The 57,671-nt window shown below is 54.2% G+C and carries 52 protein-coding genes and 1 tRNA gene (1 of these 53 running past the window's edge); 26 read left to right on the top strand and 27 right to left on the bottom strand.

The window, feature by feature from the left end:
- Both BS640_RS16970 and BS640_RS16965 read left to right on the top strand, forming a co-directional pair.
- Positions 1-637, top strand: partial view of an aminotransferase-like domain-containing protein gene (locus BS640_RS16970; RefSeq protein ID WP_017494181.1) — the final stretch only. It extends 869 nt beyond the left edge of the window; 637 of the gene's 1,506 nt are visible here — the last part of the coding sequence; its start codon lies off the left edge, out of view; it ends in the stop codon at positions 635-637.
- Between the two features lie 89 nt (positions 638-726).
- A complete protein-coding gene (locus BS640_RS16965; RefSeq protein ID WP_084912974.1) occupies positions 727-1,089 on the top strand; it encodes a YibL family ribosome-associated protein in 363 nt (120 codons plus the stop codon).
- 96 nt (positions 1,090-1,185) lie between these two features.
- Here the strand turns inward: BS640_RS16965 and sodA are convergent, their stop codons facing one another.
- Complete coding sequence (gene sodA / locus BS640_RS16960; protein ID WP_273636401.1) at positions 1,186-1,812, bottom strand: superoxide dismutase [Mn]; 627 nt, start codon at positions 1,810-1,812, stop codon at positions 1,186-1,188.
- A gap of 264 nt (positions 1,813-2,076) precedes the next feature.
- Positions 2,077-2,856 (bottom strand): formate dehydrogenase accessory sulfurtransferase FdhD, encoded by a 780-nt coding sequence (gene fdhD, locus BS640_RS16955; RefSeq protein WP_338153354.1) that lies wholly within the window; start codon positions 2,854-2,856, stop codon positions 2,077-2,079.
- A gap of 227 nt (positions 2,857-3,083) precedes the next feature.
- Here fdhD and BS640_RS16950 point away from each other — a divergent pair, with 227 nt between their 5' ends.
- The gene (locus BS640_RS16950) at positions 3,084-3,689 is read left to right on the top strand and encodes a glutathione S-transferase (RefSeq protein WP_017493897.1); all 606 of its coding nucleotides are present in this window, start codon (positions 3,084-3,086) and stop codon (positions 3,687-3,689) included.
- 53 nt (positions 3,690-3,742) lie between these two features.
- Here BS640_RS16950 and BS640_RS16945 read toward each other — a convergent pair whose 3' ends face one another.
- Complete coding sequence (locus tag BS640_RS16945; protein ID WP_026110796.1) at positions 3,743-4,978, bottom strand: MFS transporter; 1,236 nt, start codon at positions 4,976-4,978, stop codon at positions 3,743-3,745.
- Positions 4,979-5,223: 245 nt separating this feature from the next.
- On the opposite strand from BS640_RS16945, the gene BS640_RS16940 reads away from it, so the two are divergent.
- Complete coding sequence (locus BS640_RS16940; RefSeq protein ID WP_084912971.1) at positions 5,224-6,219, top strand: acyltransferase; 996 nt, start codon at positions 5,224-5,226, stop codon at positions 6,217-6,219.
- A 2-nt stretch (positions 6,220-6,221) separates the two neighbouring features.
- Here the strand turns inward: BS640_RS16940 and BS640_RS16935 are convergent, their stop codons facing one another.
- The 4 genes from BS640_RS16935 to BS640_RS16920 form a co-directional block, all read right to left on the bottom strand.
- Complete coding sequence (locus BS640_RS16935) at positions 6,222-7,142, bottom strand: GlxA family transcriptional regulator (protein ID WP_084912970.1); 921 nt, start codon at positions 7,140-7,142, stop codon at positions 6,222-6,224.
- 1 nt (position 7,143) lies between these two features.
- On the bottom strand, positions 7,144-8,172 hold the full coding sequence (locus BS640_RS16930; protein ID WP_017493901.1) for an isochorismatase family protein: 1,029 nt from the start codon (positions 8,170-8,172) through the stop codon (positions 7,144-7,146).
- 95 nt (positions 8,173-8,267) lie between these two features.
- Positions 8,268-9,299: an L-idonate 5-dehydrogenase gene (gene idnD, locus BS640_RS16925; protein WP_017493902.1), complete on the bottom strand. Its 1,032-nt coding sequence runs from the start codon at positions 9,297-9,299 to the stop codon at positions 8,268-8,270.
- Between the two features lie 150 nt (positions 9,300-9,449).
- A complete protein-coding gene (locus BS640_RS16920) occupies positions 9,450-10,655 on the bottom strand; it encodes a benzoate/H(+) symporter BenE family transporter (RefSeq protein ID WP_017493903.1) in 1,206 nt (401 codons plus the stop codon).
- A 197-nt stretch (positions 10,656-10,852) separates the two neighbouring features.
- Here BS640_RS16920 and BS640_RS16915 point away from each other — a divergent pair, with 197 nt between their 5' ends.
- Positions 10,853-11,305 (top strand): GNAT family N-acetyltransferase, encoded by a 453-nt coding sequence (locus BS640_RS16915; protein WP_017493904.1) that lies wholly within the window; start codon positions 10,853-10,855, stop codon positions 11,303-11,305.
- On the opposite strand, the gene BS640_RS16910 is transcribed toward BS640_RS16915, so the two are convergent.
- On the bottom strand, positions 11,302-11,841 hold the full coding sequence (locus BS640_RS16910; protein WP_017493905.1) for a hypothetical protein: 540 nt from the start codon (positions 11,839-11,841) through the stop codon (positions 11,302-11,304). The genes BS640_RS16915 and BS640_RS16910 overlap by 4 nt on opposite strands.
- A 113-nt stretch (positions 11,842-11,954) precedes the next feature.
- Here BS640_RS16910 and yfcF point away from each other — a divergent pair, with 113 nt between their 5' ends.
- Complete coding sequence (gene yfcF / locus BS640_RS16905) at positions 11,955-12,587, top strand: glutathione transferase (protein WP_017493906.1); 633 nt, start codon at positions 11,955-11,957, stop codon at positions 12,585-12,587.
- A gap of 37 nt (positions 12,588-12,624) precedes the next feature.
- Here the strand turns inward: yfcF and BS640_RS16900 are convergent, their stop codons facing one another.
- The 3 genes from BS640_RS16900 to bhsA all read right to left on the bottom strand — a co-directional run bounded on the left by BS640_RS16900 (position 12,625) and on the right by bhsA (position 14,140).
- Positions 12,625-13,077, bottom strand: a complete 453-nt coding sequence (locus BS640_RS16900; protein WP_265576867.1) for a GNAT family N-acetyltransferase — start codon at positions 13,075-13,077, stop codon at positions 12,625-12,627.
- Between the two features lie 37 nt (positions 13,078-13,114).
- Positions 13,115-13,744, bottom strand: coding sequence for a LysE family translocator (locus BS640_RS16895; RefSeq protein ID WP_084912969.1), 630 nt, complete (start codon positions 13,742-13,744; stop codon positions 13,115-13,117).
- A gap of 138 nt (positions 13,745-13,882) precedes the next feature.
- Positions 13,883-14,140: a multiple stress resistance protein BhsA gene (gene bhsA, locus BS640_RS16890; protein WP_017493988.1), complete on the bottom strand. Its 258-nt coding sequence runs from the start codon at positions 14,138-14,140 to the stop codon at positions 13,883-13,885.
- A 394-nt stretch (positions 14,141-14,534) separates the two neighbouring features.
- On the opposite strand from bhsA, the gene BS640_RS16885 reads away from it, so the two are divergent.
- Positions 14,535-14,783 (top strand): GlsB/YeaQ/YmgE family stress response membrane protein, encoded by a 249-nt coding sequence (locus BS640_RS16885; protein WP_026110808.1) that lies wholly within the window; start codon positions 14,535-14,537, stop codon positions 14,781-14,783.
- Between the two features lie 61 nt (positions 14,784-14,844).
- Here the strand turns inward: BS640_RS16885 and urtE are convergent, their stop codons facing one another.
- The 9 genes from urtE to BS640_RS16840 all read right to left on the bottom strand — a co-directional run bounded on the left by urtE (position 14,845) and on the right by BS640_RS16840 (position 27,530).
- Positions 14,845-15,543 carry an urea ABC transporter ATP-binding subunit UrtE gene (gene urtE, locus BS640_RS16880; RefSeq protein WP_084912968.1) on the bottom strand — a complete coding sequence of 233 codons (699 nt, stop codon included), beginning with the start codon at positions 15,541-15,543 and terminating at the stop codon, positions 14,845-14,847.
- Positions 15,544-15,565: 22 nt separating this feature from the next.
- A complete protein-coding gene (gene urtD / locus BS640_RS16875; RefSeq protein ID WP_017493991.1) occupies positions 15,566-16,366 on the bottom strand; it encodes an urea ABC transporter ATP-binding protein UrtD in 801 nt (266 codons plus the stop codon).
- Positions 16,363-17,439 carry an urea ABC transporter permease subunit UrtC gene (gene urtC / locus BS640_RS16870; RefSeq protein WP_084912967.1) on the bottom strand — a complete coding sequence of 359 codons (1,077 nt, stop codon included), beginning with the start codon at positions 17,437-17,439 and terminating at the stop codon, positions 16,363-16,365. The genes urtD and urtC overlap by 4 nt, the downstream gene beginning before the upstream one ends.
- Positions 17,439-19,052 (bottom strand): urea ABC transporter permease subunit UrtB, encoded by a 1,614-nt coding sequence (gene urtB / locus BS640_RS16865; protein WP_390896415.1) that lies wholly within the window; start codon positions 19,050-19,052, stop codon positions 17,439-17,441. The genes urtC and urtB overlap by 1 nt, the downstream gene beginning before the upstream one ends.
- Before the next feature lie 86 nt (positions 19,053-19,138).
- On the bottom strand, positions 19,139-20,407 hold the full coding sequence (gene urtA / locus BS640_RS16860) for an urea ABC transporter substrate-binding protein (protein WP_017493994.1): 1,269 nt from the start codon (positions 20,405-20,407) through the stop codon (positions 19,139-19,141).
- A 114-nt stretch (positions 20,408-20,521) separates the two neighbouring features.
- Complete coding sequence (locus BS640_RS16855) at positions 20,522-21,241, bottom strand: GntR family transcriptional regulator (RefSeq protein ID WP_017493995.1); 720 nt, start codon at positions 21,239-21,241, stop codon at positions 20,522-20,524.
- A gap of 17 nt (positions 21,242-21,258) precedes the next feature.
- Entirely contained in the window at positions 21,259-24,903 is a 3,645-nt protein-coding gene (uca, locus tag BS640_RS16850; RefSeq protein WP_084912966.1) for an urea carboxylase, read from the bottom strand.
- A gap of 12 nt (positions 24,904-24,915) precedes the next feature.
- The gene (gene atzF / locus BS640_RS16845; RefSeq protein WP_084912965.1) at positions 24,916-26,760 is read right to left on the bottom strand and encodes an allophanate hydrolase; all 1,845 of its coding nucleotides are present in this window, start codon (positions 26,758-26,760) and stop codon (positions 24,916-24,918) included.
- Between the two features lie 179 nt (positions 26,761-26,939).
- A complete protein-coding gene (locus BS640_RS16840; protein WP_017492240.1) occupies positions 26,940-27,530 on the bottom strand; it encodes an HD domain-containing protein in 591 nt (196 codons plus the stop codon).
- A 109-nt stretch (positions 27,531-27,639) separates the two neighbouring features.
- Between BS640_RS16840 and BS640_RS16835 the strand changes: the two genes are divergently transcribed.
- From BS640_RS16835 to BS640_RS16820, 4 genes are all read left to right on the top strand, one after another.
- A complete protein-coding gene (locus BS640_RS16835) occupies positions 27,640-28,104 on the top strand; it encodes a MarR family winged helix-turn-helix transcriptional regulator (RefSeq protein WP_026110574.1) in 465 nt (154 codons plus the stop codon).
- A 127-nt stretch (positions 28,105-28,231) separates the two neighbouring features.
- A complete protein-coding gene (locus BS640_RS16830) occupies positions 28,232-28,657 on the top strand; it encodes an organic hydroperoxide resistance protein (protein WP_017492238.1) in 426 nt (141 codons plus the stop codon).
- Between the two features lie 148 nt (positions 28,658-28,805).
- Positions 28,806-30,491: a kdo(2)-lipid A phosphoethanolamine 7''-transferase gene (eptB, locus tag BS640_RS16825; protein ID WP_084912964.1), complete on the top strand. Its 1,686-nt coding sequence runs from the start codon at positions 28,806-28,808 to the stop codon at positions 30,489-30,491.
- 112 nt (positions 30,492-30,603) lie between these two features.
- Positions 30,604-30,680, top strand: a tRNA-Pro gene (locus BS640_RS16820).
- Positions 30,681-30,735: 55 nt separating this feature from the next.
- Here the strand turns inward: BS640_RS16820 and BS640_RS16815 are convergent.
- Positions 30,736-31,161: a VOC family protein gene (locus tag BS640_RS16815; RefSeq protein WP_017492236.1), complete on the bottom strand. Its 426-nt coding sequence runs from the start codon at positions 31,159-31,161 to the stop codon at positions 30,736-30,738.
- A gap of 171 nt (positions 31,162-31,332) precedes the next feature.
- Between BS640_RS16815 and BS640_RS16810 the strand changes: the two genes are divergently transcribed.
- A complete protein-coding gene (locus tag BS640_RS16810) occupies positions 31,333-32,217 on the top strand; it encodes a LysR family transcriptional regulator (RefSeq protein WP_084912963.1) in 885 nt (294 codons plus the stop codon).
- Positions 32,218-32,272: 55 nt separating this feature from the next.
- On the opposite strand, the gene BS640_RS16805 is transcribed toward BS640_RS16810, so the two are convergent.
- On the bottom strand, positions 32,273-33,808 hold the full coding sequence (locus BS640_RS16805) for an FAD-dependent oxidoreductase (protein WP_084912962.1): 1,536 nt from the start codon (positions 33,806-33,808) through the stop codon (positions 32,273-32,275).
- Between the two features lie 938 nt (positions 33,809-34,746).
- On the opposite strand from BS640_RS16805, the gene dppA reads away from it, so the two are divergent.
- The 8 genes from dppA to BS640_RS16765 all read left to right on the top strand — a co-directional run bounded on the left by dppA (position 34,747) and on the right by BS640_RS16765 (position 46,120).
- Positions 34,747-36,354, top strand: coding sequence for a dipeptide ABC transporter periplasmic-binding protein DppA (dppA, locus tag BS640_RS16800; protein ID WP_017492233.1), 1,608 nt, complete (start codon positions 34,747-34,749; stop codon positions 36,352-36,354).
- A 138-nt stretch (positions 36,355-36,492) separates the two neighbouring features.
- Entirely contained in the window at positions 36,493-37,512 is a 1,020-nt protein-coding gene (gene dppB, locus BS640_RS16795) for a dipeptide ABC transporter permease DppB (RefSeq protein WP_017492232.1), read from the top strand.
- Between the two features lie 10 nt (positions 37,513-37,522).
- Positions 37,523-38,437 (top strand): dipeptide ABC transporter permease DppC, encoded by a 915-nt coding sequence (dppC, locus tag BS640_RS16790; RefSeq protein WP_017492231.1) that lies wholly within the window; start codon positions 37,523-37,525, stop codon positions 38,435-38,437.
- A gap of 10 nt (positions 38,438-38,447) precedes the next feature.
- Entirely contained in the window at positions 38,448-39,470 is a 1,023-nt protein-coding gene (gene dppD / locus BS640_RS16785; RefSeq protein ID WP_017492230.1) for a dipeptide ABC transporter ATP-binding protein, read from the top strand.
- Complete coding sequence (gene dppF, locus BS640_RS16780; RefSeq protein WP_017492229.1) at positions 39,460-40,476, top strand: dipeptide ABC transporter ATP-binding subunit DppF; 1,017 nt, start codon at positions 39,460-39,462, stop codon at positions 40,474-40,476. The genes dppD and dppF overlap by 11 nt, the downstream gene beginning before the upstream one ends.
- A 167-nt stretch (positions 40,477-40,643) precedes the next feature.
- Positions 40,644-42,623: a biofilm formation regulator HmsP gene (gene hmsP, locus BS640_RS16775; protein ID WP_206600938.1), complete on the top strand. Its 1,980-nt coding sequence runs from the start codon at positions 40,644-40,646 to the stop codon at positions 42,621-42,623.
- Positions 42,624-42,904: 281 nt separating this feature from the next.
- Entirely contained in the window at positions 42,905-44,185 is a 1,281-nt protein-coding gene (locus BS640_RS16770) for a dicarboxylate/amino acid:cation symporter (RefSeq protein ID WP_017492227.1), read from the top strand.
- A gap of 408 nt (positions 44,186-44,593) precedes the next feature.
- On the top strand, positions 44,594-46,120 hold the full coding sequence (locus BS640_RS16765) for a M16 family metallopeptidase (RefSeq protein ID WP_084912960.1): 1,527 nt from the start codon (positions 44,594-44,596) through the stop codon (positions 46,118-46,120).
- Between the two features lie 94 nt (positions 46,121-46,214).
- Here BS640_RS16765 and kdgK read toward each other — a convergent pair whose 3' ends face one another.
- Positions 46,215-47,147 carry a 2-dehydro-3-deoxygluconokinase gene (gene kdgK, locus BS640_RS16760; protein ID WP_026110570.1) on the bottom strand — a complete coding sequence of 311 codons (933 nt, stop codon included), beginning with the start codon at positions 47,145-47,147 and terminating at the stop codon, positions 46,215-46,217.
- 246 nt (positions 47,148-47,393) lie between these two features.
- Between kdgK and BS640_RS16755 the strand changes: the two genes are divergently transcribed.
- Entirely contained in the window at positions 47,394-49,457 is a 2,064-nt protein-coding gene (locus BS640_RS16755) for an AsmA family protein (RefSeq protein WP_084912959.1), read from the top strand.
- A 27-nt stretch (positions 49,458-49,484) separates the two neighbouring features.
- Here the strand turns inward: BS640_RS16755 and BS640_RS16750 are convergent, their stop codons facing one another.
- The 4 genes from BS640_RS16750 to BS640_RS16735 form a co-directional block, all read right to left on the bottom strand.
- Positions 49,485-50,255: a CDP-diacylglycerol diphosphatase gene (locus tag BS640_RS16750; RefSeq protein WP_084912958.1), complete on the bottom strand. Its 771-nt coding sequence runs from the start codon at positions 50,253-50,255 to the stop codon at positions 49,485-49,487.
- 55 nt (positions 50,256-50,310) lie between these two features.
- The gene (locus BS640_RS16745; protein ID WP_017492222.1) at positions 50,311-51,633 is read right to left on the bottom strand and encodes an MFS transporter; all 1,323 of its coding nucleotides are present in this window, start codon (positions 51,631-51,633) and stop codon (positions 50,311-50,313) included.
- 344 nt (positions 51,634-51,977) lie between these two features.
- Positions 51,978-52,991, bottom strand: coding sequence for an inner membrane protein YhjD (yhjD, locus tag BS640_RS16740; protein ID WP_017492221.1), 1,014 nt, complete (start codon positions 52,989-52,991; stop codon positions 51,978-51,980).
- A 110-nt stretch (positions 52,992-53,101) separates the two neighbouring features.
- Positions 53,102-54,001, bottom strand: a complete 900-nt coding sequence (locus tag BS640_RS16735; protein ID WP_017492220.1) for a LysR family transcriptional regulator — start codon at positions 53,999-54,001, stop codon at positions 53,102-53,104.
- Positions 54,002-54,129: 128 nt separating this feature from the next.
- Here BS640_RS16735 and BS640_RS16730 point away from each other — a divergent pair, with 128 nt between their 5' ends.
- From BS640_RS16730 to BS640_RS16710, 5 genes are all read left to right on the top strand, one after another.
- On the top strand, positions 54,130-54,888 hold the full coding sequence (locus BS640_RS16730) for an SDR family NAD(P)-dependent oxidoreductase (RefSeq protein WP_017492219.1): 759 nt from the start codon (positions 54,130-54,132) through the stop codon (positions 54,886-54,888).
- Between the two features lie 46 nt (positions 54,889-54,934).
- A complete protein-coding gene (locus BS640_RS16725; RefSeq protein WP_084912957.1) occupies positions 54,935-55,495 on the top strand; it encodes a GNAT family N-acetyltransferase in 561 nt (186 codons plus the stop codon).
- A 69-nt stretch (positions 55,496-55,564) separates the two neighbouring features.
- Positions 55,565-56,137 (top strand): cytochrome b, encoded by a 573-nt coding sequence (locus BS640_RS16720; protein ID WP_017492217.1) that lies wholly within the window; start codon positions 55,565-55,567, stop codon positions 56,135-56,137.
- 209 nt (positions 56,138-56,346) lie between these two features.
- Positions 56,347-56,790 carry an RNA polymerase sigma factor gene (locus BS640_RS16715; protein ID WP_017492216.1) on the top strand — a complete coding sequence of 148 codons (444 nt, stop codon included), beginning with the start codon at positions 56,347-56,349 and terminating at the stop codon, positions 56,788-56,790.
- Complete coding sequence (locus BS640_RS16710) at positions 56,787-57,578, top strand: anti-sigma factor family protein (RefSeq protein WP_084912956.1); 792 nt, start codon at positions 56,787-56,789, stop codon at positions 57,576-57,578. Before BS640_RS16715 ends, BS640_RS16710 begins: the two co-directional genes overlap by 4 nt.
- Positions 57,579-57,671 lie beyond the last annotated feature (93 nt).

The following is a 57,671-nucleotide window of genomic DNA, read 5'->3' as shown; positions in this document are numbered from 1 at the left end:
GAATGACTATCAGGTGCCGCTGATTGAAGACGGGCTTTACGCCGAAATTCAGTTCGGCGCAACGCTCTCTCCGGCGGTGAAATCGTTTGATAAAAACGGCTGGGTGCTTTTTTGCACCAGCTTTACCAAAACGCTGGCGCCTGATTTTCGTATTGGCTGGATAGCCGGCGGACGCTTTGGCGAAAAACTGCGTCAGCTCAAGGCGGTGTCTTCTATGTCTGAGTCGGTGTTGCTGTCGGAAACGTTAGCGGTATTTTTAGAGTCTGGCGGTTTTGACCATCATCTTAGAAGCTTGAGAAGGCGCTATGCCGCACAAATCGATGAGGCGAAATCACTGATTATGCGTTATTTCCCACAGGGCACGCGGGCGACACAGCCGAAAGGTGGGTTCGTTTTTTGGGTTGATTTACCCCCCGCCGTTGATACGGTGAAGCTTTTTGACCTCCTGCTGATGGAGAAAATCTGCCTCACGCCCGGCACACTGTACTCACCGAGTGGGCGCTATCGCAACGCGCTGCGTTTGTCATGCTGTTATCCGTTTGATGCGCGCTATACCGACGCGCTGGCACGGGTAGGGCGGCGAGCCTGTGAGATAAGTGGATTACCGCCCGGCATCGTTACACAGGCTGCTGAATAGACAACTTCCTGTTACACTAGAGGTTGAATTCAATTTTAGTCGTCCTGCCCCGCAATCTCGCGGCGCCTGATGGCATACGGGTTAGCGAAATGATCGAAAAAGAAAAAGCAGAGATTAAACGTCTTAGCGATATGCTCGATGCACTGAATCACAAAGATGCGACCGTTATTCAGCAAGGCGTGACCGAGCTGATAGACCAGCACATGAAAGAAAAAGAGAAGCTGGCGGCTGAAATCGAGCGTCTGCGTAGCGTTAAAGAGGTCAAGCTGAGCGCCGAAGCGCAGAAGCTGGCACAACTGCCGTTCCGTCGTGAAATCACCAAGAAAGAGCAGGCCGATATGGGCACGCTGAAGAAAGCCGTTCGCGGTATCGTGGTGGTTCACCCGATGACGGCGTTGGGCCGTGAGATGGGTTTGAAAACAGTGACAGGCTTCGCTAAAAAAGAGTTTTGATATTCGACCTTTTTAAGCTTAAAAAAAACCGACGAAGCAAGCTTCGTCGGTTTTTTTATGGCTTTTTTCCGGATTCTAAAACCCGGAAAAGAAGGCTTATTTAGCGGCTGCGAAGTTCTCAGCGGCTACGTCCCAGTTAACCACATCCCAGAATGCTTTGATGTAGTCAGGGCGTTTGTTCTGATATTTCAGATAGTAAGCGTGTTCCCAAACGTCCAGACCCACGATTGGAGTACCTGATGCGCCAGAGATTGCTTCGCCTAACAGTGGGCTGTCCTGGTTAGCAGTAGAAACTACAGCCAGTTTGCCGTCTTTCTTAACCAGCCAAGCCCAGCCAGAACCGAAACGGGTTGCTGCAGCTTTCTCAAAGGCTTCTTTGAAAGCGTCAACGCTGCCGAAGTCACGTTCGATAGCGGCTTTCAGTTCGCCCTGCAGGGTGGTGCCCTTTTTCAGGCCTTTCCAGAAGAAGCTGTGGTTAGCGTGGCCGCCTGCGTTGTTACGCAGAACCGTTTTCTTGTCAGCTGGTACTTTATCAAAGTTCAGCAGCAGCTCTTCAACCGGCAGCTTTGCCAGTTCTGGCAGGCTTTCCAACGCTGCGTTAGCGTTGTTTACATAAGTCTGGTGGTGTTTAGTGTGATGGATTTCCATCGTTTCTTTGTCGAAATGCGGCTCAAGTGCGTCGTACGCGTAAGGCAGGGATGGTAGTGAATAACTCATGTTCATCAGCTCCATTTTTGTTGGGCAGTGCAGAGTAGTATGAGCACCGCGTAATCAGTGGGATCATTATAGTTAATAAATTGATATTGAAAATGATTATCTATGCTCCGCACTTTGTGTGGGTATTACACAGCCCGCGTTATCCGTGGCTTAGAGCAAGATTATCTAACTAACAGGGAAATTAGTCTAAGACCAGGCCGTTAACCTAACAGCAATAAGGTGGCACATTAACCCTGCTGCTTGTAATGCTATCAATCGACGGCTGCTTTACTACACAACCAGTCGCTGCGGATGGCTATATACCGTGGCGCGCCCCGGTTTACTGAAGCCTACCAGCGTAAGATTACAGCGCTCGGCGACGTCTACCGCCAGCGAGGTCGCGGCCGACACGGCGAACAAAATTTCAATGCCGCACATCGCGGTCTTTTGCACCATTTCATAACTTGCACGGCTCGACACCAACGCCGCACCGCACTGCCAAGAGGTTTCACGCGCCTTGATGCCCAACATTTTATCCAGCGCAACGTGACGGCCTACGTCCTCACAGCCGCCGAGCAGTTCACCCTCTGGGTTTATCCAGGCTGCGGCGTGGGTGCAGCCGGTCAACTGGCCAACGGGCTGTATCGAATTTAGCTGCGCCAGTGCAGTGTCCAGATTGCTGAGCGAAAAAGTCTGCGTAAACGGCAGCGGCGCCAGCGGACGGAACAGGTCATCAAGTTGCTCGATGCCGCAAACGCCACAGCCGGTTCTGCCCGCCATCGCCCGGCGTCGTTCTTTGAGTCCAGAAAAACGGCGGCTCGACAGCTCTATATTGACCTCAATACCATGACAGTTTCGTGTCACGTCGAGGCCATAAATATCACGCGCTGAATCAATAATCCCTTCCGAGAGAGAGAAACCCACGGCAAAGGCTTCGAGATCTTTCGGCGATGCCATCATCACTACGTGTGAAATACCGTTATAAACCAGCGCAACCGGAACCTCTTCAGCCAGCCAGTCGGGCTGACTATCGGCCAGATTGCGACGTTGAATCACCTGACGCTGCTGCACGCCAACCTGAGTTTCCGCTACTGATGAGGCCTGTTTGGTGAGGTTATTCAAGGTAATTTCCGATAGATTTATGAAGGATTCCGACTACGCATTAGGGTAGTCCTAACGGCTGAAAAATTGAATCTCAATCTGTGCCTATTGCTGGTAAAAAGCGGCCCGGCTGCTAATTTTATAAAAGATGGATGGCTATTTTTCGGCTTTCCCCGAACTTGAATAAGGAGGGTTTAATGAAGTTGATCGGCAGCTATACCAGTCCTTATGTGCGTAAAATTTCGGTGATGCTGATTGAGAAAGGTATTTCGTTTGAGTTTGTAAACGATCCTCCGACCAGTGCAGGCAGTAAGGTGACGAATTTCAATCCCTTAGGGAAAGTTCCCGCGCTGGTGACCGAGGAAGGTGAGGTGTTTTATGACTCACCCATTATCGTGCAATACATCGAGCTGCTTGGCGCTTCACCGACTTTACTGCCCCCGGAGCCTTTAGAGGCGCTGAGGGTGAAACAAATCGAGGCGCTGGCCGACGGGGTGACCGATGCCGCGGTGGCGTTAGTATTGGAAAACCGGCGTGAGGCGGCGCAGCGTAGCGAAGAGTGGATTATTCGCCAGCGTGGCAAGATACTGCGTGGGTTGGATCAGTTGGAAAAATACGCCAGTCAGCGTCATCTCTTAAATGGGGAAAGTCTCAACGTCGCCGATATCAGCGTTGCCTGCATGCTCGGATACCTCAATTTTCGGCGCATTGCGCCCGGCTGGTGCGTTGAGCGCCCAACGCTCATCAAGCTGGTCGAGCGGCTGTTTCAGCGCGAGAGTTTTGCCAGAACCACCCCGCCTTGAATGTCTTCCTTCCCCCACGCGTTGAAGTGGGGGAAGGCCGGACTCATCACTGCTTAGACCGCAGCGCCGTTAACCACCGGGCGGCGTTTACGGATGAATACCGCCACCAGTGAAAGCCACAGCAGGCCGCTTATCAGGTTGAAGATATTAAATAATCCGCTGCCACCGCTGAGGTAGGCCACTTTCGCCAACTCAATGCCCAAGGTGAAGACCATCATACTGATCATCCCCATGGCTGCAGAAACCGTGCCTTTGCTCATGTCGCTCGAGAACAGCGTCAGGCGATATAAACCGGCGTTAGCGATGCCGATACCGAAGGCATAAAGGCTTAGCCCGGCGGTCATCCACAGGTAGGCATGGCCGGATAAAAACGTCACAATCGCCGCGATAAACAGGCCGGCAACCATCGGGACGGCACCCAGCTTGATAAGCTGCTCAACGCTGCGTTTGCCGGTCAGCTTCGCGAGCGTGATGTTGCCAATAATCAGTGCGCCAAAGACGGGAACCTGAAGCACGCCATACTCAAGCGCGGACAGCCCCTCACCGCTGATAAGGATCACCGGAGACTGCGCAATCCACGCCAGTAAAGGCAGGCTGGCAAAGCCAATCGCCAGTGCGCCACACAGGAAAGGACGGTTTTTCAGCACGATTTTGTAATCGTGCAGCAGGCCTTTTACCGACAGTTTCTCGCCAATGCGTGATGCGGTTTCGGGCATTGCCTTGTGCAGGCCCCAAAACGCGATACTCGCCAGCACGGCAAAAATCACGAACATCAGCTGCCAGGGCGCATATTGAATCATCGCCGCTCCGGCCAGGGGGCCAAGCAGCGGGGCGGCGAGTGCCACATTCGCCATCAGCGCAGTAATGCGAATACAGACCGACTCTTCAAAAGACTCCTGAATCGTGGCGTAGCCAACCGCGCCGATAAAGCACAGGCTTATCCCCTGGAAGAAGCGGATAACCATAAATTGTTCTATGGTTTGGGCAAACAAGATAGCCAGACAGCTCAGCACGAAGAATCCGACTCCGGCCAGCATCACCGGACGACGCCCACGGCGGTCTGACAGTGGCCCAAGCAGCCATTGCAGGAACATGCCGCCTGCGAGGTAGGCGGTCATTGAGGTCGGCACCCAGTCTTCGCTGGCATTGAAGTTAGCCACAACGGCCAGCATGCCGGGCTGAATCATATCGTTGGCGATATAAGTCGCAAACTCAAACAGTACCAGGCACAGAGGAAAAAGCAGTGCCTGCCGACCCAAGAGGGACGCAGTATTCGGAGTGTTATGCATAATAAGTTCACAAAAAGGGTGCTAATTTACTGATTATTAGCAGCAAAAAGGGACGTTCCGGGCGGAATAGCGCAAGCGGAGTCAGTAATTGCGGACATTCTGCCGATTATTTGAGCAAATGGCAACGATCTTTCCGCCGATTAGCACAATCTGAGAGTGATTGTTTAGTGCTATAGATAATAAATAGTCGATTAAGCTGCCATAAACAGGCATAAAGTTAAAAATAATTAAGGAAAGAGCCTGAGATGAGCCAAAAAATAGTCTGGATTGATAATCTCCGTGCACTGGCCTGTGTCATGGTGGTGATTATTCACGCTACCAGCTTTCAAGTCGTTAATTTCAGCGCAATCGATACCCCCGCCTGGTGGTTTGCCAATGCACTAGACTCCCTGTCTCGCGCGTCGGTGCCGATATTTTTCATGATTTCCGGTGCGCTGTTCTGGGGCGAGAAGAGCGCAAAGCCACGCCATTTTTTACGCATCGGTCTTTGCCTGCTTTTTTATAGCGCGGTGTCGTTACTCTACATCCTGATTATGACAAAAATAGGTTTTTGGCCCTCATTCGCCCATATCCTGCAGAAGCCGGTGTTTTTTCATCTTTGGTTTTTCTACGCAATAGGGCTGATATACCTGCTTTCGCCCTTTATTCAGGTCAAAAAGGTGCCCTTGCCTATGCTGTTGATTACCGCGGTTGTGGCCGGTGTGCTGGCTAATCCTCAGCTACCTGCATTTAATCTGGGCGGTTTTCACCTGCTTCCGCTGAATCTCTATATCACCGGCGATGCCTTTTATTATCTGCTGTATGCGCTTTTGGGACGCGCACTGGCGACGCTGGAAATGGATAAACGTTGGCAGGGTTGGGTGGCAGGAGGCATGTTTCTGGCAAGCTGCGCCTTGATTGCCCTTGGCACGCAGGCGCAGTCGACCCATAACCAAAATTTTGCTGAGACATACTATGTCTATTGCGGTCCACTGGTGTTTATCGCGGCGTTGTCGCTGTTTGTCTGGGGCAAGCAGGTGCTGGCAACGGTGTCGTCGTCGGTGATGGCGATGATTTCACGCCACTCACTGGCCATTTATGGTTTTCACGCGCTGGTCATTATCTGCCTACGCGGCAAGCATCTTGATTTTCCACAGTTCCCGCTGCTCAACATGCTTTATCTTTTCGCCTGTGGTTTGGGCGGTGGCCTGCTGCTGGGGTTGTTGTTGCAACGCGTCGACGGCCGACGCTGGGTAAGCTGAACCTAACTCTGCTGCCAGCGCTGCAGGGCGCGACGAAGCTGCCGTCCTGAAGAAAATCCGGCGGCGAGCGCGGCCTTTTCCAGCCCAAACCCCTGCTGCATGCGCTGTCTGGCGACCGCGATGCGCAGCTGTTCGTGGTAGTCTCGCACGCTAATGCCCAGATATTGGCGGAACAGTCGGGTGAGGTGCCTGCTGCTAATATGCGCCTTTGCCGCAATGTCCTCTACCTGCCAGGCAGATTCCGGATCGGCAGAAATTACGTTTTGTGCCCGATGAATCGCTGGATGCAGATGGTTGCGGTGCTGTAGCCAGGGTGAAAGCTGCGGGTCTTCACCGCCGCGGCGAAAATAGACCACCATCTCACGGGCGACGTCCAACGCGGCCTGTGGCCCGTGATGACGGGTGATGAGATACAGCGCCAGATCGATGCCTGCGGTGATACCTGCACTGGTTAATATGCTGCGATCTTCAACAAAAATGCGATTATCTTTCACTAATGCGGCGGGAACCTGCTGACGAAGTCGAGGGATAACCTCATGATGCGAGGTACATTGATATCCGTCGAGCAAGCCAGCCATACCCGCCAGTAAACTCCCTGAACAGATGCAGACCAGCTGCAATCTCGCGCCTTCAATCGCGGTTTTTTGGGTCTTTAACCAGTCACGAACGGCCTGTGCGGGGGGCGTATCAAACTGTGTCTGCGAGTTGCTGACGCCGGGAACGACGAGGATGCTGCCATCCGGCATATCGTCTGGCAGGGGTTTCAGGCGACTCACCACCAGCCCGGTGGTGAGTTCAACCTCTTGCAGTGGGCTAATGTAATGCAGTCTGAACTGGCCGCTCAGGCGCAGGGTTTCTGCCGGACCGGTAAGGTCCAGCGCCAATGCGCCGGGCAGTGTCACAAAGAAAACATCGCGCTGCATATCACTCCAGATTAATCGTTAACTGCTGTTGCAAATAGGCGGCGACGTCCGGCTGCTTCTGCAGCAACGTTGCGACAAACGCATCGCGCTCAAAGGCCATGACTTGCATATCCCAGACGCAGAACGATTCGTTTAACGCCTCGCGCCATTGGCCGTTTTCGGTCACCCAAATTTTCATTCGTAGCTCGTTTTCGTTGTCCCACCAACCGACCACCAGATAATCCATGGTTTTACCGCGATGTTCCAGCATCCAGCCCACGCCCGGACGATCGGCGGTGGTGGCCTGCGGCGGAAGCCAGCTGGCGACGCGGGTGTAGGCGCGTTCAAAAATGTCGGCGGGCGAGGTTGTCCCTGCAAATTCAATGGCGTAGCGCTTGAGCTGCCAGCCTTCATGATGCCAGACGGGCAGCGGCGCAATGCGACGGCCGAGATAGGGTTTCGGCTGCCAACTGACGTCGGAAGAGGTCGTCACGGTCGACTCTGCGCGATTATCAAGCTCGTTTAACGCACCGTCAACGTTGGTCACGTGAGCAAAACGGTCGGTTAGCACCAGTTCGGTACGGAGCTTAATCTCATCGCTGCTCAGCGTCAGGCCTGAAGAATGCGTCATCGGGAAGGTCAGCGTGGCCTCAGTCACGAAGGTCACGTCAAACCCCAGATCCGAGGCGACGCGCGCGGTGGTCTCGCAGCACTGCTCGGTGCGCATTCCACTGATAACAAGATGATTTATCTGACGATCGCGCAGCCAGACATCCAGGCCCGACTCGGTAAGCGCATTGTGCACGTGTTTATAGATGCGCACTTCAGGCTCATGACTGAGGAAAGACATTGGTGTGACGAATCCAGACTCGAGGGCGAAAGGTCCCTGACTGACGTGAAAAATATCAACCAACGGCACGTTGCGGCTCTGACAGCCATCAATGAGACGCGTAAGCGCCTGCCTGAAGGCGGGGAAATCTTCCTGTTGCCAGAAATCTTTTTGTTCGAAAGAACGCTGTACGTCGACGATCAGTAATGCACTGTGAGACATTTTCGGCCCTCCTCTTTTCGGTATAACGCCATATTGCGCGCTGTTCGAAAGGTGAGGAAGGCCAAAAACGGACATGAGGGTGTCTGTGTGGGACGTTAGAACACCAGCTGCACTTTCGCGGCCTTGGTTTTATCAGCTGCAAATTCGAGTGCGGTGGTCAGCTCGTCCTGCGGATACTCGCCCGACAGCAGCGGCATCGGATCGATAACCTTGTTTGCCAGCCATTCGACGGCAGTCACGAACTCTTCGGTAAAGCGGAAGCTGCCGACCCATTTAATCTCTTTGGCTATCAGCATCATCATTGGGAAATCAGGGATGGCGCCGCCCATGCCCACTTGCACCAGCGTACCCTTGGCGCGCGTCACTTCCAGACAGCGGCGAATAGAGGAGTGATGGCCAGAGGCATCGAATGAAATATCAAAATAGCCTTTCTGCTCCAGGTAAGGCGAGAAGTCACCGCTCGCGGCATGCAGCGTTTTGGTGGCACCCATCGCGGTGACAATTTCCAGACAACGCTCACTGAGGTCGGTGCAGACCACTTCGGCAGCACCTTTGGCCTTGGCGGCCGCCGCGATAAGGCTACCTATCGGACCCACGCCTGAGACGAATACCGTCTTACCCTTTACGTCACCGGCCTGATTTACCGCGTGAATAGCCACAGCCAGTGGCTCGGCAAATACCATCAGCCTGTCGCTCACGCTGTTGTCATAGGGAATACACTGGGCATTGTCGACGATTTTATACTGCGTGAAGGCGCCGTTGATGTGTGGGAAATACATCGCGCTGCCGAAGAACTTCATTGTTGTGCACTGATTTTCTTCACCGGCCAGGCAGTATTTACAGGTTTTGCACGGCTTACTCGGATTAAGTGCGACTTTTTGGCCCGGCTTGAGTGCTGCGCTGTCTGATTGCTCAACGACACCGACCACTTCATGGCCAAGCACCATCGCTTCGCGGACTTTAAAATCGCCCACGGCACCGTGTTCATAGTAATGCAGGTCTGAGCCGCAAATCCCGCCTCTCGTGACTTTGACCAGCGTACCGACCCCCTGATAATCCAGCTGCTGATTAACGACGGCGACGTCTTTTTTCCCGGTGACTACGCAAGATTTCGTTTCGATCTTCATGTGATTATTGCTCTTTATCTGGCTAATTATTGAATCAGTAAAGAGACTTTACGGGGGGTAAAATGTGATCACCGTCACTAAAATGCGTGTTACCTAATCCTGTTACTCATAACATGAAGGGCCTCAACTTTTTGAGGCCCTGATTACAATTTAAGAACGCGGATTACTGATTTTTTCCTGATTTTTTTCAGGCAGGCTGAGGATACCGTGGGTCAGTACCCCTCCTATTAGACCCCAGAAGGCGGAGCCAACGCCAAACAGTTGAATACCTGATGCAGTAATGAGGAAGGTCACGATGGCCGCGTCGCGCTGCTTTTCTTCTGTTAATGCGCGATAGAGGCTGCCAGAAATGGTGCCAAGCAGCGCCAGACCGGCGACAGTATGAATCAGCGGCGCAGGCAGCGCGGTGAACAGCGTACCGATTGAACCGCCCATTACGCCAGCCAGCAGATAAAACACGCCGGCGGCAACGGCGGCGGTATAGCGCTTGTTGGGGTCGGGATGCACGTCTTTGCCCATGCAGATGGCCGCCGTAATGGCCGCAATACCAATAGAGTAGACACCGAACGGGGCAAGAATCAGCGCCAGCAGCGCGGTAACGGTAATCAGCGGCGAGACCGGTACTTTAAACCCAGAGGCATGCAGGGTGGCGATGCCGGGCGCGTTTTGAGAGGCCATCGAGACCACGAAAAACGGCAGACCGATGCCAACCAGCTTCTCCCAGGAGAAATGCGGCATGATAAATTCAGGCGCGGCGAAGTGTACTGCCTGACCGTGGAAGGCGATATCCCCCTGCCAGGCGGCGATCGCTAACCCAACGCACAGCGAAAGAATAACCGAGTAGCGGGCTATCAGGCGTCGTGCAATCAGATACGTCAGGCACATGCCGCCCGCCAGCAGCAGGTTGGTCTGTAGGGAAACAAAGGCATCGAGCCCAAATCGCAGCAAGATACCCGCCAGCATCGCGGCTGAGAGCGCCTGCGGTATATAGCGCATCATTTTGGCGAATAAACCGGTGACGCCGCTCAGTAAAATCAGGCCGCTGGCAAAAACAAATACACCGATCGCGTCATTGAGCGACGTGCCGGGTAAGCTGGTGACCAGCAGCGCCGCGCCCGGTGTCGACCAGGCGGTGACAATCGGCGTACGGTAATACAGTGAGAGCGCGATGCCGGTAACGCCCATGCCGAAACCGAGCATGGTAAACCAGCTGCCTATTTGCGCGAGATTGGCTCCTGCGGCCTCGGCGGCCTGAAAAACAATCGCCGCTGAGCTGGTATAACCCACCAGTACGGCGACAAATCCGGCGATCACGGCGGAAAATGACCAATCTTGCAGACGATTTTTAAATAACATTCTCGACAGACCTTGTGTTTGCTGGCTGTGCTTTTGAGCCGGATTAGCGATAGCGTCTTATTTTTAGTCCGTTATAGAGCATTATTTGTGTGAGAATATCAATGGGCAGTCGAGTGATTTAAAATAAATATGCTAATTTATTCACATTTGGTGAATTTAAATTCACTCTGGTGGCGTTAATCTGAATAAGAAAAGAGATGAGCACTATCGATAAACCGATCATTCGTCCACTGGTCCGTGCCGACAGAGAACAATGGGAAGCGCTATGGCGCGAATATCTGGATTTTTACCAGAGTACCCTCAATCAAGACGTTTTTGAGCGCACGTTTACACGGCTTTCCGAAGAAAGCTATGAGGCGATGTTTGGCTATGTCGCTGAGCATGAAGGAAAGTTGGTAGGAATAGCCAACTGTATCAATCATGACCACGGCTGGTCGCTCGAGCAGGTGACCTATTTGCAGGATCTCTACGTCTCACCGGCCGCGCGTAAGATGGGCGTCGGACAGGCACTCATTGAGGCGGTCTATGACTATGCCGATCGCAACAATAAAGCCAACGTCTATTGGACCACGCAGAGTGCTAACCACACCGCCAGAAAATTGTATGACCGCGTGGGCGTATTGACCGACTTTATTAAATATTGCCGCTAATCGACGCTTTTAATCGGGGTGATATAGCAGGTGCTTAATTCACTCACTTCGTCTTCCTGCTGACTAATCTCGTAGCCTTTGTCGTTAAGAATAACGGCGCTGTAGGGCACGCGATTCACCTGATTCAACACTGATTCCTGATAACTTTTCATAATATTGGCCTTGGCAATCGCCTGATTTGGCTGGTCGAGGCCGGTTACCTGAATAAAGGTGTCCCTAAATTCGTTAGAGAAAGAGGTTTTCTCCAGACGGCTCACAATCAAGGCGTGGATGTTGACCGTCACGTCGTTGCCGAGCAGATAAATCAGCACCGTTTGATAGACCAGTTCGTCGTGGGATTTCTGTACTAAAAAGCCGTTTTCAATCACCTTCATTGGCTGTTCATTGGGATAGATAATATCGCTCAGGCATAACGTTCTGTCGCCAATCTGCATATGGCTGAATTTTTCTTTTATTTCTTTCGCCGACGATGCCAATGACGGCGTCGAATACAGCGCGGGAAGCAGCAATACCCATACCAGAGCAAATCTCTTCATCGAGCCTCCTGCCGGGAAATTATTGAGTTAACTCATAGTCATTGCTTACAGATTAGGCTATGTTTCAGAGATCAGAACAGGGAATAAACGAGAATTCGCTATCAGGGGGTAAAATGAGTGAACCGAAGTTAACGCTATATTCCGATGCTAATTATTATAGTCCGTATGTGATGTCTGCATTCGTCGCATTGACAGAAAAAGGCATCCCGTTTGAGATTGAAACGGTAGATTTGGCGCAGGCAGAAAATCTAAAAGAAAATTATTCGGCGATTTCGACGACACGCCGTGTACCGACCCTGTCGAACGGCAATTTTCAGCTGTCCGAGTCTTCGGCAATTGACGAGTATATTGAAGAGCTGTTTCCGGCACCGACTTTCCCGGCTATTTACCCTGAAAACCAGGAAGATCGCGCCAAAGCACGTGAAATTCAGGCCTGGCTGCGCAGCGATCTGATGCCTATCCGCGAAGAGCGTTCAACCGAGATTGTTTTTGGTGGCCAGCATCGTCCACCGTTAACGCCTGCGGGTGAAGTGGCGGCGGCGAAGCTGTATGACGCTGCGCTGCGCCTGCTGGGTGAGCGTAATAATCTGTTTGGTGAATGGTGTATTGCCGATACTGACCTGGCATTGATGCTGAATCGTCTGTATTTGAACGGCGATAAAGTGCCTGAAAAGCTGGTCGATTACGTTCAGCGCCAGTGGGATCGAGATTCTGTAAAAGAGTGGCTTGCTCTGTCTGCGCGATAATGGAAAGGTAGCCCGATGCTTTCGGGCTACCTGCCGTTTAGCCCAGTCTTTTGGAAAGATAGAAGCGCTGATGTGAGGCTTCAACCCCTTTTTCAGCACGCGTATCTTCGATGTAATCTTCAAGCGTCATCTTGCACTCATAGCCCAGGCGTTCGTAGAACGGGCGCGCCTGAAAACTGAAGGTATCAACCAAGGCGTAGCGACAGCCGCGGGCAATAGCCTGTTCTTCAGCCTGTCGAATCAGCAGCGTGCCGCAGTCTTGTCCACGCAAAGATTCGGCCACCCACAGATATTTAATCATCAGATACTTACCTACGGTTTCAGCTATCAGTCCCGCCGTTTTATTACCGGCATCGTCTTCGACGAATACCGCCAGCTCTTTGAAAGATTGCTCTGGAATATAATTTTTATTGTATTCACGAAGACCATTTTTGACCGCCTCGACGTCGTCAAAAGAGGGGGTGGCCGTGATTCGTGTTTTGATGGTCATTTTCATTCTCTTGTTATCAATAATTTTTCTACAAAATTTAGCGCTTGCTGGTCGCCAGACGCACAGCAAAGGCGACAAACACCAGCCCAGTCAGGCGGTCCATGTTACGAACCACCGCAGGGCGTTTTAACCAGCGCGAAAGCGGACGAGTGGCTGCAATCATCGTCGAAGACCAGACTGTACCAATCAAGACGTGGATCATCGCCAGGCCAAAGGTGTAGGCGGCAACGGGATAACCGCTGGCGACAAACTGCGGCAGAAAGGTCACGTAAAAAACGCCAACCTTCGGATTCAGCACGTTGCCGAACAACCCTTTAATGAACCCGTTGCTGCTCTTTTTCAGCGGAGCATCGGCGGCGGAGTCTGCCGCCATCTGATTACGGGGTTTGAACAGCATTTGCAGCCCCAGCCAGCAGAGATACGCTGCTCCGACCCATTTAAGTACGTTAAACGCCAGTTCCGAGGCGGTAAGCAACGCACCCAGACCCAGCGCCACGATCGCACCCCATATCATACACCCGGCGTTCACCCCCATTGCGGCTTGAAAGGCTTTCTTACTGCCTTCGCTGGCGGCGGTACGAAGAATCAGCGCGGTATCGAGACCGGGCGTCAGCGTCAGCAGGGTGATGGCAAAGGTATAGGAAACGAGAGAATCGGTCAGTGTCATGGGCTGTTCCTTCGACTGGAAAGAGACAGCATATTTATCAGCGACGGGGCATGCAATAGAAAAGCAAAAAGCCGATGAAATCTCCTTTTAAGGCGATCTCATCGGCTTTTTGCGGATAAAACGTCGTTGGTGTAACGATTATTTGTACAGAACTGCACTTGCGCTCATCAGGTTGTTACCGGTCACTGAAGTGATGCGGTAAGAACTGGCACCCGCTTGTTTCGCCTGATTGGCCAAATCGTTGTTTAAAGAGTCCAGGGTGGTTGCGCCGCTGGCGGTTACAACGCCGATTTTTTGCGCCCCGTCAGCAGGTTGAGAGACTTCTTGTGCAGCAAAGGTGGCGAAAGAAGCGAAAGAAAGGGCCGCGGCTACTGCAAAATATTTGATGCTTTTCATAATGTCATTCCTAATCGGTAATATGAGTTTGAAAGGTGATTGCCTTTCGATGAGCAAATAATAGGCCGATTGAGTGAGGATGAAAAACGGATTGATTTGAGGAAGTCATTCAAAAATACTGTTCAACATTTACGCGTTTTTACGTTTAACCCGGCAGAGCTTTACATCCCGAGAAGGCGGTTTACGTTGGACGCACAATGCGCGCAGATTCCGTCCTTGTGGCTGATTTTGAGCGAGTTTGTTTTAATCTGCTAAAATAGATATCGAGTAACAGAAAAAAGGTTCGCAGCGCTAAGCGACGAACTGATTCGTAGGAAGGGAATTTTCTACATTGGTTTGGCCTGATTGGCTGAACAAATTTCACGGTAACACCAACGTATTAGGAGACGTCGAAATGGGTATTTTATCCTGGGTTATTTTTGGTCTGATTGCAGGTATTCTGGCTAAGTGGATCATGCCAGGTAAAGACGGTGGCGGCTTTATTCTGACCGTGATTCTGGGGATTGTAGGTGCGGTTGTGGGGGGGTACATCAGTACCTTCTTCGGCTTTGGTCGTGTAGACGGCTTTAACTTTGGTAGCTTCGTGGTCGCCGTTATCGGTGCCATCGTTGTCCTGTTCATCTACCGTAAGATAAGGTCGTAATCGCAACACGTGTTTTGAAAAAGCCGCGCACTGTCGCGGCTTTTTTGTCACCGTTATTTTCTTAAATTGCCACCAGCCCTCTTACCCCTTCGGCCTCCATCTCACTGCCCTGTCCGCGTTTTATGATGTTACCGCGCGACATCACCAGATAGCTGTCGGCCAGCTCTGCCGCAAAATCATAAAATTGCTCGACTAGCAATATTGCCATGTCGCCTCTGGCAGCAAGCTGGCGGATAACGGCGCCTATCTCTTTAATAACCGAGGGCTGAATACCTTCTGTCGGCTCATCGAGGATAAGCAGGCTGGGCCTGCACGCCAGCGCACGACCGATGGCCAACTGCTGCTGCTGTCCGCCGGAGAGGTCACCTCCGCGGCGATTTTTCATTTCCAGTAGTACGGGAAACAGGTGATAAATTTCATCTGGGACCGTTTTGGCCTCACTGCCCGAAAAGCGCGACAGGCCCATCAGTAAATTTTCTTCTACTGTCAAACGAGGAAAAATTTCGCGTCCCTGCGGGACGTAGGCAATGCCCGACTGCACCCGCTGGTGCGGCTTGCGGCCATTGATAACCGTGCCGTTCCAGCTAATGGTGCCGGATTTCGCCGGAATCAGTCCCATCAGGCACTTCAGCAGCGTCGTTTTGCCGACCCCATTGCGGCCTAACAGGCAGGTGACCTCACCTATTTTCGCCTCGAAAGACAGTCCGCGTAAGATATGGCTACCGCCGTAAAACTGGTTTAGCTCATTGACTTGCAACATGATTCACTCCCTGCGGCGCAGCTTAGCGGCCCAGATAAACTTCGATAACCTGCTCGTTAGCCTGCACTTCCTGCAGCGACCCTTCCGCCAGCACTTGCCCCTGATGCAGCACGGTAACGTGGTCGGCAATGGTTTCTACAAATCCCATATCGTGCTCGACCACCATCAGTGAATGCTTACCGGCGAGCGACTTGAACAGCTCGGCGGTGTACTCGGTTTCGGCGTCAGTCATGCCGGCGGCAGGCTCGTCGAGCAGCAGCAGATGCGGTTCCTGTACCAACAGCATGCCGATTTCCAGAAACTGTTTCTGGCCGTGCGACAGCATGCCCGCCATGCGATGCCGTTCGCCCTGCAAACGCAACGTGACCAGCATTTCGTCGATCCGGTCGCGCTGTTCGCTGTTCATTTTCGCGCGCAGACAGGCCCACACCGATTTATTGGTTTTTTGCGCGATTTCGAGGTTTTCAAACACCGTCAGCGCCTCAAACACCGTTGGCTTCTGGAATTTACGACCAATGCCCGACTGTGCGATACGCACCGGATCCAGCCGGGTCAGGTCGATATTCTGGTCATAAAGTACCTGTCCCGACTTAGGCCGTGTCTTGCCGGTAATAACATCCATTAGCGTCGTTTTTCCCGCGCCGTTCGGACCAATGACGCAGCGTAATTCTCCAACGCCGATGCGCAGCGAGAGGTCAGTTAACGCCTTGAATCCGTCAAAGCTGACGTTGATTTTATCCAGCGTCAGAATCGGATCGGTCTGCTCGCGGTGCTTATCGGCAGGCTGCTGTTGAGTGAAGAGGTCCAGCGTCATTGAGTTCATTGGGCTTTCCTTTTACGCAGCAGGCCAATCACGCCCTCGGGCAGGAACAGCGTCACCACAATAAACATGCCGCCGAGAATAAACTGCCAGTACTCGGGAATGGCGACGGTAAACCAACTTTTAGCCCCGTTGACGATGCCCGCACCCAGAATCGGACCGATCAGCGTGCCGCGTCCGCCCAGTGCGACCCAGATGGCGGCCTCGATAGAGTTAGTTGGCGACATCTCGCTCGGGTTGATGATGCCGACCTGCGGCACGTAAAGCGCGCCTGCCAGACCGCAGATCATTGCCGAAATCGTCCAGACAAACAGCTTGAAGCCTTTAGGGTCATAGCCGCAGAAGATAAGCCGGTTCTCGGCGTCGCGCACCGCCGTCAGCACGCGGCCGTATTTGCTGCGTGCCAGCGTGAAACCGAGTGCCAGACTGGCCACCAGCAGCAGCACGGTGGCGATAAACAGCCCGATTCGCGTTGATGTCGCCGTGACCTGAAAGCCGAGCAGGGTGGTAAAGCCGGTAAAGCCGTTATTACCCCCGAAGCCGGTCTCATTGCGGAAAAACAGCAACATACCGGCGTAAGTCAGCGCCTGCGTCATTATCGAGAAGTACACGCCTTTGATTTTGGAGCGGAAGGCGAAGTAGCCGAAAACGAACGCCAGCAGGCCGGGCACCAGCACTATCAGGCACAGTGCCCAGGCAAAATGCTGTGTTCCTGCCCAGAACCACGGCAGTTCGGTCCACGAGAGGAACGACATAAAGTCTGGCAAATTGTTGCCCGCGGCCTGGCGAATCAGGTACATCCCCATCGCGTAGCCGCCGAGTGCGAAGAACAAACCATGCCCGAGCGACAGCAGCCCGGCGTAGCCCCACACCAGATCGAGGGCGATCGCGACGATTGCATAACAAAGGATCTTGCCGACCAGCGTCAGGGTATAGGTTGAAATCGCCAGTGGATGGGTCTGCGGCAGCAGTGCCAAAAAGGGCATCACCAGCAGCGAAATAAGCACCAGCGTGCCGAGGCTCATCGCCAGACGTGGCGCCTTTTGTACGCCTGTAATCGTTAAGGGTTGCGTCATCAGTCAATCACCCTGCCTTTAAAGGCGAAGAGTCCCTGCGGACGTTTTTGGATAAACAGGACGATCATCGCCAGTATCAGGATTTTACCCAACACCGCGCCGATTTCCGGTTCGAGGATTTTATTCACGATGCCGAGGCCGAAGGCGGCCACGACGGTGCCTGCCAGCTGGCCGACGCCGCCGAGTACGACCACCAGGAAGGAGTCAATGATGTAGCCCTGACCCAGTTCCGGCCCGACGTTGCCAAGCTGCGAGAGTGCGACGCCGCCGAGTCCGGCAATGCCCGAACCGAGGCCGAAGGCCAGCATGTCCACTCGACCGGTCGGCACGCCGCAGCAGGCGGCCATGGCGCGGTTTTGGGTTACGGCACGCACGTTCATGCCCAGACGCGTCTTGTTAAGCAGCAGCCAGGTCAGCGCCAGCACCATCAGCACGAAAATAATGACCGCGATGCGGTTATACGGCAGCACCAGATTTGGCAGCAGCTGAATACCGCCGGAGAGCCAGTTCGGGTTGGCGACCTCAACGTTTTGCGCACCGAAAATCACCCGTACGCCCTGAATCAGGATCAGGCTGATACCCCAGGTAGCCAGCAGCGTTTCGAGCGGGCGTCCGTAGAGGTGGCGAATGACAGAACGTTCGAGCAGCATGCCCACGCCAGAAGTAATAAAGAACGCCACCGGCAGCGCCACCAGCGGATAGATGGCCAACAGGCCGGGCGCATAGTGCTGGAAGAAGGACTGCACCATGTAGGTCGAGTACGAACCCAACATCAGCATCTCGCCGTGGGCCATGTTGATGACGCCGAGCAGGCCGTAGGTGATAGCCAGACCTAACGCAGCCAACAGTAGAATCGAACCCAGCGACAGTCCGGTGAAGGCCTGACCCAGCCAGTCGCCAATCATCAGCCGATGCTGCACGGCCTTGAGGCTGACCAGCGCGGCGGTGCGCACGGTCACGTCGGTCTCGACTTTAGGGTCGGTCAGCGGTTGCAAATGGCCCTGAGTGTCGGGGTCTGAAGATTCGCCGAGCAGCTCCACCGCGCGCAGGCGAACCTGCGGATTCGGATCGCTAAGCTGCAGGTTTGCCAGTGCAATGCTGAGTGCGGCGTGCACCGTGGCGTCTTGTTCCAGCGCCAGTCGTTTGGTCAGCAGCGGCAGCTGGTCTGCCTGCGCCTCGCGCTGCAAAGATTTAGCGGCCTGCAGGCGCACGGCGCTGTCTTTGCTGACCAGACGGTGTGCCGAGAGGGCGTTAGTTATCAGGTTACGCAGCCGGTTGTTCAACCAAACTGCCTTGACGTCGCCCTGCGGCTTAGCCGCGCCCTCAAGCGGCGCAAGGGTATCGCCCTGCCTGATGAACGCATGATGCGCCTCATCAATCACGACATCTTCCTGCTTTAGTGCCTCCAACAGCGGTAAACGCTCAGGCTGCGGGTCAGTCGCCCACTGCTGAAGCAACGTTGCCTGCTCGGAACGACTGGCCGCAGCGAAGTCATCGGCAGGGCCGGCCTTGGCCCACAACGGCAGGCAGCAAAGCAGGAAAGTCAGGGTTCGCAGGCCCGGCGTGAGGCCGAGTCGCAAACGGGGGAAGGGCAGGAGTTTCATCATAGTCATCATCGCTTTATTAATCTGATACGACGAGACCGCCACGGCCTGCACTTGTGAAAGGCAGCACAGGCCGTGACGGACCTTCAGGTCAATTACTGAGTGCTTTTCACCGGATAGTCAGGCTTCTTGTCGTCACCCGGAATATAAGGGCTCCACGGCTGGGCGCGCACCGGTTTGTCGGTCTGCCACACCACGTTGAACTGACCATTGGACTGGATTTCTCCGATCATCACCGGTTTGTGCAGGTGGTGGTTGGTTTTGTCCATGGTCAGGGTGTAGCCGTCCGGAGCCTTGAAGGTCTGACCGGCCATTGCCGCGCGGACTTTGTCGACGTCGGTTGTGCCCGCTTTCTCAACGGCCTGTGCCCACATGTGGATACCCACGTAGGTTGCCTCCATCGGATCATTGGTGACCGCGGTATCGGCGTTCGGCAGGTTGTGCGACTTGGCGTAGGCTTTCCATTCGGCAACGAAGGCTTTGTTGGTTGGGTTATCCAGCGACTGGAAGTAGTTCCACGCCGCCAAATCGCCGACCAGCGGCTTGGTGTCTATCCCGCGCAGCTCTTCTTCACCGACCGAGAAGGCAACCACCGGCACATCGGTCGCTTTCACGCCCTGGTTAGCCAGCTCCTTGTAAAAGGGAACGTTGGAGTCACCGTTGATGGTGGAAATCACAGCCGTTTTACCGCCAGCCGCGAATTTCTTGATGTTGGAAACGATGGTCTGATAATCGCTGTAGCCGAACGGGGTATAGACCTCTTCAATGTCTTTATCCTGAACGCCTTTGGAGTGCAGGTAGGCGCGAAGGATCTTGTTGGTGGTGCGCGGATAGACGTAGTCGGTACCCAGCAGGAAGAAGCGTTTGGCACCACCGCCGTCTTCGCTCATCAGGTACTGCACGGCAGGAATGGCCTGTTGGTTAGGCGCTGCGCCGGTGTAGAAGACGTTCGGCGACATCTCCTCACCCTCGTATTGCACCGGATAGAACAGCAGGCCGTTCAGCTCTTCGAACACGGGCAGCACGGATTTGCGTGAGACCGAAGTCCAGCAACCGAACACCACTGCGACCTTGTCCTGGGTCAGCAGTTGGCGGGCTTTTTCAGCGAACAGCGGCCAGTTTGACGCAGGATCAACCACCACCGGCTCCAGCTTTTTACCCAGCACGCCACCGTGCGCGTTAATGTCATCAATGGTCATCAGCGCGACGTCTTTCAACGGCGTTTCAGAGATGGCCATGGTGCCGGAAAGTGAATGCATAATACCGACCTTAATGGTGTCGGCGGCCTGTGCAGCGAATGCCAGACCCATACTGACCACGGTTGCCGAGAGGGCAAAGGCTTTAATAAAGCGACGACGTTGCATAAGTACTCCTGTTAAAAGTGCCAAGCCGGTCATCTTTCAGGCTGCCAGGCTTGGCAGCAGCGTGAAATCTTTAGGGCGTGCTGTGTTTAGGTGTCGAAATACGTTTTAAAAAAGTCACGAAGACGGGGTGTCCGCTTCGTCTTCTGGTCTCGCCTGATGCAGCATATGAAGAGTTATTTTGCGCACCTCGGCTTTACTGACGGCAATGTGGTCCTGTAGTTGGCGTTGTGCCTCCTGGGTCTGGCGCTGCATGATGGCGAGTAAAATGCTTGCGTGTTCGCTATAGGTCGCGTTGACGCGCGCGTCTTTGGTAAAGTCCAGCCGCCGGATGATGCGGATTTTCTCAGTCAGGTCGCGGTGGATTTTTGCCATCTCACCGTTGCCCGCTGCCGCCACCAACGCCATGTGAAACTCTTCGTCGAACCGAGAAACCTCTTGCCCGTCCTCCAGCCTTGGCTCATCTATCCAGAAACTTTGCAGTGCAAACAGTGGCTCGGGCGTCACGTCCATCGTACAGAGGCGTTTTACCGCCTCGAGTTCCAGAACGATGCGCAGGTCATAAAGCTGTTCGAAGTACTCGAAATCAAACGGTCGTACCTGCCAGCCGCTGCGGAAAAACACCTCCACGTAGCCCTCACGCTCCAGCCAGAAAAGCGCCTGACGCACCGGCGTGCGGCTCACGTCCATTCTTTCGGCAATCTCGTTCTCGCTAAATTTGTCACCGGGCAGCATGCGAAAACTGAAAATGTCGTCCTTGAGCTGGAGATAGATTCTTTCTGCCAGACCCTCAGGCCTGGCCTTGTTGCGTCCGCTACGTGAGCCGGTAAGCTGCATAAATGCTCCTTTGGGGCCTATTCCTGGCCGATTCCGTCTTTATCAATCCACAGCAGGGCGTCACCCGGTCCGACCGGACGACCCTGCTGGCAGCCAATTTTCAGCACCGTGCCGGAGCAGGGCGCATTGACCGCAAGCTCCATTTTCATCGCTTCCACCACGATAAGCGGCTGACCGGCTTCAACGTATTGACCCGGTTCGACCAAAATCTTCCAGACGTTACCGTTCAAATCGGCGCTGACCCGCTCGCCCGGCGGGGGGGCGAGGTTTTCCACCGGCTGCACGCCGTTAACCGCCGCCTCGACGGCGGCGCTTTCCTGTGCCTGCCAGTGCGCCACTTCATTGATGAAGGCTCTGTGCTGGCGCAGGCGGAAATCGGCGATATCATCGGCATTGTCGGCCAAAAAGCGGTTATATTCGGCGAAGTCGAACTCGGTGTGTTCAATGCGTACCTGAGCGCGGCCTTCGCGGAAAGCGTCACGCTGTTGATCCAGTTCGGTCTCGGTGACCTGATAGAAACGCACCTGATCGAAAAAGTGCAGCAGCCAGGGTTCACCTTGTTCGAACTGGCTGTTTTTAAGGAATTTATTCCAGATTGGCAGCGTGCGGCCCACCAGCTGATAGCCGCCCGGTGAGTCCATGCCGTAGATGCACATATACATACCACCAATACCGACGGTGCCCTCGGCGGTGTAGGTGCGTGCCGGATTATATTTGGAGCTCAGCAGGCGATGGCGCGGGTCGACTGGCACGGCACACGGCGCGCCGAGGTACACGTCGCCGAGGCCGAGGATCAGATAGCTGGCGTTGAAAATGATGTCTCGCACTTCCTCACGCGTTGCCAACCCATTGGTGCGCTGAATGAAATCGACGTTGTTCGGCAGCCACGGCGCGTCGGCGCGCACGGTTTGCTGATAACGTTCGACCGCGCCTAGCGTGGCGGTATCTTCGAACGCCATTGGCATGTGCACGATGCGGGTCGGAATTTTCAGCCTGCTCACGTCAGCCAATTGATGTTCCAACGTCAGCAGATGCTGTAGCAGCGCCGACTGATGGATGACGCGGCTGTCATAACGTACCTGTAGCGAACGGACACCGGGGGAGAGCTCTTCGACGCCCGCCCGACCGGCTTCGCGGAGAGCTTTCATCAGCAGATAGATGCGCAGACGCAGCGCCAGATCCAGCACGTTATCGCCGTACTCAATCAGCACGTAGCCGTCACCGGCCTGGCGATAGACCACGCTCGGGCGCTCGTCCGTGGCTGGGAGCTGGGCAAGAATGGTTGCCGAGGCAGTGGTGGTCGGCAGCAAAGAAGGGACCGGTAGCGCCATCGCTTCAATCGGCATCAGCGAATCGAGGGTGCCCTGCTGGGCCATTTCCAGCGCCTGAGCCTGTTCAAAGCCGATCGGATGGAAGCGGATTCGGTCGCCGGGTTTCACCTGGCCAACCTTCCACAGCTCGGCCTTGGCGATGGTGACTGGGCAAACAAAGCCGCCGAGGCTCGGTCCGTCGCGGGTCAGGATGACCGGGAAGTCACCGGTAAAGTTTATCGATCCGATGGCGTATTCACAGTCATGCACGTTGGAGGGATGCAGGCCTGCTTCGCCGCCGTCCAGACGCGCCCACTGGGGTTTAGGGCCGGTCAGGCGCACGCCGAGGCGGTTAGAGTTGTAGTGCACCTGCCACTCTGCCTCGAAGAAGGCATCGATAGAATCTTCGGTGAAGAAGTCTGGCGCGCCGTGTGGGCCATAGAGCACGCCAATATTCCATTCATCGCCATAGACCGGAACAATGTCTTCAGCGGCGGCCTGCGGAAGACCGACTGGCGCGGGCGTGGTGCAGGCGGCAAGTTCAGGCTGCGAGACGTTCAGCATGTCGGCGACGCGCAGGGTGCGACCGGCGTGGCCGCCAAACTGGCCAAGCACGAAGGTCGAACGGCTGCCGAGATAAACCGGGACGTCAAAGCCGTTACGCACGGCAAGATAGGTGCGACAGCCGCTGGTGGCGCGGCCCAGCGTCAATATTTGCCCGGCCTTTACGTCAACCGGCGCCCAATAGGCAATCTCAACGCCGTCAACGTCCGCCGGGCAGCGCGCGCCGGTGAGTGCGATGGTGGCGTCACAGTGGAAGCGCAGCGTCGGGCCTTGCAGAGTAAATTCCAGACCGGCGGCGTCGAGAGGGTTACCGACGATGCGGTTCGCCAGACGAAAGGCAAAATCGTCCATCGGGCCGGAAGGGGGTACGCCGATGTCCCAATAGCCGAGACGGCCCGGATAGTCCTGAATGCTGCTGTAGGTGCCGGGTGAGATAACCTCGACGGCGTGCGGCGCATACTCGAAGCCGTCGAGCATACGCGTCCACATCTCGCCCTGATGGAACACCGGTGACGCAACGACCTGACGCAGATAGTCAATATTGCTGGCGATGCCGTGCAGGCGGGTTGCGGCCAGCGCCTGAGACATTTTTTCCAGTGCCTGCGCGCGGGTCTCGCCGTGAACAATCAGCTTGGCAATCATCGGGTCATAAAACGCCGAGACTTCGCTGCCGGTCGACACCCAGCCATCGACGCGTACGTCTTCAGGGAAGAACACTTCGGTCAGTACACCGGGGCTTGGCAGGAAGTTTTTCAGCGGATCTTCGGCGTAGAGTCGCACTTCAATAGCCACCCCTTTTGGTGGCTGCTGCATGCGCGGCCAGTCCAGCGGTTGCTCGGCGGCGACGCGCAGCATGCATTCGATCAGGTCGAGGCCGGTAACCTCCTCGGTGACCGGATGCTCGACCTGCAAACGCGTATTCACTTCAAGGAAATAAAACTCGTCGCGCGCGGCGTCGTAGATGAATTCGACCGTACCGGCGCTGCGATAATTGACCGATTCGCCAAGCTGCACTGCTGCACGATGCAGTGCGTCACGCGTTGCCTGCGGCAGGTTAGGGGCCGGGGTTTCTTCCACCACTTTCTGGTTGCGGCGCTGCAGCGAACAGTCGCGCTCGCCGAGTGCAACCACCTTGCCTTTACCGTCGCCAAAAATCTGCACTTCTACGTGACGCGCGCGGTCAACGAAGCGTTCGAGAAACACGCCTGCGTCACGGAAGAACTGCTCGCCGAGGCGTTTTACGCTGTCCCACGCACTGCGCAGAGCGGCTTCGTCATCGCAGCGGGTCAGGCCAATCCCCCCGCCGCCTGCGGTGCTTTTCAGCATGACGGGATAGCCAATATGCGCGGCAGCGGCCGCCGCATCGTCAATGCTGTCGAGCAAGGCAGTGCCCGGGGTCATCGGTACGTCGGCTTGGGCGGCTAACTCACGGGCGCGGTGCTTAAGGCCGAATTCACGAATTTGATGTGCAGTCGGGCCGATAAAGGCGATGCCGGCTTCCTCGCAGGCGTCGGCAAACTCGGCGCTTTCAGATAAAAAACCGTAGCCAGGATAAATCGCCTGTGCGCCGGTCTCTTTAGCGGCGGCCAGAATTTTGTCGATCAGCAGGTAACTCTCCGCCGCTTTTTCACCGCCAAGCGCGACAGCGATATCGGCATCGGTCACGTGCGGGGCGTTGCGGTCGGCGTCCGAGTAGACCGCCACGCTGGTGACGCCGAGACGTTTCAAGGTGCGGATGGCACGGCAGGCGATTTCACCGCGGTTGGCAATCAGGACAGTCGTGAACATGTGCGTGGCTCCTCAGGCGTTTTTCGCGGCGGTGGATTTCAGGTGCTCGACGTAGCTTCTCCAGCCGCCGAACGAGGTGACGTCGGTTGCGCTGTCGATAGCCCAAGGCTCGCAGATAAAGCCTTTTACGCTGCGGCCGTCAGCCAGCTGAAGTGTGCCAATGCCCAGCGGCGCGGGGATCTCGGCCACAAATTCACCGAAGCGCGCCAGAGGAATATCCCAAAGTTCAACGATGATGCTACTGCCGCCTTCGTCTTTAACCAGACCCGGTTTCGGCGGCTGGGTATTAGCAAGGGCATAAAGTTTGTAATCGCTGGCGGTACGGGTTTGCTCGACGCGCACGGCGTTGCGGGTGGTGAGCTGGAAATTTAGCGGCATACCGGTGAGGTGTGCGCCGACGACGGCAACGCGGACGTGATCGGCGCTGACGGCCATAGGACCTGTCATGGCGCTGTCGGCGTTGAGGGTTTTATCGGTCGCGCCCAGCGTCAGAGACAGGCTGCGTTGCCACTGGCGGCCAAAGGCGGCAAGCGCAGCATCGTGCCAGGCTGGAGCAATCAACGTGATGCCTGAAGGCAGGCCGTCATCACGAATGCTCGACGGCAACGCCAGTGCGCAGAGATCGGCGAGGTTGGTAAAGTTGGTGTAGGTGCCGAACTGGGAGTTAAACAGCACTGGCTCCTGCACCATTTCGTCAAGCGTGCGAAGGGTTGGCGAGGTTGGCACCACCAATGCGTCGAACCCTTCCAGCGCCTGATTAATCTTGCGCGACAGCTCGGCACGCAGATATTCGGCTTTCCATGCATCCGTTGCGCTGTAGTTCAGACCGCTGGCGACAATGCCGCGTACCACAGGGTCCATGACCTCCGGCGTGTCTTCAAAAATTTTGCCGACGGCGACGGTGCGCTCGGCGACCCATGCGCCGTAATACAGCTGTTCGGCCAAGGCTTTGAAGGGCGTGAAATCGATGTTGACCAGACTAACGCCGCTGCTGACCAGCTTGTCGAGCGCCAGCTGGAAAGCTTTCTCGGACTCGGTATCGCCGAAGAACTCGAGGCTGTCGGGTACCGCAAAGCGCGGTTGGGAAGACATCGCGGCCGGGGCCGTGTGCGGATTAGCGCGTGAATAGGCGTCTTCAGGGTCATAGCCGCCGGCCAGAGTGGCGACGTATGCAGCATCCGCCACGCTGAGCGCGAAAATAGAAACACAGTCGTTGAGGCGACAGGCGGGCACCACACCGCGGTTTGAAAGCCAGCCTTTGGTCGGTTTCAGCCCCACAATGTTATTGAATCCCGCCGGAACGCGGCCCGAACCGGCGGTGTCAGTACCGAGCGAGAAGGCGACCAGCCCGCGTGCCAGTACGGAGGCAGAGCCTGAACTTGAGCCGCCGCTGACGTAATTCGGGTTAAAGGTGTTTTTTACCGCACCGTGCGGTGATCGCGTGCCGACCAGCCCGGTCGCGAACTGGTCGAGATTGGTTTTGCCGATGACGATTGCGCCTTTGGCCTGCAGATTGGCGACGACGGTGGCATCGGCCTGCGCGATATATTCGAAGGCCGGGCAGGCGGCGGTGGTTGGCCATCCTGCGACGTCAATATTGTCTTTTACCGCAAAAGGCACGCCATACAGCGGCAGTGTGGCGAGGGAACCCCCGGCCTGTTCGCGCAGTGTTTCAAGTTGAGTGATTTGCTCTTCAAGCTGGGTGGGCGTTGCGCGATAAAGCCAGGCATTGTCACGTTCGTCAAGGCTGTTGAGTACGATGCCTAAAGAACTGCGCAGGCTCAGGGGCGCGCTTTGATAATGACGCTGCCAGTCACGTAACTGATATCCAATATAAGGCGTTGATACTGAGGTCATAGTTGAATTCCATCTAGTACACAAGATTGAATTCATCTAAGCAAGCGGTGTGCCAATTTTTAATTATTTGTTTTTAATGATTATTTAACTAATTTCTCATTTTTTGTGCACGGCAATGTCTCACCGCTGCGGAGCATTTGTACAAAACGAGGGCAATCAATGAACGATTTGGAGGCGGGTTAATTTCCCGCCAGATAAGCCTGTTCGGTGCCTTGAAACCAGCTACTTGGAACGTTATGCGGGGGATGATGCAGGCGTTGCAGGCCGTCGTTAATGATGATTTCTGCCTGTCGCCACAGGGTGGCGTCGCCTTCTTTTAGCACGCCCAACAGCAATCGTTTCTCGACAAGATAGGTTTTGGCAAAGTCAGGATCGTGGGTGACCAGCGAACGGAGGTTGTCGATGAGGTCGGCGAGTTTGATGGTTTTGGCGGCGGCAGAGGCCTTGGCGCTGTGCTCTCGGTCGAGGTTTTTCCGCTCAATGCGGTTTCCAACGCAACTCAGGCTTACGTTGGTCAGCATCGCCACCAGTTCCGCGACCTCAGCGCCAAAATGCGCGGTAATGTCGCTAAGGGTGGTCGGCGTATCTTCGACAGTATCGTGTAACCACGCCGCGGCCAGCATGGCCTCGGTATGGGGCACGCTGCCAACAATATTCGCGACGGCCTCCGGGTGCACGATATAGGGGTCATTAGTATATTTGCGACGCTGATCGATGCTGGCGTGCGCTTTACTCGCATAACGTCTCGCTTTGTCGACTAGGCTGGTCATGATATTTCCCCTCTGGTGGCACCTTGTCTTTGTTATAGCATGGACAAGGTAAAAAATAATAATTGTAAATATGCTTGCTATAATATCGTGCGCTATTTATATTCTTCCCATGAACACAAAACACGACACCACACCCGCTGCAATGCATGCTCTGCATCTCGACCAGCAGTTATGCTTTGCGCTGTATTCCGCCAATCTGGCGTTGAATAAAGTTTATCGTAAGTTGCTGAGCCAACTGGACCTGACCTATCCGCAATATCTGGTCATGCTGGTACTGTGGCAGCAGGACGAAGTCATGGTGTCGGAAATTGGTGAAAAGCTGTTTCTGGATTCGGCGACCTTGACGCCGCTGCTTAAACGCCTTGAAACCGCAGGGCTGGTGGTGCGTCGCCGTGCCAAGGTTGATGAGCGTCAGGTAATTATTTCTCTGACCGACGCTGGGCGCACATTGCAGGAAAAAGCGCGTGAAATTCCCGAGGCGATTGCCTGTGCGGCAGAATGCAGTATCGAGGACGCGACGGCTCTGAAAAAGCAGCTGGAGACTCTCAGAGGCAATCTGCAGCGTAAAGCCTAGTTAAAGATATTACGTAGTCACGAGGTGCAAGGTTTTGCGCCTCTGCTACAATCAAATATATAGCGTGCGATTTAATCGTGTTTATTTATTGGTTATCACTCACTTAGTCACTTAATAGGAATACATCATGTCTATCGAAAAAGTAATTTACCGTGCTCATGCTTCAGCTACCGGCGGTCGTGATGGCCGTGCAACCTCATCAGACGGCGTGCTCGATGTGAAACTGGGTCTGCCAAAAGAGATGGGCGGTGCGGGCGGCGAAGTGACTAACCCAGAGCAGCTGTTTGCCGCCGGTTATTCAGCCTGTTTCCTCGGTGCGTTGAAGCACGTTGCTTCGTTGGAAAAAGTACGTATTCCTGCTGATGCTAAAATCGAAGGCGCAGTCGGTATTGGCCAGATCCCAGGCGGATTCGGCATTGAAGTGGCGTTGGACATCACCCTGCCTGGCATCGAGCGCAGCGTCGCAGAAGACCTGGTCGAGAAGGCGCATCAAGTTTGCCCATACTCAAACGCGACCCGTGGCAACATCGACGTGACCCTTACCGTTAAGTAATGTCAGCCACAGCCTTGTGATTGATCTGCGGGAGGCCAAGGCCTCCCGTTTTCTTTTCAGACTTTCCCCACCGAATATGTAAACTATCCCGCCTTATTGATGTCAAAATGATTCAAAATATTTCAAATTCTCTGGAAAATAATCTTTCATGAATAGAGTGAAGACTCTATCGCAGCAAAAAATCTGTTTATTGTTAGCGATTTATATTGGCATTTTTTTAAACTTGTCGGTTTTTACACGACGCTTCGCCTCGCTCATCGACTCCCCCACGTCGTTTGAATGGACCGCCGCCGTCATTGAAATTGCCACCACCATCCTGTTCGGCTTCTTTGTGCTGCGCCTGCTGTCGTTTGGCGGAAAACATTTCTTTCGGCTTATCGCCGGGCTGATTGTGCTGATTTCGGTCGCGGCCAGCTACTACATGACCTATTTCAACGTGGTCATCGGCTACGGTATTATCGTATCGGTGATGACTACCGATATCGATCTCAGTAAAGAAGTGATTGGCTTCAAGTTTGTGCTGTGGATGCTGGCGGTCAGTGCGCTACCGCTGTGGCTCATCGCCCGGAATGAAATGCGCGGCACGCTGCTCGAACAGATGAAAACGCCCGGTCAACGGCTGAAGCCGCTGCTGGTGTGGCTCCTGGCAGGCCTGCTGGTCTGGCTGCCGCTGCGGATGATGGACAAAGAGCAAAAGGCCAACGAGCGGTTAAGCAACGTGGATATGCCAAGCTATGGCGGGGTGGTGGCGCACTCTTATCTGCCGTCGAACTGGCTGGCGGCGCTCGGTTTGTTTGTCTATACGCAAATTGATGAGAGCCGCGATGCGGGCGATTTGTTTAATCCTGCCGAGGCTTACCGTTATGAGCCACCTGCGGATATCGATGATACTTACGTGGTTTTCATTATCGGTGAAACGACGCGCTGGGACCATATGGGGCTGCTCGGCTATGGACCAGACACCACGCCGCTGCTGTCGAAAGAGAAAAATCTCGTGGCCTTTAAGGGCACGTCCTGCGACACCGCGACCAAGCTCTCTCTGCGCTGCATGTTTGTGCGCGAAGGCGGCGTTGAGGATAATCCGCAAAGGACGCTGAAAGAGCAGAATATTTTTGCCGTGATGCGCCAACTGGGCTTCAGTTCAGAGCTGTTCGCTATGCAGAGTGAAGTCTGGTTTTACAACAATGCCAACACCAATAACTACTCTTTCCGCGAGCTTATCGCTTCTGAAAAGCGCAATGACGGCAAGCCGGTAGACGACATGCTGCTGGTGAGAGAACTACAGGAATCCCTGAAGCGCTACCCTAAAGGTAAACACCTCGTCGTGCTGCATACCAAAGGCTCACACTATCTCTATTCTCAGCGTTATCCGCGCAGCTTTGCCCGCTTTACGCCTGAATGCATGGGGGTGGACCAGTCCTGTAGTAAAGATCAGCTGATTAACGCCTTTGATAACAGCGTGTTGTATACCGATACCTTTATCTCGCGGGTGATTGATCAGCTGCGCGATAAAAAAGCGCTGGTGTTTTACGCCGCTGACCATGGTGAGTCTATAGGCGAGAACTCGCATCTGCACGGTACGCCGCGTGAGATGGCGCCGCCGGAACAGTTTCGGGTGCCGATAATCGTTTGGGCGTCTGACGCTTTCCTGTCGCAGACCGAAAGTCAGCAGGCGTTTGCCCTGCTGCGTCAACAGCAGGGCAGTGATAAACCGCATCGTCACGAAGAACTCTTTGACTCAATTTTAGGTTGCCTGGGTTATCGTTCGAACGACGGAGGGATTAACCCGGCAAATAACTGGTGTGCCGATCCTCAGGCCAAGAAGGGAATTTAGCGGTTAAAATCGCCGTTTTAAACAGGGTTCGTGTGTTTTATAAGCAGTTGGCGAATTGGGTAAAAAAAGGGATTGACGCTTGGAACCCGCAGCAGTAAGATGCGGCCCAATTCGGCGAGTAGCGCAGCTTGGTAGCGCAACTGGTTTGGGACCAGTGGGTCGGAGGTTCGAATCCTCTCTCGCCGACCACATTTAGAAAAACCCGCAAGCTTCTGGCTCGCGGGTTTTTTGCTTTCTGGCGTTCTTATTTGGCGAACAGCTGACTCATATCCTTGAACGCTTTGAATTCCAGTGCGTTGCCGCACGGGTCCAGCAGGAACATGGTCGCCTGCTCGCCGACCTGGCCTTTAAAGCGTACATAAGGTTCAATCACGAACTGAGTACCAAAAGACTTTAGGCGTTCCGCCAAGGCTTCCCACTCTTCCCAACTCAGTACAATCCCAAAATGGGGTACCGGCACGTCGTGGCCGTCCACCGGATTGGTGTGCGCCGAATCCTGCGTCGCTGTTTTTGGATGCTCGTGGATAACCAGCTGATGACCATAAAAGTCGAAGTCTACCCACTGAGCGCTTGAACGGCCTTCCGAGAGGCCAAAGGTTTCGCCGTAAAAGGCGCGACAGGTCGCGAGATCATAAACCGGGATAGCAAGGTGGAAAGGACTCAGAGCCATTGATAATTCTCCTGTTCCCCGACCGGCGTGCGTTGCAGTGGCAGCTCGCATAGGTTGGGAAAATGTGGTGTGAGGTTATATTGTGTTCATCCATTCTTAACGATAAAATTTTTAATTAAAAACAAATATTATTGTTGTGATTCATTAAAAAAACAGATGAGTGAGGCGGCGATGTTACGTGAACTGAAAACCTTCATTGCAGTAACGCAAGACGGCACTTTCGCCGCCGCCGGACAGCGCATTGGCCTGACTCAGTCGGCCGTAAGCGCACAAATTCGGGGTCTGGAAGACTATCTCGGTATGACGCTATTCGACAGAACCGGGCGTTCGGCGGTGTTAAACGCCGCCGGAAGCCGTATCTTGCCGATGGCTGAACAGATCCTCGAAATCTTTGCCAGCATGTCTCAACCGGAGAGCCTCGGGGATTTTCGCGGGGTTATCAAAATTGGCGCTATCTCGACCTTTCAAACCGGCCTGCTGCCGCAGGTGCTGGTCAAACTCCATCAGAGTGCGCCTGCGCTGGAAACTAAGCTGGTCCCCGGTGTGTCATTCAATCTTTTGACTCAGGTCGATGCAGGCAATATCGACCTGGCTATCGTCATTAAACCGGGTTTCCCGCTGGCCAAAGATCTGCACAGTGAAACGTTGGCGCGCGAGCCGTTCGTGCTGATTGCCCCCACGCACCTGCAAGGTGAAGATCCGATCGCCTTGCTTCGCGAACAGCCGTTTATCCGCTACGATCGCACCTCGTTCGGTGGGCGTATGGTGAGCCAGTTTCTGCGCAGCCAGCGGCTTGAGCCGAAGGTCGCGCTGGAGATCGACGAAATCGATGCCATTGTGAAAATGGTCGAAAATGGGCTCGGGGTGGCGTTGGTCCCGCTGGCAGGATTGTGGCTGGAGCGTAAGGCGAATCTGCGCGTCGTGTCGCTTGACGAGCTCACGTTTCATCGTGAACTTATCCTGGTCATGCGCCACGCTAACAGGCAATCGCCGTTGCACATGCTCATCGGGCGATGCCTGCACGACGTGGCGCAAACGTCTCTTTCGCATCAGTGAGACGACCGGGAGCCTCTCTCTCCCTTCCGGAGATACGTCAGAAAGGGGAGGGTGATTAGCCTTCCTGCGTTTCCTTCACCAGCTTACGCGCCTGATTTAGCGTCATATCATGCTGCATCTCGAGCAGCAGCCTGCCGGTGGTGCGTTCGCGGCCAGTGGCAACGACGCCAACCAGACTATCTTTAAGCCCGAACAGTGCGACAAAGTCCCTATCCTCAAGCGAACCAATAATATCGACCTTGTCCCATTGGTCGGGATGCCCTAAATGCTCGAAGCGGGTACCGAAATGCTGTGTCCAGAAGAACGGCACACGATCGAAGGCTTCGCGCTCGCCGAGCATGTTGATTGCGGCCGTACGGCCCTGCTGTTGAGCAACGCGCCAGTGTTCAATGCGGGTATGTTTACCGTCCATCGGGAAGCTGGCAATGTCACCTGCGGCGTAAATATCCTCAGCGGCCTGCAGATATTTATCCACCTTTAGACTGCCGTCGTCGTCGAGCGGCAGGTCGTGGATAAACGAGGTGACGGGCTGTACGCCGGTCGCCAGCAGCACAACGTCGGTTCTTACGCTCGAACCGTCTTTAAGCTCTACCGCTTCGACGCGACGATCGCCTTTAAAGCCCACGACCTCGCCGTCAATAAATTCAACGCCATTGTGTTCGTGCAGTGCGCGGAAGTATTTGGCAATCTTCTCGCCAAACTGTGCCTCAAACGGCAACGGTTGGGGTGCAATCACCTTGATGGCAATATCACGTTTGCGCAGTGCGGCCGCCATCTCCATGCCGATAAAACTGTTGCCGATAATCACCAACTGTTTGAGTTGATCCACGGCGCAGAGCAGCGTTTTTTCCTGTTGGAGATTACGTAAAACGTGAATACCGCTCAGCTCACCGCCCGGTAGAGCGGGACGTATCGGCGCACCACCGGTGGCAATCAGCAGCTTTTTAAACGAAACATGCTGTTGATTGGCGAGGCGAAGCTTTTTCTTTTTCTTGTCAATGTGGGTCACCGTACTGACAATCCGCTGCACGTTGCGCTGTTCAAAAGCGCTGTCTTCGAGCAGCGGCGGAACCTCATCCACCTTCATGCTGCCATCAGGCACGAATTTGGTCAGTGCAGTTCTGTCGTAAGGGGCAGACTTTTCCCGATCGATAATGACTATCCTGCCGTGATACCCGCTTTCTTCCAGCGCGCTCAGCGCAGCACTGCCGGCCGCACCCGAGCCCATAATTACAATTTGATCGGTGTTATTACCGGCTTGCAGGCGGGTATGCTGACGGGGGTCTTTCACATCGACCATTACCTCGCCGTGTTCAACTTTAGTGGGGTACTGCGTCAGGCCTTCCAGCGCGGGCGGCTGTTCAAGGCTACCGTCGTCAAGATTAAACACGGCTTTATGCCATGGGCAAACCAGCTTGCCGTCGCACACGGCCCCTTCTGCCAGCGGCGCACCTGCATGCGGGCAATTTGCCTGATACGCATGCACGCTGTCGTCCTGACGGACCAGCACAAATGGGGTTTCGTCGCTTTCGAACTGTTTCGGCTGATTTTTTGCAAGATCTGCAAGCTTGATGATTTTTTTAAAAGTCACAACATGCTCCTTTCTTTTGTGTGTGGTTGTTTATTCAACAAAGACCCTACAAAAAGCAGGACTGACTTAAGCCTAGCAGCCATGAGCACGTGTGCCATGAGGAGGGTGTGGATTAGGAGGATTCGGACCGGTGTTCGGTCGAAAAAATAATTTCCCTATTGAAAATCGCAAATTAAAGCAGCGAATTCATTGAGGTGGGGGCAAATGTCGGTTCCAAAACAGACCCTGTCGACTGAAACAGGCATCAATCACGCTGCGCATTATTATCATCTCACGCCTACCGAAATCGGCAGGGTGTGAAATGTTTTCTATTTTAGGTTTTAGAGGGGGCTGTTGCGCGATTTTTAACCTGCACTATAATTGTGCATAACACCCCATTTTCCCCTCGAAAGGTTTATTTCAATAGTGAAATAAGCGTGCCTTAATTACCTCTTTATGACTAGCCTCCAGCATTTTCGGCTGCCGTTTACCCAAATTTATAAAATAACCGTTCATATAATCATCATTTGACGCGGGATTTTTGAGCTTTTTATACGGCGTTTTCCGCTGGTTGGGCTAACAAGCGTGGTGTTATGTCCTGAAATATCGATTTATGACTCAATATTAATCCTGTAAATGTTAATTAACTGTTTTTTTATGTTTGTTTGCTGTTACTCACACTCTTTGTAAAAGCCTTGGCGTTATATTGACGACGCCTGAGAGAGTTGCGAAATTGATGTGAACAGGATTGACCAGAGGATTAATCCGGTAATTATTTGCACCCCTTTTTGGTGCAACTGTTTCCCCAAAACATCTCTGGTGACGTTTGTCATACGTCTGAAACATCACTTCTGCAGCTAACCGACAACCCTGTCCACCCGTAAATAAAAAATAAAGGGTGGCTTGAGCTGAACACACAACACACATCCACATCACCATTACTAGATGGAGCAAAAGCGATGAGAATTTCCTTGGGAAAATCAGGCCTGCTGAAGTTTAGCCTCGGCCTGATTGCGCTGACCGTGGCCGCCAGCGTTCAGGCAAAAACGTTAGTTTATTGTTCTGAAGGCTCGCCAGAAGGCTTTAACCCACAGCTTTTCACTTCGGGTACAACCTATGACGCCAGCTCCGTACCTATCTATAACCGTCTGGTTGAGTTCAAGATTGGTACGACTGAAATTCAGCCAGGACTGGCCGAAAAATGGGACGTCAGCCCGGACGGCAAAACCTACACCTTCCATCTGCGTCAGGGCGTAAAGTGGCAGTCGAGCAAAGACTTCAAGCCAACCCACGACTTTAACGCCGACGACGTGCTTTTCTCCTTTAACCGCCAGAAAGATACTGCGAACCCGTACCACAAAGTGTCGGGCGGCAACTATGAATACTTCGACGGCATGGGCATGGGCGATTTGATCAACAAAATCGTCAAAGTGGATGACCATACCGTGCAGTTCGTGCTCAACCATCCTGAGTCTCCGTTCCTCGCGGATATGGCGATGGACTTCGCTTCAGTGCTGTCTTCCGAATACGCCGACGACATGATGAAAGCCGGTACGCCTGAGAAGCTCGACCTTAACCCAATCGGTACCGGTCCGTTCCAGATGATGCAGTACCAGAAAGACTCGCGCATTCTGTACACCGCCTTCAAAGGTTACTGGGGCACCAAGCCGAAGCTGGATCGTTTGATCTTCTCCATCACGCCAGATGCGTCCGTTCGCTACGCCAAGTTGCAGAAAAACGAGTGCCAGGTGATGCCATTCCCTAACCCGGCTGACATCGCGGCAATGAAGAAAGACAAGTCAATCAACCTGATGTCTGAACCGGGACTGAACGTCGGCTATCTTGCGTTTAATACCGAGAAAAAACCGTTAGATAACGTGAAAGTGCGTCAGGCGTTGACTATTGCCGTGAACAAGCAGGCGATTATTGATGCGGTTTATCAGGGCGCAGGCCAGGCGGCCAAGAACCTGATCCCACCGACCATGTGGGGCTATAACAACGACGTTCAGGACTACCCTTACGATCCTGCCAAGGCCAAAGAGCTGCTGAAAGAAGCCGGTATGCCAAACGGCTTCTCTATCGATCTGTGGGCGATGCCGGTTCAGCGTCCTTATAACCCGAACGCGCGTCGTATGGCCGAGATGATCCAGGCTGATTGGGCGAAAATCGGCGTTAAAGCCAACATCGTGACCTACGAGTGGGGCGAATACCTCAAGCGTGCGAAAAATGGCGAACACCAGACCGTGATGATGGGATGGACCGGCGACAATGGGGATCCGGACAACTTCTTCGCCACTCTCTTCAGCTGCCAGGCGGCTAAAGACGGTTCCAACTATTCAAGATGGTGCTACAAGCCGTTTGAAGACGTGATTCAGCCAGCCCGTGCTGAACCGGACCATGACAAGCGTATCGCGCTCTACAAACAGGCTCAGGTGATCATGCATGACCAGGCTCCGGCGCTTATCATCGCTAACTCAACCGTTTACGAGCCAGTGCGTAAGGAAGTGATCGGTTACGTGGTTGATCCACTGGGTAAACATCACTTCGAAAACGTCGACATTAAATAACTGCCCATTGAGCGCGCAGGAAGCGGCGCGCTCAAAGCGGACTAAACTTTAAAGATGTAAATCGTTAAAGCAATGTGAGTTAACAATAAGCCCGGCGAGCTACGGTTCCCCGGGCATTTTATACAGAGAGTACGGGATATGCTGCAGTTCATACTCCGACGTTTGGGGTTAGTAGTCCCAACGTTTATCGGCATTACTTTGCTGACCTTTGCCTTCGTGCACCTCATCCCCGGCGACCCCGTTACTATCATGGCCGGTGAACGCGGTGTATCACCTGAGCGCCATGCTCAGCTAATGGCAGAAATGGGTCTCGACAAGCCTCTTTACCAACAGTATTTCCACTATGTGGTTGGCGTGTTACACGGCGATTTAGGCATGTCGTTGAGCAGCCATACACCGGTCTGGCAGGAATTCCTCCCGCGCTTTGAAGCGACCCTTGAACTGGGCATTTGTGCAATGATCTTTGCGGTCATTGTCGGTATTCCGGTGGGTGTGCTGGCGGCGGTGAAGCGAGGTTCCATCTTCGACCACACGGCGGTGGGCATCTCGCTTACCGGCTATTCGATGCCGATATTCTGGTGGGGGATCATGCTGGTTATGCTGGTCTCGGTGCACTGGAATCTCACGCCTGTTTCAGGGCGAATAAGCGATACCGTGTTCCTTGATGACAGCAAGCCACTCACCGGTTTTGCGCTAATCGATACCCTCATCTGGGGCGAGCCGGGTGATTTCAAAGACGCGGTCATGCACATGATTCTGCCCGCGATTGTGCTCGGCACTATTCCGCTGGCGGTCATTGTGCGTATGACGCGATCCTCAATGCTGGAAGTGCTGGGTGAGGATTACATCCGCACCGCGCGCGCCAAAGGCGTGAGCCGTATGCGTGTCATTGTGGTTCATGCGCTGCGCAACGCGATGCTGCCGGTGGTGACGGTCATTGGTTTGCAGGTGGGTACGCTGCTTGGCGGTGCGATCTTGACCGAAACTATCTTCTCCTGGCCGGGCGTGGGCCGCTGGCTAATTGAAGCCTTGCAGCGCCGCGATTATCCGGTGGTTCAGGGCGGCGTATTACTGGTCGCCACGCTGATCATCCTGGTTAACCTGTTGGTCGACGTGCTGTACGGCATCGTTAACCCGCGTATTCGTCACAAGAAATAAGAGGCGCACAATGACTCAAGTTACTGAACCTGTCGCCGGTGAACTGGTTACGGGCGCCCCGACGCCTATGCCGCCAATGCGCGAGTTTTGGCATTACTTCAAACGAAATAAAGGGGCCGTTACCGGTCTGGTTTACATCGTCATCATGCTGCTGCTGGCGCTCGGTGCAAACCTGCTGGCACCGCACGGTCCGGCAGAGCAGTTCCGCGATGCTCTGCTGAAGCCTCCGGTATGGATGGACGGTGGCAGCTGGAAGTTCTTGCTCGGCACCGACGACGTGGGGCGCGATATCCTCACGCGTCTGATGTACGGCGCACGCCTCTCGCTGCTGGTTGGCTGCCTGGTGGTGGTGCTTTCGCTGATCCTTGGCGTGATTTTCGGTCTGTTTGCCGGCTACTACGGCGGCGTGGTTGACGCCATTATCATGCGCGTGGTCGATATCATGCTGGCCCTGCCGAGCCTGCTGCTGGCGCTGGTGCTGGTCGCTATCTTTGGCCCGTCGATCGTCAACGCCTCGCTGGCGCTGACCTTCGTTGCGCTGCCGCACTATGTGCGTCTGACGCGCGCGGCGGTGCTGGTTGAGGTGAACCGCGATTACGTGACCGCCTCCCGCGTGGCGGGTGCCGGTTCGGCGCGCCAGATGTTTGTGAACATTCTTCCTAACTGTCTGGCCCCGCTTATCGTGCAGGCCTCACTCGGTTTCTCCAACGCCATCCTCGACATGGCGGCGCTCGGCTTCCTGGGCATGGGCGCACAGCCGCCGACGCCTGAGTGGGGCACAATGCTTTCCGATGTTCTGCAGTTCGCGCAAAGCGCCTGGTGGGTGGTGACCTTCCCAGGCGTGGTCATTCTGCTGACGGTACTGGCATTTAACCTGATGGGGGATGGCCTGCGTGACGCCCTCGACCCGAAACTCAAGCAGTAAGGGGCGCGAGATGGAAACAACATTGATTGAACAAGTACCGGTCGGCAAGACGCTGCTGACTGTGAATAAGCTGTCGGTACATTTTGGTAACGAGGGCGCACCATTCCGCGCCGTAGACCGCATCAGCTATACCGTGAAGCAGGGCGAAGTGGTCGGCATCGTCGGCGAGTCAGGCTCGGGTAAATCGGTCAGTTCGCTGGCGCTGATGGGGTTGATTGATTTTCCGGGCAAGGTGATGGCCGACCAGCTGGAATTTGGTGGTCAGAACCTGCAGGGCATCAGTGAAAAACAGCGACGTCAGATAGTGGGCTCCGAGGTCGCGATGATTTTCCAGGACCCGATGACCAGCCTCAACCCTTGCTACACCGTCGGTTTCCAAATTATGGAAGCCATCAAGGTGCATCAGGGCGGAAATAAAAAGACCCGCCGTCAGCGTACGATCGACCTGCTGAATCTGGTGGGCATTCCTGACCCTGCGTCGCGTCTGGACGTCTACCCGCACCAGCTTTCCGGCGGTATGAGTCAGCGTGTGATGATTGCGATGGCGATCGCCTGTCGGCCTAAGCTGTTGATTGCCGACGAACCGACCACCGCTCTCGACGTGACGATTCAGGCGCAGATCATCGAACTGCTGCTCGAACTGCAGCAGAAAGAGAACATGGCGCTGATGCTTATCACCCATGACCTGGCGTTGGTGGCCGAAGCGGCGCATCACATCATCGTGATGTACGCCGGGCAGGTGGTGGAGACCGGGCCGTCGTCCGAGATTTTTCGTGCGCCGCGCCATCCGTACACTCAGGCGCTGCTGCGCTCGCTGCCGGAGTTTTCTACCGACAAGGCGCGGCTACAGTCGCTGCCGGGCGTAGTACCGGGCAAGTATGACCGTCCAAACGGTTGTCTACTGAACCCACGTTGCCCGTATGCCAACGACCGCTGCCGTAAAGAAGAGCCTGCACTGCAAGGTGAACCGGGCCGTCAGTCCAAATGTCATTATCCGCTGGATGATGCCGGGAGACCAACCTATGAGTCTTAATCACACCACCGGAAAGCAGCCGCTGCTGAAGGCTGTCGATCTGAAAAAATACTATGCGGTCAAGGGCGGCATGTTCAAACCTGAACGCACGGTGAAGGCGCTCGACGGCATCTCTTTTGAGCTGGAGCGTGGCAAAACGTTGGCGGTCGTCGGTGAGTCAGGCTGCGGGAAATCTACCCTCGGGCGTCTGCTGACCATGATTGAAGTGCCGACCCACGGTGAACTGTATTATCAGGGACAAGACCTGCTCAAGCCTGACGTCACCGCCGAGAAGCTGCGTCGCCAGAAGATTCAGATAGTGTTCCAGAACCCGTATGGCTCTCTGAATCCGCGTAAAAAGGTCGGCCAGATTCTTGAAGAACCGCTGCTGATTAACACCAGGCTCAGCAGCGCCGAACGCCGTGAAAAAGCCTTGGCGATGATGGCGAAGGTCGGCCTGAAAACCGAGCATTACGACCGTTATCCGCACATGTTTTCCGGCGGTCAACGTCAGCGTATTGCCATTGCTCGCGGTCTGATGCTGGATCCGGACGTGGTGATTGCCGACGAACCGGTCTCCGCGCTGGACGTGTCGGTGCGCGCACAGGTATTAAACCTGATGATGGATTTGCAGCAGGATCTCGGCCTGTCGTACGTCTTTATTTCGCACGACCTGTCGGTGGTTGAGCACATTGCTGATGAAGTGATGGTGATGTATCTCGGGCGCTGCGTGGAGAAAGGCTCGAAGGAGGCGGTGTTCAACAATCCGCGCCACCCTTACACCCAGGCGCTGCTGTCTGCGACGCCACGCCTGAATCCGGGCGATCGTCGTGAGCGCATAAAGCTGACCGGCGAGTTGCCTAGCCCGCTGAATCCACCGCCGGGCTGCGCTTTTAACGCCCGCTGTCGTCGTGCTTTCGGAAAATGTACTCAGCTGCAGCCCCAGTTGAAGCAGTACGGCGATGGGCTGGTAGCCTGTTTTGCCGTCGATCAGGACGAAGAGGAAAAAACCGCCGTTCACGGGTAATCTAACGCTCTGCATGACGCCGGTCGGTTCGCTGACCGGCATTTTTGCCTTAACACCCCCCCTTTCATCCGTCAAAACCGCCTGCCAACGCGATTACTGCACCCACGCGCGCGAGCTGTTATCATGCGCTGAGGATGCATTTTCAGGATTCGGCGAGGAGGGAAAGGTTGCGGGTTAGACGTTCGCTAACGATTAAACAGATGGCGGCAGTGTCAGGTGTGGCGCTGGTTACAATCTGCTTCTTTATCGCCATCCAGCTGTTTCACTTTGTGGAGCAGAGGAGAGACGACTACGCCCAGCAGTTAGAAAATATCGGCCATTCGGTGGTTCGTCCGTTGTCGCAATCCGTTCTAAACGTCGACCTTAAAGAAACGCAGCACATCCTGAATACGCTAAGACCGGTGGGCATTCTTAACCGCGCAGAGGTTGTGTTGCCTAATCGTATACCCACGCTTAGCACGCATTTTCCCGAGGGACGCCCGGTTCCTGACTGGGTAATGGCAAGCTTTGATCTGCCTATTAAGGTCTCCGTACCGCTCTATTCACCCGCGGTGAATCCCACAACGTCGCAGCCTATCGCCTATCTGGTGCTACAGGCCGACCCCTATCGCATGTATCAGTTTTTTGTCAGCGCGTTATCAACGCTGTTGACCACGTATCTGCTGCTGGCGCTGGTGCTCTCTATTGCCATCAGCTGGTGTATTAACCGGCTGATTATCCACCCTTTACGTTCAATCGCCCGCGAACTGGAGTCCTTGCCTGAGAGTGAGGTGCACTATCACCAGTTGGCCGCGCGGCCGCGCCATCGTGACGACGAACTGGGTATTTTGATCCGCAGCTATAACCGCAACCAGCAGTTACTCGATAAGGCGCTGAAAGCGATGCAGGAAACGCGGGAGAGCTTTCCTAATGAAGAGCAGTTCGTTTCTCGCGTCGAGCAGCGGATCAACGGGAGTCTTGCCGGTAAAGATTTCCACATCATGCTGATTTGCATAGAAAACGTGGGTGAAGGGGAGGGCGCATTTTGCCCGGTTATCTCCTCGCTGCTGAAGGTGCTGCCCGAGCAAAGCCTGCTTGCGCGACTGGGCTACAACGAATTTGCGGTCATGGTCAGCGAGATTGAACGTCCCTTTATGGCGATGCGGCTGGCGAGAGAACTTATGGCGAGCATCAATACCCCGCAGACAACCGCTGAAATGGGCATCACGCTACATCCCACCGGCAGTATTGGCATTGCCCAATATATTGGCAGGCAGGCGATTAGCGGTCACCAGCTGCTTACCCACGCCCGCGCCGCGAGACTGTCGGCCGACAGGCAGGGCAAAAACCAAATTCTTTTCTTCGAACCCGGTCTGACCGCGAAAATTCATCGCCGCCTGTTGCAGGAAAACGAAATCCTTCACGCAATGGAAAAGAACGACTTTACGCTGTTCATCCAGCCGCAGGTCAATATGTCTACCGGTGAGGTGATGGGCGCAGAAGCATTCCTGCGCCGTAAGATGAACGACGGCAGCTACGGGCTGGAAAGCGATTTTATCGTGGTGGCTGAAGAGATTGGCGTGATGGCGCAGCTTGGCTACAAGATGCTGGAGCTTGGATGCCATATCCTGGCCGACTGGCGTCGCCGTGACATTACGTTGCCGCTGTCGCTGAGCCTCTCGGGGGTACAGATTCAGCAGGCCAACTTCCTGCCTGAATTGCGTAGTCTGATCAGCCGTTACCAAATCGACAACGGCCAGCTGGTGCTAGAAATCACCGAAACGGCGCGTATCGCCGACTGGGAGCAGGCGTTGATTGTTCTCGCCGAGCTGCGCAGATTGGGAATTTCGGTCGAGCTCGATGATTTTGGGCTAGGTTATTCTGGCCTTGAGTACCTCAACCGCCTGCGCAATGTCCCGATCAACGCTATCAAGATTGACCGCATTTTTGTCGCCTCGCTGCCCGAAGATGATGCGATGGCCAACATTGTTGCCTCGATTGCGCGTGCGATGAACATAAAGCTGAAAGCTGAAGGCGTGGAAACCGAGGCGCAGCGCGGTTGGTTATTGAACAATCGCATTCTTTTTGGACAAGGCTATCTATTTTCAGCACCCGTTCCGCTGGTCGAATTTGAAACAAAATTTCTCCTCAACGAGACGAGGGTTTAACTGCCCCTCAACTCCCCGCAAAGCCGCTTCATTACTGGCTTGACTTAATATTAATATTTATTTAATTTTTTAGCTGAATCCTTTCAGTTCAACTTTTATAACAACAATGATTGCCAAACGAAACAATTTATTTCCATCCTGTAATGTCGGTGCTATTTTCCGGCTGTCGCTATTCTCTCGACTGCTGTATATCTATGGCGATGTACCCTCCGCTTTTCGGGCCGTTTCGTTCCAGCGTCTTGAAATCTTTGGGGATACTTTCACTACAGGATGGCCGTAAAATGAAAAAAACAATATTTAAGAGTCTTTATTTCCAAGTGTTGACTGCGATAACCCTCGGGGTATTGCTGGGACACTTTTATCCAGATCTGGGGGCGCAGATGAAGCCGCTGGGCGATGGCTTTGTCAAACTGATCAAAATGATTATTGCTCCGGTGATTTTCTGTACTGTCGTTACCGGTATTGCAGGGATGGAAAGCATGAAGGCAGTGGGTCGCACCGGTGCGATTGCGCTGCTGTATTTTGAGATTGTGAGCACCATCTCGCTGATTCTTGGGCTGATTATCGTCAATATCGTGCAGCCTGGTGCGGGCATGAACGTCGATCCCGCTGCGCTGGATGCTAAAGCGGTCGCTGTTTACGCCGAGCAGGCGCAAACGCAGGGGATCATTCCCTTCCTGATGGATATTATTCCAGGCAGCGTGATTGGCGCGTTTGCCAGCGGCAATATCCTGCAGGTGCTGATGTTCGCTATTCTGTTTGGCTTTGCGCTGCACCACCTGGGTGACAAAGGTCAGCTGATGTTCAACTTCATCGACAGCTTCTCGAAGGTGATTTTTGGCATCATCAACATGATCATGCGCCTTGCTCCACTGGGTGCGTTTGGTGCCATGGCCTTCACCATCGGTAAATACGGCGTGGGTTCTCTGGTGCAGTTGGGCCAGCTTATTCTGTGCTTCTACCTCACCTGTGTGCTGTTCGTGGTGGTGGTGCTGGGTCTGATTGCGCGCTTTACCGGCTTCAATATCTTCAGGTTTGTCAGCTATATTAAGGAAGAGCTGCTGATTGTTCTGGGGACTTCATCGTCAGAGTCTGCGCTGCCGCGCATGCTCGACAAGATGGAAAAGCTGGGCTGTAAAAAGTCAGTGGTCGGTTTGGTTATTCCAACCGGTTACTCATTTAACCTCGACGGCACCTCTATCTATCTGACGATGGCGGCGGTGTTTATCGCTCAGGCGACCAACAGCCACATGGATATCTGGCACCAGATTACCCTGCTGGTCGTACTGTTGCTGTCTTCCAAAGGCGCGGCGGGCGTCACCGGCAGTGGATTCATCGTGCTGGCAGCGACGCTTTCTGCGGTTGGCCATCTGCCGGTTGCGGGTCTGGCACTGATTCTGGGTATCGACCGCTTCATGTCGGAAGCCCGTGCACTGACCAACCTGATTGGTAACGGCGTAGCGACCATCGTGGTGGCTAAGTGGTGCGATCAGTTAGATGAAAAGCAGATGAATTCAACGTTATCCGGCAAAGTACCTGCGATTGCCGATAAGACCGTGTAAGGCTTTCCTGCCCCATCGTTGCTAACAACAGGGGCCGTTTTCCGCTAAAACGGCCCTTTTAAACGCTAATTTCCCTTTTAATCCCGCTGTTACTTGATGTAACCGGTGGATTATATTCATAATATACTCTTATTTATTTTCCATCCCGAATCACGAAAACGAATGGGTTTCAGTGTCCGTCCGGCTTCAGCGCCAGATTATTTTCATTGTTGTCCGTGACATATGCGGAGTTGTGCTGTCTAAGACAGTGCTACACTCGCCGTTTTCGTTTATTGCATTCGAGCTTGCCACCTCTTAATTAGGGTAAGAGCAAGATTTAATTACAGAAAATTGGATTTACCCCAGTAATTGGAGTTGCCGAAAACGCAGATTCAATACGACGGGTAGAGTTATTACGTAGGGGTTCACATGCAGGGCACCAGAATTCGCTTACTCCTTGGTGGGTTGTTGATGGCATCGGCCTGCAGCAACGTGCAGGCTGAAGCACTACAACCCGATCCGGCCTGGCAACAGGGCAAACTGGATAACGGCTTCACCTGGCAATTGTTAACTACGCCGCAGCGTCCCAACGATCGCATCGAACTCAGATTACTGGTTCGTACCGGATCGCTGGCAGAAAATCCGCAGCAGCAAGGCTTCGCGCACTTCCTACCGCGCCTGGCATTAATCCGCAGTGAAGGTTTTACCACTGCCCAGCTTCAGTCCTTCTGGCAGCAGGCGATTGATAATCAACGCCCAATGTCTCCGGCTATTACCTCTTACGATTTCACCTCTTATAACCTTAGCCTGCCGAATGGTCGTCCTGATCTGATGAAAACGGCACTAAACTGGTTGGTCGACACCAGTGGCAAGATGGTGATTACCCAGGATTCTGTTCATGCCGCCTATCAGGCACCGCAGGACCCTATCGATTCTCTCCCGCCTGACTCGCAGGACGCCTGGTGGCGTTACCGCATCAGCGGTTCCACGCTGGTAGGCCACAGCCCTGAGCTACTGCCGGCCAAGGTGGCCAAACCGGCCGACCTGAGCAAGTTCTATCATCAGTGGTACACGCCAGACGCGATGACACTGTATGTGGTGGGCAACGTTGACGGCCGCGCGATGGCCGAGCAAATCAAAAGCGCCTTCTCTTCGCTGAAGGGCAGCCGCCAGACACCTCAGACTTTGCCAACCCTATCTGATGTGCCCCCGCAGGCAATGGCCGCGTTTGACCCTTCGCTGACGCAGGACAGACTCTCGCTGATGTGGAGCATGCCGTGGCAGCCTATTCAAGATTCTCCGGCGCTCAACGCCTACTGGCGCAGCGATTTAGCGCGTGAGGCGCTGTTTCTGCATTTGCAGCAGGCGCTGAAAAAGCCGGGTGATGAGAAAGAGGGGGGGGCGGTGCAACCGGCGCTTGGTTTTGACTGCCGCGTACAGTATCAGCATGCTCAGTGCGCTATCCGTCTGGAAGCGCCGCAAAGCGCGATACAGCCTGCGCTTAAGCGCCTTGCAAATGAGCTGGTGAAAGTGCGCGACACTGGCCTGTCTCAGGCAGAGTTTGACGCGCTGATCGCCCAAAAGAAAGACCAGCTGGGTCAGCTGTTTGCGACTTATGCCCGCACCGATACCGGTGTGCTAATGAGTCAGCGCCTGCGTTCACAGCAAAATGCGGTCGTCGATATCGCGCCAGAGCAGTATCAAAAACTGCGTCAGGCGTTTTTATCGACTCTGACGTTGCCTGATTTCAATCAGGAGCTGAAGCAGCAGCTTTCTCACGATCCTTCCTTACTGTTGATTCAGCCAAAAGGTGAGAATGAGTTGAGTGTGAAAACGCTACAGGAAACCTACGACAGCATCGTGGTGCCTGTTGCTACGCCGGCTGATGCCCAAACTTCCGACAGCACGACCGCGGCCACATCCCCCGGTGCCAGTGCTACGGGAACGGCGCAGTAAGCTCACGGCAACAGTATGCTGGACCTGTGCGCCGTGCAGTTTGGGCGGCGCGCAGGACTATCAATCTGTTATTCCAGGTTATATAAATTCGGCATCAGGCAGGCATTGCCTCGAGTGGAATGATTGCGCCGCGATACTGAATGACCGTGCTGGCGGTTAAGTGCCCACGCTGTGCAGATTCAATTTCGCTGGCGCCCGTCAGGCGTTTAGCCAGGTAACCGGCGCTGAATGAATCACCGGCCGCCGTAGTATCGATAACCTTCTCTTTTTCGAGCCGAATTGCCGGGATATCATGCCGCTCACCGTTGGCATTCGACACGATGCAGCTGTCCGCCCCGCGCTTCACCACCACCTCGCTCACGCCCAGCGCATGGGTCCGCGCAATCACTTCCTCATACGGCTTTTCGCCCCACAGCATGTCTTCGTCGTCCAGCGTCAGAAACGCAATGTCGGTGCAGGAAAGCATTGCCAGGTAGGCGCGCTGCGTCTGCTCCTTATTTTCCCACAGCCTTGGGCGGTAGTTATTGTCAAAGATGACTTTTCCACCGCGCGCCCGGCATTCCTTGAGCAGCGCCATCAGGCGCGCGCGGTTCTCTTCGCTGAGAATAGCCAGACTGATACCACTGAGATAGAGATAGTCAAAATCTGCCAGACGCTGACAGAGCCGTTCGGAATCAGGTCCATTGAGCCAGTAGCGTGCCGCGGCGTCGTTACGCCAGTAGTAGAAGGTGCGCTCACCGCTCGGGTCCGTTTCTATGACGTAAAGGCCGGGTAGCTTGTTGTCGAGCCGTTGCACCAAATCAGTTTCGACGCCCTCGCGCTGCCATGCCGTCAGCATATCGCTGCTAAAGCTGTCGGTGCCTAGCGCGGTCACGTAATGCACCTTCAGCGCGGCGTCGTCGACCTGGCGGGCAATATAAACGGCGGTATTCAATGTGTCACCGCCAAAACCGCGATTTAACGCGTCTCCTTTCTGTGAAAGTTCGATCATGCACTCGCCAATAACAGCGATGTTTTTGTTGGTCATAAAGGCGTCCATCAGTGATATCAAAGGTTAAGAAGTATGCGTTCCAGTCTCTTCGCATGTGGCACTTCAGTCAATAGTATTAAAACGCTGTTTTATTATTTTCCGAGATGCCTCGAAGTTTACGAATATAGTGGTAGGCATTTACACCCGGCAGTGCTCCTCTGGCAGCACGAAATGTGCACCTCAGCATAATCTCAACTATCTTTAATGAAACTTATCAAATAATTGACCCACAGGAACCGACCTATGACACGCACTGGAAAAGCGCTGAGTTGGACGGCAGGACTCGTGGTCATTCTGGTCTTTGCCATCATTATCTTTGTGGCGCTGTTTGACTGGAATCGCCTTAAACCTACGATTAATCAGAAGGTTTCTGCCGAGTTGAATCGCCCCTTTGCCATTCAGGGAGACCTTGGCGTGGACTGGTCGCGGCATAAGGAAGAGGGGGGATGGCGTGCCTGGGTACCCTGGCCGCACATTCATGCCGAAGATATTGTGCTCGGCAACCCAGCGGATGTGCCGAGCGACAAGCCGATGGTGCATCTGCAGCGCGTCGATGCCAGCCTTGCTCCTCTTGCGCTGCTCGACAAAGAGGTACTTATTCCGCGTATCTGGCTAAAGCAGCCTGACGCGTCGCTTATTCGCCTGGCTGACGGTAAAAATAACTGGACCTTTAATCTCGCCAACAGCGACAACAAAGATCCTAACCAGCCGCCTTCGGCATGGTCGTTCAATATGAATGACATCGTATTCGACCGTGGCCAAATCGACTTCAAAGATGCGACGTTGAAAGCGGATTTCCGCGCCGTTGTGGATCCGCTGGGTAAACCGCTGCCCTATGACGAGGTGACCGGCAAAAAAAGTGCTAAAGACAGCAAAGATGAGGGTAAGCTCTACACCCCTGATTATGTTTTTGGCTGGAAGGTTGACGGTAAATACAAAGGTGAATCTCTGGCGGGGAGCGGTAAGATTGGCGGAATGCTGGCCTTGCAGGATTCGGATGCTCGTTTCCCGCTTCAGGCGGACGTGCGCTCGGGGAATACCCGTGTCGTAGTTGCCGGAACCCTGACCGACCCTATGAATCTTGGTGCGTTGGACCTGCGCCTGAAGTTCTCCGGACAGACGCTCTCAGACCTCTACGGGTTGACCGGTGTGCTGCTGCCACAGACACCGCCGTATGAAACCGATGGTCACCTGATTGCGCACTTGCACGATAAAAACGGCGCAAAATTCGAATATCAAGGCTTTAACGGCAAAATTGGAGACAGCGATATTCATGGTTCGCTGACTTACGTTGCCAGCAAGCCGCGCCCTAATCTCAACGGTGAATTAACCTCTAATCAGCTGCGTTTCGCCGATCTTGCACCACTGATTGGCGCAGATTCCAACAGTGACAAGGCTAAACGCGGTGAGACGACGCGCCAGCCTTCCGACAAAGTTCTGCCCGTTGAGAAATTCGATACCAAAAGCTGGCGTGTGATGGACGCAGACGTGAAGTTTAGTGCCAGGCGCATCGAACGCGGCAGCTCTTTGCCGCTCAGCAATCTCAGTACCCATCTAAAGCTTAATGACGGCGATCTGCTGCTCGATCCTCTGCGCTTTGGCCTGGCGGGCGGAAATCTTAACTCGACGGTCAGGCTCGAGGGTGACAAGACGCCGATGCAAGGACGGGTCGATATCCACGCCCGCGGCCTTCAGTTGAAAGAGCTGGTGCCGAACGTTCAGTCGATGAAGAAAAGTCTCGGCCAGCTTAACGGTGATGCGAAGCTCACCGGCACCGGTAATTCCGTTGCTGCATTGCTCGGGACCAGTAACGGCGAGATGAAACTATTGATTAACGATGGGGTTATCAGCCGTGGACTGATGGAGATTGCGGGGCTTAACGTCGGTAACTATGTGGTCGCCAAGCTGTTTGGGGATGACGAGGTGGCTATCAACTGCGCCGCGGCAGACGTGAATATTAAAAGCGGGCTGGCAAGGCCGAATCTGCTGGTCTTCGATACCGAAAATGCGGTGATTAACGTCAGCGGTACCACCAACTTTGCGACCGAAAGGCTGGATCTCTCGATTGACCCCGAGAGTAAGGGCTTAAGGGTGTTGACCCTGCGCTCGCCGTTGTACGTGCGCGGGACCTTCAAAAATCCTGACGCCGGTGTCAAACCGGGTCCGCTGATCGCACGCGGTGCAGCGGCCGTGGCGCTAGGGGCGATCGTCGCGCCTGCCGCCGCGCTGCTGGCACTGATTTCTCCAAGCGATAACGAGTCAAATCAGTGCAGTACCATCCTGCAAAAGATTAAGACCTCGAAATAGGCCTTCCTCTCTTTTTCGCTGAACCCACTACTGCGGTAGTGGGTTCAGCACCGCACAGTTGTGGTCCTGGATCTCTTCGGTGGATGCGTTGTTCAGCTGAAGCAGATTGCGTTCATTGGCGAGCAGCAGGAAGTCACCGCCCTGTAGGCTGACCATGGCCAATCCGAAATGTCCCATCTTCTCGCGAGCCTCCGGCACACCCTCTGCTAAAAGCCGGAATGCGCCTTTCTGATTCAATTCTGCCGCTGAAACCTTACGCGCCAGATAAGTATGGCCAATCAGTTTCTCCGGCAACGGCTGCCAGCGATAGCCAATATCCCCTGCCTCCTGGCTCAGCTGGGTTTTCACCTGCGGCAGCAGGCATGAAATATGGATGTGCATCTGGTTCTGGCTGCGGCCATACTGCGAATTGATCGCCAGGGAAACGTTGCTGTCATCAATCGGTTTGCCGTATTTATCGGCCATATAGTGGCGAGCCTGCCACGCCTGGGCCAAGAAGTTCGGTGTGTTGTCTTCCAGAAGCGCGGGGCTTTCAATACCGGTAATTCGGGCGGTTGGCATCAGCAGAAATTGCAGAGGACCCACCATATCCTTGAGTACCACGTAACCCTGTTGCTCATCGACCTGAGAGCAGGGCGCGGGCTGACCGTTTTTTTCCTGATTAGGCACACACTTCTGGCTGACGATATTCCACAGCGCACTGGGATTACCGGAATGTGGCCAGACGTAATAGGCGATGGCGATAATGACTATTAGAACAATAAGCAGGGGAAACAGCAGGCGAGGTCGCAAGCGCATTGTAATGGCTCTTTGATAAAGCCCGGCATTGGAAGCCCAACACCAGGCGAAATAATCACAGTGACTGGTTGCCGGTCTCTTTGGTTAACAGCAAGGCAATGAGCGTGAGCGTTGCCATGGATGCCAGATAGACGCCAACGTAAAACAGCCCGTAATGGGTTGCCAGCCAGGTGGCAATATAAGGTGCAACGGAAGCGCCTAATATCGAAGACACATTATAGGAGAAAGATGCGCCGGTATAGCGAACTTCTGTTGGGAAAAGTTCCGGTAGAAGTGCGCCCATTGGACCGAAGGTCAGCCCCATCACGCTAAAGCCGCACAGCAGGAATACCATCACCGTACCGATAGAGCCGCCGCTGATAACCGACGGGAAGGTCAGCGCAAACAGGATGATCAGCAGCGTAATGCAGATCATCGATTTGCGACGGCCAAATTTGTCAGCCAGTTGACCTGCAATCGGCACCATCACGCCAAATCCGATAACGCCAATCATCAGCATTAGCAGGAAGTCGTTGCGGGCAATGCCCAGACCCGCTGGCTTAGGCGAAGTGCCGTAGCCCAGTGAGTACACCGTCATGATGTAGAACAGGGTATAGGTTGCCACCATGATGAAGGTGCCCAGAATCGTCGCCTTCAGGTGCTTGCTGAACAGGCGGCCGATCGGCACTTTGACCTGCTTGCCCGCTTTGGCAATCTTGGCAAACACCGGCGTTTCATGCAGCGACACGCGCACGTAGAGGCCAATGAGCACCAGCACGGCTGAAAGCAGGAACGGCACACGCCAGCCCCAGTCGATAAACTGTTGCTCGCTCAGCAGCCATGACAGCAGCAGGAACATGCCGTTGGCGAAGAAGAAGCCGATTGGAGCGCCAAGCTGCGGGAATGAGCCGTAGAGTGCGCGTTTTTTCGGTGGCGCATTCTCGGTGGCTAACAGCGCCGCGCCGCCCCATTCGCCGCCAAGACCGAGGCCCTGACCAAAGCGTGCCAGCGCCAGCAGTATCGGTGCGAAAACGCCGATGGTGGCGTAGGTTGGCAGCAGACCAATGATGACCGTGGAGACTCCCATGGTCAGCAGTGAGGCAACCAGCGTGACTTTGCGCCCTACTCGGTCACCGAAGTGGCCGAATAGCGCCGACCCGATGGGACGCGCGACGAAGGCAATGGCGAAGGTCGCCAGAGACTGTAGCGTTGCCGCAGTAGGGTCACCCTGAGGAAAGAAAATGTGCGGGAAGACAATGACTGCCGCCGTCGCATAAATATAAAAGTCAAAAAACTCGATGGCGGTACCAATCAGGGAAGCGATGATAACTTTGCCGCGAGAGTTCTGGCTGACGAGTTCAGCGTCGGCCTCAAGTTCTGGAGTGATGGTGGCTTGCATAAGTGTTTCTTATTGGTTTTGTAAGTAAATTGATTCGAATTAAAAAATCATCTTATGCACTGGTTAGGGGAGTTTCAACAGGGCCAAATAGCGCAGAAACCGCGTATAGGGTGGAATTGGGAGATTCCCCCATAAACTTCGCGTCTGGCTAGTCATAAGTTTGTTGAATGATTTATTTTCAGAGTAACATTCTGTAAAAGAGTGAAAGAAAAGTGAGCGAGACAGTGTGTTGTTCTAAGTTTATCGATGCGAAAGGCGATGTTTTAGAATAATACACTGCTTTTTGGGTTGAATATTGGTTTTTCATGCCAGACACTTTGCGCTGTCTGGCATGAAGGGGTGAGTTAAGGCTTATGTGCGTGGTTAGGCTCAGGCATCGGCGGATCGTCGCTATAGCGGGCCGTGGCTATCCAGGCGGCGCAAAAGAGGGTCAAGCGCGCGAAGAAGTAGAAAAAGGCCATCAGACCAATCACCGAGCCGAAGGCAGCACCAGAAGGTGAGCTTGCCAGTCGCGGCAGCATCATGGTCATCACAAACTTAATCACCTCAAAGCCTATAGCCGCTATCAGCGTACCGCGCAGCAGGGCCTTTTTTCTCGGCTTATGGCGCGGCAGTATCCAGAATATCCATAGGAATAACAGGTAATTGGCGGCGACAGAAATGACCAGCGTAATTACCGTCATCACCGGCCGCAGCCAGTCGATGCCGCCCAGACCCAGCGCATCGACAATAGTTTTCTGCGCCGAACCGGCAATGGAGGTCAGAGAGAGCGTAATGATTAGCGCCAACACCAGTCCGGTCAACGAGACAAAGTCGCGCAGGTAGCGGATGTGGATCTTCTCCTGGTCCTGCGGATTTCTTTCCCACACGTCGCGAGACTGGGCGCGGATCGCCTCACGCAGATTGCCCATCCAGCTAATGCCTGAATAGAGTGCGATGACCAACCCGGACAGTCCCACCGCCGTTCTTTGCTGGATAGCGGTGTTCACCGTGCTCTTGAGGGTGTTCGCCAGATTAGGGTCACTAATGCTATTGACGATTTTGTTGATCAGTCCGGCCAGCAGGTCTGGATTTGAGGCCAGCACAAAGCCGACGGCGGCAAAGGAGACCATCAGTATTGGGATAAGCGACAAAAATGAGAAGTAGGTAATCGCCGCGCCAAACTGGCTGCCGAGACGGTCGTTAAATCTGTCGGCTGCACGCAGCAAATGCGCTACCCAGTGCCAGCCCTGAACATGGCTTACCAGGCGAGAAAAACCCGACAGGGTCGCATCGACTTTCTTATTTCCCGTCTTGATATTAATCAACGGCTTATCGCTATCATCTTGGATATTTTCTTCTTGTGGGGGTAATGGCATTAATCCACTGAGTCCTTATCGTTATTCAAGTTCCAGTGTCTAGTATAGCCGCCCAATCCCGTTAAGGCCCGTTAAGGCCCGTTACGGGCGAAATTATCATCATAAAATCCTTATACAATATAGTGTTGCATGATTTCACTCAGCCAATCCATGAACAGCTTGACCCTGCGCGACAGGTGTCGGCGATGCGGATAGACGAGGCTGACCGGCATCGGCGGTGCGCGGAACTGCGGCAAGATGCTGACCAGTTGACCACTGGCGAGATAATGTTTAATTCCCGTCGCAGGAACCTGAATAATCCCCAGCCCAGACAGGCAGGCGACCGTGTAGCTCTCGGTGCTGTTAACGGTGATGGTGCTGCCGCATTTCACCGTCCGCAGCTCTTTGCCATCGAGATATTCAAATTCGGTGCTGCGGCTTCGCAGCGCCTGGTCGTAGTTCACCATCGCATGATGGGCGAGCTGGTCGGGATGTTCGGGTATGCCGTAGCGCTGCAGGTAGTCCGGGCTGGCGCAGTTGACGACGCTGAGATGACCCAGTGTACGAGCGATGAGCCCGGAGTCTTTAAGAAGGCCGACGCTTATCACGCAGTCGAAACCTTCTCGCACCACGTCCACGCGATGGTCGGTGCTGCTCAGCTCAATCTCGAGCGCCGGATAGCGGTTCAAAAATTCTGCCAGACGCGGTAGCACGAGCCTGGTTGCCATCGTCAACGGCATATCGACCCGCAGCTTGCCGCTGACCGTCGTTGGATTGGATTGAAACATCGACTCCAGTTCGTCCATATTGGCCAGCAGTTCTTTGCAGCGCTCATAAAAAACCTGTCCGTCCTGCGTCAGCTGTACGCGGCGGGTTGAGCGATGCAGCAGCCGCGTCGACATTTTGCTTTCAAGCTGTTGCACGAGCCGTGACACGCTGGCCTTGGGTAATCCCAGACTTTCTGCCGCGCGCGTGAAATTGCTCAGCTCGGCAACGCGGACAAAAACCTGCATTGATTGAATTTTATCCACACTTTCCCCGTATAAACCGTCTATTGTTGTTGTCATTGAGACAGTGAAACTCATTTTAGACCATTTATCATTTCTGCAGAGTCTAATAGGCTGTTTATCACACAACGACGCAACTCTGGAGTCTCAAAATGAGCAAAAAAATTGCATTAGTGACCGGCGCAAGCCGTGGATTGGGTAAAAATGCGGTATTAAAGCTGGCAGAACAAGGTATTGACGTCATTTTCACTTATAACAGCCAGCGTGAAGAGGCTGAATCCGTGGTTCGTGAAATTGAGGCTAAAGGCGCGAAAGCGGTGACACTTCAGCTCAACGTGGCTGAGAGCAACGGTTTTGATCCTTTCGTGGCGCAGGTAAAGTCACAGCTAGAAAAGGTGTGGCAGCGCGAGAATTTTGATTTTCTGGTGAATAACGCCGGGATTGGCGGCAATGCTTCTTTTGCCGAGACCACCGAGGAGGAATTTGATCTGCTGATGAAGATCCATCTCAAGGCTCCGTTCTTCCTGACGCAGAAGCTATTGCCGCTGATTGCCGACGGCGGCCGCGTGCTCAACGTTTCAACGGGGCTGACGCGTTTCTGTCTGCCGGGCTTTGCCGCATACGCCACGATGAAAGGCGGTATGGAAGTATTAACGCGCTATCAGGCGAAAGAATTGGGCGCACGCGGTATCTCAGTCAATATTCTTGCGCCGGGTGCTATCGAGACGGATTTTGGCGGCGGGGCAGTCCGTGACAACCAGCAAATTAATCAGTATGTTGCTAAAAACACCGCGCTTGGCCGCGTCGGTCAGCCCGATGACATTGGCGGCATGGTCGCCATGTTGTTGAGCGAGCAAAGCGGCTGGGCCAACGGCCAACGCATCGAGGCGTCAGGCGGCATGTTCCTGTAAAATTCCCCCGCTGGCGCGCCGATTTTCATCATGAAAAGGAGTTTTTATGCAGCCAGCGGCAGTACCTGTCCTTAACACCGAACGTTTAATCCTCCAGCCATTGTCTCCCGAAGACGCACCGGTTATTCAGCGCGTCTTTCCGCACTGGGAAATTGTGCAGTATCTGGCGGCCGCCGTTCCCTGGCCATTCCCCGATAACGGCGCGCACAATTACGTCAATAACGTGGCGCTGGCCGCGGTTGCCGCCGGTACCGGCTGGTTCTGGACGCTGCGCCACAAGGATTCGCCTTCGGAGTTGCTTGGCGTTATTTGCCTGACCGATGCCGAAGACAATAATCGCGGGTTCTGGCTGCGCCCGGAATGGCAAAGGCAGGGAATCATGGCTGAGGCCAGTATGGCGGTCACCGATTTCTGGTTTAATACTTTGAATCGCGAGGTGCTGCGTGCGCCTAAGGCCAGCCTGAATCGGGCCTCAAAACGAATTTCCGAGTCTAGCGGCATGCGGCTGTTACGGGTTGAGAAAAAGGCTTACGTCGGCGGTGAGATGGACTCCGAGCTGTGGGAAATCACCCGCGATGAGTGGAACGCGCTGCATCAAAAAAAATAATTTAAAAATGAGCGAATAAATTTCCGTGCCTGGGTGTTTACTCCGATATCGAACATCTGGGGCACGACTATGAAAAATAACCCTCTTTCTCCTTCGCGTAAACGCTATGACCATCTGACCCTATTGCTGCACTGGCTGACCGCCTGGATGGTGATTTTTCTTTTTGCCAGCGCCCATATCTGGGAGGTCCTTGAGCGAGGCACACCGCTGCGAAAAGCGTTGCAGTCGCTGCATATCTCAACCGGTATTCTGCTGGCGATGGTGATAGTCTGGCGTCTGCTGTGGCGGATAACGCATCCTGCCCGACTCGACGCTATTCCGATGCCGACTGCGATGTTGCTGTTATCTAAGCTCACGCATTGGGCGCTCTACGCCCTCCTGCTGGCGCAAATTAGCCTCGGTTTTCTCTTTCGCTGGGCGCAGGGCGAGCCTTTTTACTTCTTCTCGGTATTTCCTATCCCTGACGTTTTTGGTATCGACTCGTCGCTGCGACGTACCTTCGGCATGCTGCACAATAATGTTGCCTGGGCGCTGATCGTGCTGGCCGGTTTACACGCTCTTGCCGCGTTATTTCATCATTACGTGCTGCGTGACGGGACGTTACGGCGAATGCTCTCTTCGACAGACAAAGAGGCCCCCTGAAGCAACGCATTGCCCTGCTATTATCAATAAGAGGTCGCTCTCGACGGTCGCTGTACCAATATTCAGGAATTTTTCGAGGAAGCCTATATGATTAAAGCACGACCTGAATCCTGATGATTTAATGGCAAAAAACTAAGGCGGATAAAATTACCTCCCCTAATCTGCGTAATGAGCTGAGTCTTTGTCTGGCGCGTTTATGGCGTTACGCCATGGTGTTGTCAAAAAAACGTGACGTTGCAGATGACCTTGTGCAGGCTACCTGCGTGCGTGCGCTTGAACGTGCCCAGCAGATTAAAGAAGGTTCGCCGATCGATCGCTGGTTTTTCTCCATTTTGCATTCAATCTGGATCAACGAAGTCCGTGCGCAGCAAGTCAGACGCGGTCAAGGCTTCGTTGATATTGACGAACTCAATGCCACCCCCGTCGAGTTCGACAATCAGCGCCAGGCCAATCAGGTAATGCAGCGCGTCAATCAGCTGCCCGAAGCGCAGCGTAATGCGGTGTTTTTGGTTTATGTTGAAGGCTTTACTTATCAGGAAGCTGCGCAAACGCTCGACGTGCCTGTCGGGACCATCATGAGCCGCCTCGCCAGTGCCCGACTGACGCTGGCAGGAAAATCGGCGGCGGCTTCTCACCGGGGGAGAACATCATGACCGATAATCTTTCTCTTTTTTCTAATGACGACACGCTGCTGGTGGCCTATTTAGACAACGAGCTAAAGGGCGACCAGCGACGCGCCCTCGAAAAACGTTTGCAGCATGATGAGGCTTTGTCTACCCGCTTGTCCCAGCTTGAGCAGACCCAGTTCGATTTTGGCGCAGCATTCTCGCCAATGCTGGACCAGGCTCCCGTCGCCGAGATACAGAGCCGGCTCGACAAACTGGCGTATATTCCTACGGCGGAAGCGACCAAGGTTGGCTTAAGCCGCCGCAGCCTGCTGGCGGCCGCGCTGAGTTTCCTGATGATTGGCGCAGGAGTGGGGCGTTTCGTTCTTTCCCCCGACCCTGACTCTGCTGACCAGAGCTGGCGCGATCGGGTTGCTCAATATATGTCGCTCTACACCGCCGATACGCTGGCCGACGTCTCGGACTCTCCCGCCCTGCAACAGCAGGAGTTGAACCGCGTAGCGAAAGAGGTGGGCATTGCTTTGAAGACGCCCCAGTTAAAGATAACCGGAGCACAGCTTAAAAATGCCCGCATCCTGCGTTATGACGACTACAACATTGCGCAAATTTCCTGGTTGGACGAGAAATATGGTCCACTCGCGTTATGCATAACGCCAAACTCCCGCGCGGGCGCTCAGGCGCAGATCGCGGAAAAACGTCTGGGGATGAACGTGGTGTATTGGCGTCGCGAGGGGTACAACTTTATGTTAATTGGTCGAGCTCCCGAGCGAGATATTCAGCAGCAGGGCGTCGAGTTATTAAATAATATTTCATGATATGAAAATGGATGTGAAAAAAATAATCATCAACAATGTAATGAACCTATTGGTTCGATATTTGAATGCCGTTAGGGGTACTAAAAATAATAC

This window comes from Rouxiella badensis, assembly GCF_002093665.1.
Lineage (GTDB): Bacteria > Pseudomonadota > Gammaproteobacteria > Enterobacterales > Enterobacteriaceae > Rouxiella > Rouxiella badensis.
The sequence above is the reverse complement of the archived record's forward strand: the minus strand, read 5'-3'. Positions and strand labels throughout refer to the sequence as shown.

What these genes read in the sequence shown, in the direction of transcription:
- BS640_RS16965 (WP_084912974.1), top strand. Translation starts at nt 727, where the DNA reads ATGATCGAAAAAGAAAAAGCAGAGATTAAACGTCTTAGCGATATGCTC.
- sodA (WP_273636401.1), bottom strand. Translation starts at nt 1,812, where the DNA reads ATGAACATGAGTTATTCACTACCATCCCTGCCTTACGCGTACGACGCA.
- BS640_RS16950 (WP_017493897.1), top strand. Translation starts at nt 3,084, where the DNA reads ATGAAGTTGATCGGCAGCTATACCAGTCCTTATGTGCGTAAAATTTCG.
- BS640_RS16945 (WP_026110796.1), bottom strand. Translation starts at nt 4,978, where the DNA reads ATGCATAACACTCCGAATACTGCGTCCCTCTTGGGTCGGCAGGCACTG.
- BS640_RS16940 (WP_084912971.1), top strand. Translation starts at nt 5,224, where the DNA reads ATGAGCCAAAAAATAGTCTGGATTGATAATCTCCGTGCACTGGCCTGT.
- BS640_RS16935 (WP_084912970.1), bottom strand. Translation starts at nt 7,142, where the DNA reads ATGCAGCGCGATGTTTTCTTTGTGACACTGCCCGGCGCATTGGCGCTG.
- BS640_RS16930 (WP_017493901.1), bottom strand. Translation starts at nt 8,172, where the DNA reads ATGTCTCACAGTGCATTACTGATCGTCGACGTACAGCGTTCTTTCGAA.
- idnD (WP_017493902.1), bottom strand. Translation starts at nt 9,299, where the DNA reads ATGAAGATCGAAACGAAATCTTGCGTAGTCACCGGGAAAAAAGACGTC.
- BS640_RS16920 (WP_017493903.1), bottom strand. Translation starts at nt 10,655, where the DNA reads ATGTTATTTAAAAATCGTCTGCAAGATTGGTCATTTTCCGCCGTGATC.
- BS640_RS16915 (WP_017493904.1), top strand. Translation starts at nt 10,853, where the DNA reads ATGAGCACTATCGATAAACCGATCATTCGTCCACTGGTCCGTGCCGAC.
- BS640_RS16910 (WP_017493905.1), bottom strand. Translation starts at nt 11,841, where the DNA reads ATGAAGAGATTTGCTCTGGTATGGGTATTGCTGCTTCCCGCGCTGTAT.
- yfcF (WP_017493906.1), top strand. Translation starts at nt 11,955, where the DNA reads ATGAGTGAACCGAAGTTAACGCTATATTCCGATGCTAATTATTATAGT.
- BS640_RS16900 (WP_265576867.1), bottom strand. Translation starts at nt 13,077, where the DNA reads ATGACCATCAAAACACGAATCACGGCCACCCCCTCTTTTGACGACGTC.
- BS640_RS16895 (WP_084912969.1), bottom strand. Translation starts at nt 13,744, where the DNA reads ATGACACTGACCGATTCTCTCGTTTCCTATACCTTTGCCATCACCCTG.
- bhsA (WP_017493988.1), bottom strand. Translation starts at nt 14,140, where the DNA reads ATGAAAAGCATCAAATATTTTGCAGTAGCCGCGGCCCTTTCTTTCGCT.
- BS640_RS16885 (WP_026110808.1), top strand. Translation starts at nt 14,535, where the DNA reads ATGGGTATTTTATCCTGGGTTATTTTTGGTCTGATTGCAGGTATTCTG.
- urtE (WP_084912968.1), bottom strand. Translation starts at nt 15,543, where the DNA reads ATGTTGCAAGTCAATGAGCTAAACCAGTTTTACGGCGGTAGCCATATC.
- urtD (WP_017493991.1), bottom strand. Translation starts at nt 16,366, where the DNA reads ATGAACTCAATGACGCTGGACCTCTTCACTCAACAGCAGCCTGCCGAT.
- urtC (WP_084912967.1), bottom strand. Translation starts at nt 17,439, where the DNA reads ATGACGCAACCCTTAACGATTACAGGCGTACAAAAGGCGCCACGTCTG.
- urtB (WP_390896415.1), bottom strand. Translation starts at nt 19,052, where the DNA reads ATGACTATGATGAAACTCCTGCCCTTCCCCCGTTTGCGACTCGGCCTC.
- urtA (WP_017493994.1), bottom strand. Translation starts at nt 20,407, where the DNA reads ATGCAACGTCGTCGCTTTATTAAAGCCTTTGCCCTCTCGGCAACCGTG.
- BS640_RS16855 (WP_017493995.1), bottom strand. Translation starts at nt 21,241, where the DNA reads ATGCAGCTTACCGGCTCACGTAGCGGACGCAACAAGGCCAGGCCTGAG.
- uca (WP_084912966.1), bottom strand. Translation starts at nt 24,903, where the DNA reads ATGTTCACGACTGTCCTGATTGCCAACCGCGGTGAAATCGCCTGCCGT.
- atzF (WP_084912965.1), bottom strand. Translation starts at nt 26,760, where the DNA reads ATGACCTCAGTATCAACGCCTTATATTGGATATCAGTTACGTGACTGG.
- BS640_RS16840 (WP_017492240.1), bottom strand. Translation starts at nt 27,530, where the DNA reads ATGACCAGCCTAGTCGACAAAGCGAGACGTTATGCGAGTAAAGCGCAC.
- BS640_RS16835 (WP_026110574.1), top strand. Translation starts at nt 27,640, where the DNA reads ATGAACACAAAACACGACACCACACCCGCTGCAATGCATGCTCTGCAT.
- BS640_RS16830 (WP_017492238.1), top strand. Translation starts at nt 28,232, where the DNA reads ATGTCTATCGAAAAAGTAATTTACCGTGCTCATGCTTCAGCTACCGGC.
- eptB (WP_084912964.1), top strand. Translation starts at nt 28,806, where the DNA reads ATGAATAGAGTGAAGACTCTATCGCAGCAAAAAATCTGTTTATTGTTA.
- BS640_RS16815 (WP_017492236.1), bottom strand. Translation starts at nt 31,161, where the DNA reads ATGGCTCTGAGTCCTTTCCACCTTGCTATCCCGGTTTATGATCTCGCG.
- BS640_RS16810 (WP_084912963.1), top strand. Translation starts at nt 31,333, where the DNA reads ATGTTACGTGAACTGAAAACCTTCATTGCAGTAACGCAAGACGGCACT.
- dppA (WP_017492233.1), top strand. Translation starts at nt 34,747, where the DNA reads ATGAGAATTTCCTTGGGAAAATCAGGCCTGCTGAAGTTTAGCCTCGGC.
- dppB (WP_017492232.1), top strand. Translation starts at nt 36,493, where the DNA reads ATGCTGCAGTTCATACTCCGACGTTTGGGGTTAGTAGTCCCAACGTTT.
- dppC (WP_017492231.1), top strand. Translation starts at nt 37,523, where the DNA reads ATGACTCAAGTTACTGAACCTGTCGCCGGTGAACTGGTTACGGGCGCC.
- dppD (WP_017492230.1), top strand. Translation starts at nt 38,448, where the DNA reads ATGGAAACAACATTGATTGAACAAGTACCGGTCGGCAAGACGCTGCTG.
- dppF (WP_017492229.1), top strand. Translation starts at nt 39,460, where the DNA reads ATGAGTCTTAATCACACCACCGGAAAGCAGCCGCTGCTGAAGGCTGTC.
- BS640_RS16770 (WP_017492227.1), top strand. Translation starts at nt 42,905, where the DNA reads ATGAAAAAAACAATATTTAAGAGTCTTTATTTCCAAGTGTTGACTGCG.
- BS640_RS16765 (WP_084912960.1), top strand. Translation starts at nt 44,594, where the DNA reads ATGCAGGGCACCAGAATTCGCTTACTCCTTGGTGGGTTGTTGATGGCA.
- kdgK (WP_026110570.1), bottom strand. Translation starts at nt 47,147, where the DNA reads ATGACCAACAAAAACATCGCTGTTATTGGCGAGTGCATGATCGAACTT.
- BS640_RS16755 (WP_084912959.1), top strand. Translation starts at nt 47,394, where the DNA reads ATGACACGCACTGGAAAAGCGCTGAGTTGGACGGCAGGACTCGTGGTC.
- BS640_RS16750 (WP_084912958.1), bottom strand. Translation starts at nt 50,255, where the DNA reads ATGCGCTTGCGACCTCGCCTGCTGTTTCCCCTGCTTATTGTTCTAATA.
- BS640_RS16745 (WP_017492222.1), bottom strand. Translation starts at nt 51,633, where the DNA reads ATGCAAGCCACCATCACTCCAGAACTTGAGGCCGACGCTGAACTCGTC.
- yhjD (WP_017492221.1), bottom strand. Translation starts at nt 52,991, where the DNA reads ATGCCATTACCCCCACAAGAAGAAAATATCCAAGATGATAGCGATAAG.
- BS640_RS16730 (WP_017492219.1), top strand. Translation starts at nt 54,130, where the DNA reads ATGAGCAAAAAAATTGCATTAGTGACCGGCGCAAGCCGTGGATTGGGT.
- BS640_RS16725 (WP_084912957.1), top strand. Translation starts at nt 54,935, where the DNA reads ATGCAGCCAGCGGCAGTACCTGTCCTTAACACCGAACGTTTAATCCTC.
- BS640_RS16720 (WP_017492217.1), top strand. Translation starts at nt 55,565, where the DNA reads ATGAAAAATAACCCTCTTTCTCCTTCGCGTAAACGCTATGACCATCTG.
- BS640_RS16715 (WP_017492216.1), top strand. Translation starts at nt 56,347, where the DNA reads ATGGTGTTGTCAAAAAAACGTGACGTTGCAGATGACCTTGTGCAGGCT.
- BS640_RS16710 (WP_084912956.1), top strand. Translation starts at nt 56,787, where the DNA reads ATGACCGATAATCTTTCTCTTTTTTCTAATGACGACACGCTGCTGGTG.